The 56486-nt window shown below is 67.1% G+C and carries 50 protein-coding genes, 1 tRNA gene and 4 pseudogenes (1 of these 55 cut by a window edge); 16 read left to right on the top strand and 39 right to left on the bottom strand.

The annotated features are described in order from the left end of the window. Together AC5Y6Y_RS10365 and AC5Y6Y_RS10360 are read right to left on the bottom strand one after the other, a co-directional pair. Positions 1–2778 carry the start of a PE family protein gene (locus AC5Y6Y_RS10365; protein ID WP_499929886.1) on the bottom strand. 2952 nt of this gene lie to the left of the window's left edge, so 2778 of the gene's 5730 nt are visible here — the first part of the coding sequence; it begins with the start codon at positions 2776–2778; its stop codon lies beyond the left edge, outside the window. 534 nt (positions 2779–3312) lie between these two features. Beyond that, positions 3313–4101, bottom strand: coding sequence for a (2Z,6E)-farnesyl diphosphate synthase (locus tag AC5Y6Y_RS10360; protein WP_499929912.1), 789 nt, complete (start codon positions 4099–4101; stop codon positions 3313–3315). A 142-nt stretch (positions 4102–4243) separates the two neighbouring features. Here AC5Y6Y_RS10360 and trhA point away from each other — a divergent pair, with 142 nt between their 5' ends. After that, entirely contained in the window at positions 4244–5026 is a 783-nt protein-coding gene (gene trhA / locus AC5Y6Y_RS10355; RefSeq protein WP_463828814.1) for a PAQR family membrane homeostasis protein TrhA, read from the top strand. On the opposite strand, the gene AC5Y6Y_RS10350 is transcribed toward trhA, so the two are convergent. From AC5Y6Y_RS10350 to mca, 4 genes are read right to left on the bottom strand one after another with little or no spacing between them, the layout of a single operon-like run. Further along, entirely contained in the window at positions 5023–5403 is a 381-nt protein-coding gene (locus AC5Y6Y_RS10350) for a nuclear transport factor 2 family protein (protein ID WP_463828813.1), read from the bottom strand. The genes trhA and AC5Y6Y_RS10350 overlap by 4 nt on opposite strands. 13 nt (positions 5404–5416) lie before the next feature. Beyond that, on the bottom strand, positions 5417–7417 hold the full coding sequence (locus tag AC5Y6Y_RS10345) for a thioredoxin domain-containing protein (RefSeq protein ID WP_499929884.1): 2001 nt from the start codon (positions 7415–7417) through the stop codon (positions 5417–5419). Next, positions 7404–7700: a hypothetical protein gene (locus AC5Y6Y_RS10340; protein WP_499929882.1), complete on the bottom strand. Its 297-nt coding sequence runs from the start codon at positions 7698–7700 to the stop codon at positions 7404–7406. Before AC5Y6Y_RS10340 ends, AC5Y6Y_RS10345 begins: the two co-directional genes overlap by 14 nt. Beyond that, positions 7697–8569 carry a mycothiol conjugate amidase Mca gene (gene mca, locus AC5Y6Y_RS10335; RefSeq protein WP_499929880.1) on the bottom strand — a complete coding sequence of 291 codons (873 nt, stop codon included), beginning with the start codon at positions 8567–8569 and terminating at the stop codon, positions 7697–7699. The genes AC5Y6Y_RS10340 and mca overlap by 4 nt, the downstream gene beginning before the upstream one ends. A gap of 108 nt (positions 8570–8677) precedes the next feature. On the opposite strand from mca, the gene AC5Y6Y_RS10330 reads away from it, so the two are divergent. Both AC5Y6Y_RS10330 and greA read left to right on the top strand, forming a co-directional pair. After that, a complete protein-coding gene (locus AC5Y6Y_RS10330; RefSeq protein WP_463828809.1) occupies positions 8678–9112 on the top strand; it encodes a DUF4307 domain-containing protein in 435 nt (144 codons plus the stop codon). Between the two features lie 223 nt (positions 9113–9335). Continuing rightward, positions 9336–9830 (top strand): transcription elongation factor GreA, encoded by a 495-nt coding sequence (gene greA, locus AC5Y6Y_RS10325; protein WP_463828808.1) that lies wholly within the window; start codon positions 9336–9338, stop codon positions 9828–9830. A 79-nt stretch (positions 9831–9909) separates the two neighbouring features. Here greA and AC5Y6Y_RS10320 read toward each other — a convergent pair whose 3' ends face one another. From AC5Y6Y_RS10320 to AC5Y6Y_RS10305, 4 genes and pseudogenes are all read right to left on the bottom strand, one after another. Then, a complete protein-coding gene (locus tag AC5Y6Y_RS10320) occupies positions 9910–11064 on the bottom strand; it encodes a cystathionine gamma-synthase (RefSeq protein WP_463828807.1) in 1155 nt (384 codons plus the stop codon). 41 nt (positions 11065–11105) lie between these two features. Next, a pseudogene (locus AC5Y6Y_RS10315) lies at positions 11106–11621 on the bottom strand (RDD family protein); the annotation flags it as partial. Positions 11622–11735: 114 nt separating this feature from the next. After that, a complete protein-coding gene (locus AC5Y6Y_RS10310; RefSeq protein ID WP_499927666.1) occupies positions 11736–13130 on the bottom strand; it encodes a cystathionine beta-synthase in 1395 nt (464 codons plus the stop codon). A 43-nt stretch (positions 13131–13173) separates the two neighbouring features. Continuing rightward, positions 13174–14241, bottom strand: a complete 1068-nt coding sequence (locus tag AC5Y6Y_RS10305; RefSeq protein ID WP_463828805.1) for an alpha/beta hydrolase — start codon at positions 14239–14241, stop codon at positions 13174–13176. A gap of 221 nt (positions 14242–14462) precedes the next feature. On the opposite strand from AC5Y6Y_RS10305, the gene AC5Y6Y_RS10300 reads away from it, so the two are divergent. Both AC5Y6Y_RS10300 and AC5Y6Y_RS10295 read left to right on the top strand, forming a co-directional pair. Then, complete coding sequence (locus AC5Y6Y_RS10300; protein WP_463828819.1) at positions 14463–15422, top strand: SGNH/GDSL hydrolase family protein; 960 nt, start codon at positions 14463–14465, stop codon at positions 15420–15422. 75 nt (positions 15423–15497) lie between these two features. Then, positions 15498–16715: an acetyl-CoA C-acetyltransferase gene (locus AC5Y6Y_RS10295; protein ID WP_463828804.1), complete on the top strand. Its 1218-nt coding sequence runs from the start codon at positions 15498–15500 to the stop codon at positions 16713–16715. A 115-nt stretch (positions 16716–16830) separates the two neighbouring features. Here AC5Y6Y_RS10295 and AC5Y6Y_RS10290 read toward each other — a convergent pair. Continuing rightward, positions 16831–17031 (bottom strand): annotated as a pseudogene (locus AC5Y6Y_RS10290) (hypothetical protein); the annotation flags it as partial. A gap of 239 nt (positions 17032–17270) precedes the next feature. Continuing rightward, entirely contained in the window at positions 17271–18113 is an 843-nt protein-coding gene (locus AC5Y6Y_RS10285) for a Bax inhibitor-1/YccA family protein (RefSeq protein WP_463828803.1), read from the bottom strand. A 244-nt stretch (positions 18114–18357) separates the two neighbouring features. On the opposite strand from AC5Y6Y_RS10285, the gene AC5Y6Y_RS10280 reads away from it, so the two are divergent. Genes AC5Y6Y_RS10280 through AC5Y6Y_RS10270 form a run of 3 tightly spaced genes read left to right on the top strand, consistent with a single transcriptional unit; the run spans position 18358 to position 21938 of the window. Further along, positions 18358–19395 (top strand): enoyl-CoA hydratase/isomerase family protein, encoded by a 1038-nt coding sequence (locus AC5Y6Y_RS10280; protein WP_463828818.1) that lies wholly within the window; start codon positions 18358–18360, stop codon positions 19393–19395. A 12-nt stretch (positions 19396–19407) separates the two neighbouring features. Beyond that, the gene (locus AC5Y6Y_RS10275; RefSeq protein WP_499927664.1) at positions 19408–20181 is read left to right on the top strand and encodes an enoyl-CoA hydratase; all 774 of its coding nucleotides are present in this window, start codon (positions 19408–19410) and stop codon (positions 20179–20181) included. Next, on the top strand, positions 20178–21938 hold the full coding sequence (locus tag AC5Y6Y_RS10270; RefSeq protein ID WP_499927662.1) for an alpha/beta hydrolase: 1761 nt from the start codon (positions 20178–20180) through the stop codon (positions 21936–21938). Before AC5Y6Y_RS10275 ends, AC5Y6Y_RS10270 begins: the two co-directional genes overlap by 4 nt. On the opposite strand, the gene AC5Y6Y_RS10265 is transcribed toward AC5Y6Y_RS10270, so the two are convergent. Then, positions 21935–22327 (bottom strand): rhodanese-like domain-containing protein, encoded by a 393-nt coding sequence (locus AC5Y6Y_RS10265; RefSeq protein WP_463828800.1) that lies wholly within the window; start codon positions 22325–22327, stop codon positions 21935–21937. The two genes, AC5Y6Y_RS10270 and AC5Y6Y_RS10265, sit on opposite strands and share 4 nt — an antisense overlap. Next, positions 22327–22911 carry a cysteine dioxygenase gene (locus AC5Y6Y_RS10260; RefSeq protein ID WP_499929878.1) on the bottom strand — a complete coding sequence of 195 codons (585 nt, stop codon included), beginning with the start codon at positions 22909–22911 and terminating at the stop codon, positions 22327–22329. Before AC5Y6Y_RS10260 ends, AC5Y6Y_RS10265 begins: the two co-directional genes overlap by 1 nt. A 165-nt stretch (positions 22912–23076) precedes the next feature. Between AC5Y6Y_RS10260 and AC5Y6Y_RS10255 the strand changes: the two genes are divergently transcribed. Next, positions 23077–23469, top strand: a complete 393-nt coding sequence (locus tag AC5Y6Y_RS10255) for a lipoprotein LpqV (RefSeq protein ID WP_499927658.1) — start codon at positions 23077–23079, stop codon at positions 23467–23469. A gap of 39 nt (positions 23470–23508) precedes the next feature. Further along, positions 23509–24534, top strand: coding sequence for a patatin family protein (locus AC5Y6Y_RS10250; RefSeq protein WP_499927656.1), 1026 nt, complete (start codon positions 23509–23511; stop codon positions 24532–24534). A gap of 9 nt (positions 24535–24543) precedes the next feature. On the opposite strand, the gene AC5Y6Y_RS10245 is transcribed toward AC5Y6Y_RS10250, so the two are convergent. From AC5Y6Y_RS10245 to AC5Y6Y_RS10215, 7 genes are all read right to left on the bottom strand, one after another. Continuing rightward, positions 24544–25392: a patatin-like phospholipase family protein gene (locus tag AC5Y6Y_RS10245; RefSeq protein ID WP_499929876.1), complete on the bottom strand. Its 849-nt coding sequence runs from the start codon at positions 25390–25392 to the stop codon at positions 24544–24546. Between the two features lie 24 nt (positions 25393–25416). After that, complete coding sequence (locus AC5Y6Y_RS10240; RefSeq protein ID WP_499927652.1) at positions 25417–26298, bottom strand: class II glutamine amidotransferase; 882 nt, start codon at positions 26296–26298, stop codon at positions 25417–25419. A gap of 8 nt (positions 26299–26306) precedes the next feature. Then, positions 26307–26780 carry an SRPBCC family protein gene (locus tag AC5Y6Y_RS10235; RefSeq protein WP_463828794.1) on the bottom strand — a complete coding sequence of 158 codons (474 nt, stop codon included), beginning with the start codon at positions 26778–26780 and terminating at the stop codon, positions 26307–26309. A 36-nt stretch (positions 26781–26816) separates the two neighbouring features. Further along, a complete protein-coding gene (locus AC5Y6Y_RS10230; protein WP_463828793.1) occupies positions 26817–28448 on the bottom strand; it encodes a long-chain fatty acid--CoA ligase in 1632 nt (543 codons plus the stop codon). A 96-nt stretch (positions 28449–28544) separates the two neighbouring features. Continuing rightward, complete coding sequence (locus AC5Y6Y_RS10225; protein ID WP_463828817.1) at positions 28545–29654, bottom strand: YncE family protein; 1110 nt, start codon at positions 29652–29654, stop codon at positions 28545–28547. A 488-nt stretch (positions 29655–30142) separates the two neighbouring features. Beyond that, positions 30143–31726 carry an esterase-like activity of phytase family protein gene (locus AC5Y6Y_RS10220; RefSeq protein WP_499929874.1) on the bottom strand — a complete coding sequence of 528 codons (1584 nt, stop codon included), beginning with the start codon at positions 31724–31726 and terminating at the stop codon, positions 30143–30145. Between the two features lie 53 nt (positions 31727–31779). Further along, entirely contained in the window at positions 31780–32562 is a 783-nt protein-coding gene (locus AC5Y6Y_RS10215; protein ID WP_499929872.1) for a hypothetical protein, read from the bottom strand. 106 nt (positions 32563–32668) lie between these two features. Here AC5Y6Y_RS10215 and AC5Y6Y_RS10210 point away from each other — a divergent pair, with 106 nt between their 5' ends. Beyond that, positions 32669–34327, top strand: a complete 1659-nt coding sequence (locus AC5Y6Y_RS10210; protein WP_463828790.1) for an acyl-CoA synthetase — start codon at positions 32669–32671, stop codon at positions 34325–34327. Between the two features lie 127 nt (positions 34328–34454). After that, positions 34455–37004, top strand: coding sequence for an acyltransferase family protein (locus AC5Y6Y_RS10205; RefSeq protein WP_499929870.1), 2550 nt, complete (start codon positions 34455–34457; stop codon positions 37002–37004). A 25-nt stretch (positions 37005–37029) separates the two neighbouring features. Here the strand turns inward: AC5Y6Y_RS10205 and AC5Y6Y_RS10200 are convergent, their stop codons facing one another. From AC5Y6Y_RS10200 to AC5Y6Y_RS10175, 6 genes are read right to left on the bottom strand one after another with little or no spacing between them, the layout of a single operon-like run. Continuing rightward, a complete protein-coding gene (locus tag AC5Y6Y_RS10200; RefSeq protein ID WP_499929868.1) occupies positions 37030–37758 on the bottom strand; it encodes a hypothetical protein in 729 nt (242 codons plus the stop codon). Further along, positions 37752–38639: a vWA domain-containing protein gene (locus AC5Y6Y_RS10195; protein ID WP_499929866.1), complete on the bottom strand. Its 888-nt coding sequence runs from the start codon at positions 38637–38639 to the stop codon at positions 37752–37754. The genes AC5Y6Y_RS10200 and AC5Y6Y_RS10195 overlap by 7 nt, the downstream gene beginning before the upstream one ends. Next, positions 38636–39589: a hypothetical protein gene (locus tag AC5Y6Y_RS10190; protein WP_463828786.1), complete on the bottom strand. Its 954-nt coding sequence runs from the start codon at positions 39587–39589 to the stop codon at positions 38636–38638. Before AC5Y6Y_RS10190 ends, AC5Y6Y_RS10195 begins: the two co-directional genes overlap by 4 nt. 11 nt (positions 39590–39600) lie before the next feature. Further along, on the bottom strand, positions 39601–40074 hold the full coding sequence (locus AC5Y6Y_RS10185; RefSeq protein WP_499929864.1) for a hypothetical protein: 474 nt from the start codon (positions 40072–40074) through the stop codon (positions 39601–39603). After that, on the bottom strand, positions 40064–40930 hold the full coding sequence (locus AC5Y6Y_RS10180) for a DUF58 domain-containing protein (protein ID WP_499929862.1): 867 nt from the start codon (positions 40928–40930) through the stop codon (positions 40064–40066). Before AC5Y6Y_RS10180 ends, AC5Y6Y_RS10185 begins: the two co-directional genes overlap by 11 nt. A gap of 17 nt (positions 40931–40947) precedes the next feature. After that, positions 40948–41949, bottom strand: a complete 1002-nt coding sequence (locus AC5Y6Y_RS10175; RefSeq protein ID WP_499929860.1) for an AAA family ATPase — start codon at positions 41947–41949, stop codon at positions 40948–40950. 102 nt (positions 41950–42051) lie between these two features. Between AC5Y6Y_RS10175 and AC5Y6Y_RS10170 the strand changes: the two genes are divergently transcribed. After that, positions 42052–43359, top strand: coding sequence for a PQQ-dependent sugar dehydrogenase (locus AC5Y6Y_RS10170; RefSeq protein ID WP_499927680.1), 1308 nt, complete (start codon positions 42052–42054; stop codon positions 43357–43359). Positions 43360–43377: 18 nt separating this feature from the next. Here AC5Y6Y_RS10170 and AC5Y6Y_RS10165 read toward each other — a convergent pair whose 3' ends face one another. The 5 genes from AC5Y6Y_RS10165 to AC5Y6Y_RS10145 form a co-directional block, all read right to left on the bottom strand. Further along, complete coding sequence (locus tag AC5Y6Y_RS10165) at positions 43378–44964, bottom strand: phytoene desaturase family protein (RefSeq protein WP_499929858.1); 1587 nt, start codon at positions 44962–44964, stop codon at positions 43378–43380. Beyond that, positions 44961–45443, bottom strand: a complete 483-nt coding sequence (locus tag AC5Y6Y_RS10160; protein ID WP_463828781.1) for an SRPBCC family protein — start codon at positions 45441–45443, stop codon at positions 44961–44963. Before AC5Y6Y_RS10160 ends, AC5Y6Y_RS10165 begins: the two co-directional genes overlap by 4 nt. A gap of 15 nt (positions 45444–45458) precedes the next feature. Then, a complete protein-coding gene (locus tag AC5Y6Y_RS10155; protein WP_499929856.1) occupies positions 45459–46247 on the bottom strand; it encodes an SDR family NAD(P)-dependent oxidoreductase in 789 nt (262 codons plus the stop codon). Between the two features lie 65 nt (positions 46248–46312). After that, positions 46313–46969, bottom strand: a complete 657-nt coding sequence (locus tag AC5Y6Y_RS10150; protein ID WP_499929854.1) for a TetR/AcrR family transcriptional regulator — start codon at positions 46967–46969, stop codon at positions 46313–46315. After that, on the bottom strand, positions 46962–48215 hold the full coding sequence (locus tag AC5Y6Y_RS10145; RefSeq protein WP_463828778.1) for a cytochrome P450: 1254 nt from the start codon (positions 48213–48215) through the stop codon (positions 46962–46964). The genes AC5Y6Y_RS10150 and AC5Y6Y_RS10145 overlap by 8 nt, the downstream gene beginning before the upstream one ends. A 367-nt stretch (positions 48216–48582) precedes the next feature. Here AC5Y6Y_RS10145 and AC5Y6Y_RS10140 point away from each other — a divergent pair, with 367 nt between their 5' ends. Then, complete coding sequence (locus tag AC5Y6Y_RS10140; RefSeq protein ID WP_463828777.1) at positions 48583–48816, top strand: hypothetical protein; 234 nt, start codon at positions 48583–48585, stop codon at positions 48814–48816. A 156-nt stretch (positions 48817–48972) separates the two neighbouring features. Here AC5Y6Y_RS10140 and AC5Y6Y_RS10135 read toward each other — a convergent pair whose 3' ends face one another. After that, the gene (locus AC5Y6Y_RS10135) at positions 48973–49482 is read right to left on the bottom strand and encodes a hypothetical protein (protein WP_499929852.1); all 510 of its coding nucleotides are present in this window, start codon (positions 49480–49482) and stop codon (positions 48973–48975) included. A 387-nt stretch (positions 49483–49869) separates the two neighbouring features. Here AC5Y6Y_RS10135 and AC5Y6Y_RS10130 point away from each other — a divergent pair, with 387 nt between their 5' ends. Then, entirely contained in the window at positions 49870–50397 is a 528-nt protein-coding gene (locus AC5Y6Y_RS10130; RefSeq protein WP_463828775.1) for a hypothetical protein, read from the top strand. A 196-nt stretch (positions 50398–50593) separates the two neighbouring features. Here AC5Y6Y_RS10130 and AC5Y6Y_RS10125 read toward each other — a convergent pair. From AC5Y6Y_RS10125 to AC5Y6Y_RS10105, 5 genes and pseudogenes are all read right to left on the bottom strand, one after another. Next, positions 50594–51732 (bottom strand): annotated as a pseudogene (locus AC5Y6Y_RS10125) (IS3 family transposase). A gap of 61 nt (positions 51733–51793) precedes the next feature. Next, positions 51794–52321, bottom strand: coding sequence for a transposase (locus tag AC5Y6Y_RS10120; RefSeq protein WP_499929909.1), 528 nt, complete (start codon positions 52319–52321; stop codon positions 51794–51796). Positions 52322–52443: 122 nt separating this feature from the next. Next, a pseudogene (locus AC5Y6Y_RS10115) lies at positions 52444–52773 on the bottom strand (IS110 family transposase); the annotation flags it as partial. Between the two features lie 553 nt (positions 52774–53326). After that, the gene (locus AC5Y6Y_RS10110) at positions 53327–53683 is read right to left on the bottom strand and encodes a hypothetical protein (protein WP_463827491.1); all 357 of its coding nucleotides are present in this window, start codon (positions 53681–53683) and stop codon (positions 53327–53329) included. Between the two features lie 238 nt (positions 53684–53921). Then, positions 53922–54284 carry a hypothetical protein gene (locus tag AC5Y6Y_RS10105; RefSeq protein WP_499929849.1) on the bottom strand — a complete coding sequence of 121 codons (363 nt, stop codon included), beginning with the start codon at positions 54282–54284 and terminating at the stop codon, positions 53922–53924. Between the two features lie 664 nt (positions 54285–54948). Here AC5Y6Y_RS10105 and AC5Y6Y_RS10100 point away from each other — a divergent pair. After that, the gene (locus tag AC5Y6Y_RS10100; protein WP_499929847.1) at positions 54949–56055 is read left to right on the top strand and encodes a tyrosine-type recombinase/integrase; all 1107 of its coding nucleotides are present in this window, start codon (positions 54949–54951) and stop codon (positions 56053–56055) included. A gap of 15 nt (positions 56056–56070) precedes the next feature. Here the strand turns inward: AC5Y6Y_RS10100 and AC5Y6Y_RS10095 are convergent. Next, positions 56071–56144, bottom strand: a tRNA-Leu gene (locus AC5Y6Y_RS10095). Positions 56145–56486: the final 342 nt, after the last annotated feature.

Here is a 56486-nt window from a genome sequence, read left to right as displayed (position 1 = left end):
GCCCGCCAGCGACCCGGCCGCACCACCGGCGCCGCCGTTACCGCCGATACCGCCGGCCTGGCCCGTGTCGCCAACCAGACCCGTACCACCGGTCGCGCCCTGGGCGCCCGCGGCACCGGCCCCGCCGGCACCGCCGGCACCACCGTTGCCTACCGAGCCACCCGCGCCACCCACGCCACCATTACCGCCGGCTGCACCGGTCACCGTGCCCGCGGCGGCGTTGTACCCGTCGCCGCCGGCACCGCCGTTGCCCCCGTTGGTGGCCGCGGCGCCCGCGGCGCCATTCGCGGCAGCGACGGTCCCGTTGCCGTTCAATCCGCCGGCCCCGCCGGCCCCGACGGTGCCGGCGTTACCGCCGAGCCCGCCTGCGCTGCCATGGATGTTGGTGATGGTGCCATTACCGCCGTGACCGCCGTCACCGCCGAGGCCGGCGTCACCGCCGGCACCACCGGCACCGCCGGCACCCAGGTTGCCGAGCGGGTTCTGTGCCAGGCCGCCACGACCGCCGCCGCCGCCTTGGCCGCCGGCTCCGCCGACCCCGCCGGTACCGCCGATCTGGGACGGGTCAGCTGCGTAGGCGCCGACTGCGCCGGTGCCGCCCTGCCCGCCAATGCCGCCCTGGCCGCCGGTCCCGCCAGAGCCCGCCTTCGTACCGGCGTCACCGCCGGCACCACCGGTACCACCGTTGCCGCCGGTACCACCGGCACCACCGGTTTGGGTTGGGTCGGTGCCGGTTGCACCGATGGCACCGTTGCCGCCGGCGCCGCCCGCGCCGCCGTTGCCTACCAGACCACCGGCACCACCACGGCCACCGTTACCGCCATGAGCCCCTGGCGTGACGGCGTTCCAGCCCGCGCCACCGGTGCCGCCGTTGCCGCCAGTCAGGGCTGCGGCGCCTGCGGCACCTGTTGCTGCGGCGGTGGTCCCGGTGCCGTTCAGTCCGCCGGCCCCGCCGGCCCCTTGCGCACCGGCGTTGGCGCCCTGGCCGCCTACGCCGCCGTTGCGGACGGCAGCGTTACCGGCGCCACCTGTCCCGCCGTCACCACCGAGTCCCGCAGCACCGCCGTTACCACCGATTCCACCCACACCGGTGACGCCACCGGTGCCGGAACCCAGCGCGGTACCCGCGGCGCCTCCTGCCCCACCCTGACCGCCGGCGCCACCCGAACCGCCGAGACCGCCAGCCCCACCGGTAGCACCGGCGACTGTCGCGTCGGCGCCCTTGGCGCCGGTCCCACCGGCTCCGCCGAGCCCTCCGGCACCGCCGGCTCCGCCGTCACCGCCGTTGCCGGATGTCGTGCCACCGTGGCCACCGGCCCCGCCGACACCGCCGGTGCCACCGACCACTCCAGCACCGCCTGCACTACCGGGGGCGAGCCCGTTCGCACCCGCGGCGCCGGCCACGCCGGCGCCGCCGTCACCGCCGGCACCACCGTTCGCGGTCGCACCGCCGTCACCACCGGCACCACCGGTCCCGCCGACCACACCCACGCCGCCGTTCCCGCCCTTGCCGCCCGCGCCGCTGCCGTCGCCGGCACCGCCCTCACCACCGGCGCCACCGTGACCGACCGCCCCGCCATTACCGCCGACACCGCCGTTGCCGCCCGCCGCGTTGGAGCCACCGGCGGCGGTGAGACCCGCTCCACCCGTACCGCCGTTACCGCCGCCGGTTGCCGCAGCACCGGCGGCGCCGTTTGCCGCACCGAGTGAACCCGCCCCGCCTGCACCGGCGATGCCGGGGTTGCCACCCACACCACCGGCACCGCCGTTGGGGGTGCCGATGTCGCCAGCGCCGCCGTCACCACCTTCGCCACCGAGCCCGGCCACGCCACCGGCGCCACCCACACCGCCGGCACCGAAGATGCCCGTGCCACCGGCGGCACCACCCGCACCGCCATTACCGCCCTGGCCTCCGCCGCCACCCGTCGCGCCGGCGACGACGGCGTCCGCACCGTCACCACCGAATCCACCAGCACCACCGACGCCACCGGCACCGGCCGTGCTGAATACCAGCCCTCCGTTGCCGCCCCGTCCCCCGGTTCCACCGGTGCCGCCGGCGATGGCCAACGACGGGTCACCTTCACCACCGGCACCGCCCACGCCGCCGGCACCACCGGCGCCGAAGAAGCCGGCGTTTCCGCCCATGCCTCCGATACCACCGGTCAGACCGGCGGCGGCACCGATGCCGCCGGCACCGCCCATACCGCCGTTGCCGTACAAGATCCCGCCGGAGCCGCCATTACCGCCCTGGGCGCCGGCGCCGCCCGTACCGCCGATGCCACCACTGCCGAATAACCCGGCGGCCCCGCCGTTACCGCCGACCTGTCCCACAGCACCGGACCCACCGGCACCACCATTGCCCCACAGCAATCCGCCGGCACCACCGTTGGCGCCGGTGCCCGCCGCACCGTCGGTGCCGTTGCCGATCAGTGGGCGACCCAGCAAAGCCTGCGACGGTGCGTTGATCAGGTCTCCGACGAGCCCGAGCGGGCTGGCGGCGGCCGCCTCGGCGCTTGCGTAGGAGCTACCTGCGGCGTTCAACGCCTGCACGAACTGCTCGTGAAACGCCTGGGCTTGGTTGCTCAGCGTTTGATACCCCTGCGCGTGCGTCCCGAACAACGCGGCGATGGCCGCCGACACTTCGTCCTGGGCCGCCGGCAGCAGCGAAGTGAAGGGGCTGGCCCACGCACCGTGGGCCTCGGACATCGACGTGCCCAGACTCTCCAGGTTCGTCGCGGCGAGGGCGAACAGATCCGGGGCAGCCACCAAATACGACATCGCTGAAACTCCTGTGGTTCATAGCCGACGAGGTCACTCGGTTTGGGAATGTACATCTTCGGTAAGCGAAAACACCAGATGCTGAAACGGGAATTTCCAGATTTTTCTATCTCGCCGATTCGACGACTGCCTCCGCGCCCCTGCGCGCCAACCGCGCAGATGTTTGCGGGAGCCTGAAGGATTCAACCTTCAGCTATCCATCTTGGTGGGTCGACTCACACGGTCACTGACGTGAGCGATAAAGTGTTGTACGCCAACACTTTTCAGTTCATCAGTTATCTCGCAGTACCGAGCGGCCTACTGACGCCAGTTGAATAATTATTGTCAATAGCGTCAGAAACCAGCAGGGAAAGCGACTCGTCTGACACCGCCGTGACCGGGCGTAAAGTTTGCTGTGTGCCGCACTACCGCCTTGGGATTGCGAAGTGGCGATTGACAAATTTTCTCGGGAGTGTCACGGCAACGGCACGACGCAGAGCCAGCCAAACGGTTGCTGGAAGTAGACCGACCGGTCTTCTGATTTGCCGGCGTCGGCTACTTGCCGTACCGGCGATGCCGCATGCTGTAGTCGCGCAGAGCACGCAGAAAATCGACTCGCCGGAACGCCGGCCAGTGCGCCTCGGTGAACCACATCTCCGAGTAGGCGCTCTGCCACAGCAGGAAGCCGGACAGCCGCTGCTCCCCGGAGGTGCGGATGACCAGGTCGGGGTCCGGCTGCCCGGAGGTGTAGAGGTTCTCCGAGATCCCGTCAACCGTCACCACCTCGACGAGTTCCTCGGCGGAGGCGCCGTTGGCGAGTTCCTTGCTCAGCAACGCACGTACCGCGCCGACGATCTCCTGCCGGCCGCCGTACCCCACCGCCACGTTGACGTGGAACGCGGCGTTCTGCGGGGTGGAATCCACCGCGTCGCGCAGCCGCCGGGCCGGTTCTTCACCCAGCAACTCCAGGTCTCCGACGGTCCGCACGCTCCAGCGGTTGGCCGGCGCGCAGATCTCCTCGACCACATCGGTGATGATCTCGATCAGCGCACCGAGCTCTTCGGGGTCGCGTTGCAGGTTCTCGGTGGAAAGTAGATAGACGGTGGTCATCTCGATGCCGGCGTCCTGGCACCACCGCAGCATCTCGGCGATCTTCACCGCCCCCATCCGGTAACCGACGCTGACGTCGTCGTACCCCAGGCTGCGCGCCCACCGCCGGTTCCCGTCGCACAGCACCGCGATATGCCGTGGCAACTCCGATCTGGACGCGGCCAGGCCCTGCCGGAGCCGTAGCTCGTAAAGCCGGTACAACGGCTCCTTGATCCGCGGCGGGACGATCTCCACGAAGATCCACACTACTGTGAACCGCACCAGTTTCCGGTGGCGAATTCGGGCTATATCACGTCATGTCATCAGGTTTCACTCAGCTGATTTCGCTACCCTGATCCGTGACCCCAACGGCCGAACACAAGACGAGGCAGAACAGATGAGCAGCCAATCCAGCACGCTCACCAACGCTGAGCCGAACAAGAACACTGAGCCGGACAAGGACGACTCCTCGCCGGTCCAGGCCGCCCAGGACGCCGTGGAGGGCGCCGCCCACCAGATCGCCGAGGGCGTCGCCAAAGTCCTGACCAAGCCCCGGTTCCGCGGCTGGATCCACGTCTACTCAGCCGGCACCGCCGTCGCCGCGGGCGCCTCGCTGGTGGCGGTGTCGTGGGCGGTGGATTCCACCAGGGCCGGTCTGGCGACAATGCTCTACACCTTCGCCACGATCATCATGTTCACGGTCAGCGCCACCTACCACCGGGTCAACTGGAAGTCCCCGACCGCCCGGATGTGGATGAAGCGCGCGGACCACTCGATGATCTTCGTGTTCATCGCGGGCAGCTACACGCCGTTCGCGCTCCTGGCCCTGCCTCCCGACCAGGCGAAACTGATGTTGTGGATCGTCTGGGGCGGTGCGGCCGGCGGCATTCTGCTCAAGATGCTGTGGCCTTCGGCGCCGCGCTGGGTCGGCGTGCCGCTGTACATCCTGCTCGGATGGGTCGCGGTCTGGTACACCGGCACCATCCTGCACAACGCCGGCGTGACGGCCATGGTGCTGCTGTTCGTCGGCGGCGCCCTCTACAGCATCGGCGGCGTGCTGTACGCCATCAAGTGGCCCGACCCGTGGCCGCGGACCTTCGGCTACCACGAGTTCTTCCACGCCTGCACCGCGGTGGCGGCGATCTGCCACTACATCGCGATGTGGTTCGTCGTCTTCTAGAGCTGGGTCACGTCGGCCGCTGACCAGTAGGCCTTCATCGCGGTGACCTTGCCGTCGCCGTCGAACACCATCGTCTCGATGGGCTCGATCCGCATCTTGCTGTCGCCCATCGCGACCGTCAGCCGGAAGTGGAAGGCCGCTTCGTTGCCAGATACCCGCAGCGTGACCAATTCGCATTCGCGTTGCGCGCCGGTCACTGCCGAATAGAAGCCGTGGATAGCACGGGTGCCGATGTGCACCTCACCACCCACCGGATCCTCCAGCGTGGCGTCGTCGGCGTAGAAGGCCGCCAGGTCCTCGGCGGTGCCGTCGCTCACCGTGGCGATGTAGCGATGCACGGTGTCGGTGATTGCTTGCACCCGCTCGGCATTTGGCATGTGACGCACGCTACTACCCGGGTACGTTCAGTGCGGTAGCCAGTGCCGCCGCGTCGGTCACCGGCAGGTCACACGACCGGCCCCGGCACACGTAGGCGGCGTCGGCGCCGGCCACCTGGTTCCGCCCGGTCAGCAGCGGCGACGAGTCCGTCTGGCCGCCGACAACGATCGCCCCGCCGGGGGCCAGCCGACGGGCTTCGGCCAGCAATGATGCGGGCTGCTGGCAGGCGACGGCGATCTGCAGTGGCCCGCGTACCGCCGCCTCGGCCACCGCCAGCCAATGGCCGGCCGACCGAGGGGCCCGGGCCAGCAGCACCGCATGCGCGTCCAGTGTCTGGCCGGCAAGCCGTAGATATCGCTCGGCGCGGGTGCCAGCCACCAGGTGAGCCGCGGTCAGTAACGCCTCGGCGATCGACGAGGCTCCTGACGGCGTGGCCCCGTCCAGCGGGTCGGCGGGCCTCAGCAACAACTGCTCGGCGTCGTCGGCGGTGTCGAACCACCGGCCGGGATGCTGCGCATCCGCGAAATGCCCGATCGCGGTGTCCAGCAGACCGGTGGCCGCGGTGAGCGACGCCGGCTCCGCGGTCAGCTGGTGGAGCGCAAGCAGGCCGGTGGCCAGCATCGCATAGTCCTCCAGAATCCCCGCGCTGTCGCCGACCACCCCGCCCAGGCTCGCGCGGCGCAGCCGCCCGTCCACCAGGTGACAGTCCAGCAGCGCGGCCGCACAACGCTGCGCGGCCCGGGTCAACTGCGGGTCACTCAACGCGACGCCGGCTTCGGCGAGCGCGGTGACGGCCAGCCCGTTCCAGGCGGTGACCACCTTGTCGTCGCGTCCAGGTTGGACCCGGGTACGCCGCGCCGCCAGCAGCCGCTCGCAGACCTCGTCCAGGCGATCGTCGGGGTCCACCGACAGCCGCAGCACCGACGTGCCGTGCTCAAAGGTGCCGGCCTCGGTGACACCGAAAACCCTTGCCGCCCAACGGCCGTCGTCCGGACCTAAAATTTCGGCCAGCTGGGCCGGCGTCCACACGTAGGTCGAGCCTTCCCGGCCGTCGGCGTCGGCGTCCAGCGAGGAGACGAACAGGTCGCCGTCGGCGAGGTCGTCGAGCAAAAACCGCGCCGTCTGCGCGGTGATCCGCCGGGCCAGCGGGTCGCCGGTGCGTCGGAACCAGTGTGCATACCAGCGCAACAGCAGCGCGTTGTCGTACAGCATCTTCTCGAAATGCGGCACCACCCAGGCGGTGTCGACACTGTAGCGGGCGAAGCCCCCGGCCAGCTGGTCATACATGCCACCGCGGGCCATCGCGCGGCCGGTGCGCGTCACCGCGGCCAGCACCGCCCGCGACCCGGTGCGCTCGTAGTGGCGCAGCAGCGCCTCCAGCAACGCCGACGGCGGAAACTTCGGAGCGCCACCGAAACCGCCGTGCTCGACGTCCTGGTCACCCAGCACGGCGGCCACCGCCTGATCACACAATTCCGGGGCCACCGCCGGGCCGCCGCCCGGCAACCCGGCGCTCATCGAGCGCAGCTCACCGGCGATGTGGTCCGAGGCCTCCTCCACCTCACCACGGCGTTCGCGCCAGGTCTCGCTGATCGCCGAAAGCAGTTGCAGAAAGCTGTCTTTCGGGTAGTAGGTGCCGCAGAAGAAAGGCCGGCCGTTCGGGGTCAGGAAGCATGTCATCGGCCAGCCGCCCTGTCCGGTGAGCGCGACGGTGGCGTTCATGTAGACCGCGTCGATGTCGGGGCGTTCCTCGCGGTCCACTTTGATACAGACGAAGTCGGCGTTCAGCACCTCGGCCACCCCGGGATCTTCGAACGATTCATGCGCCATGACGTGACACCAATGACAGGCGGCGTAGCCGATGGACAGCAAGATGGGCACGTCGCGGGTGGCTGCGTCAGCCAGCGCATGCGGTGTCCACTGCTGCCAGTGCACCGGGTTGTCGGCATGCTGACGCAGGTAGGGGCTGGTGGCGAGCGCGAGCGTATTGCGGCCGGCCTCAGCCGGGGTCATGAGCCGATCCCGGCGGCCGCGCGGACCCGTCGCCCCCTGGCGGAACGGGCGGGTCGTCCAATGCGTCGGTGCCCTCGTCCGCTGCCTGGTCGGCCTCGGGGTGCTGCCGGTCGAACGATTCGGGGACCTTCTTGAGCTGTCGGTTCATCGACCGCACCAGGAAGATGGTGGCGACAACCAGCAGCACCACGATCAACAACCCCAGTGGACTGGCCTTGCCGAAATCGGGCCCGTGGTTGCGGGTTCCGCCTTCTGCAATCACGGTGAGCACAAGAGCGTTCATCGGTCGGCTTCGATTCCGGCGAACAGATCGGTCTCCGGCAGGGTGGCCGGCACCCGCGACCGGGCCAGCTCGAATTCCTCGGTCGGCCATAGCCGCTGCTGCCAGGCGATCGGCGCAGCGAAGAACTCGGCATTCGGGTCGATCTGGGTGGCGTGCGCGAGCAGCGCGTCATCGCGCTGACCGAAATACGACGAGCATTCGACGCGGGTGGTGACCCGCTTCTCGAACTGGTCGTGCTCAGGCAGCCAGTGCTTGAGCCACTTGTCGAACGGCCCTTGCTGCCCGTGCTTTTCGAACTCGTCCTGCAGTAGCTGCATCCTGGCCCGCAGGAAGCCGTGCACGTAGTAGAGCTTGGACACCGTCCAGGGTTCCCCGGCGTCGCCGAAGCGGCGGTAGTCGCCGGCCGCCTCGTAGGCACCGACAGACACCTCATGGCAGCGGATGTGGTCGGGGTGCGGGTAGCCGCCGTTCTCGTCGTAGGTGATCATCACGTGCGGGCGGAATTCGCGGACCACCCGCACCAGCGCTGCAACCGATTCCTCCAGCGGCACCAGCGCAAAGCAACCCTCCGGCAGTGGCGGCGGCGGGTCGCCCTTGGGCAGTCCGGAGTCGACGAAGCCCAGCCAGGTGTGCTCGACACCGAGGATCTCGGCCGCTTTGGCCATCTCGTCGCGGCGAATCTCATGGATGTGTCCGCGCACGTCGGGCAGGTCCATCGCGGGGTTGAGAATGTCGCCGCGCTCACCGCCGGTCAACGTCACCACCAGCACCTGATGACCCTCGTCGGCGTACCGGGCGAGAGTCGCGGCGCCCTTGCTGGATTCGTCGTCGGGGTGGGCGTGCACCGCCATCAACCGCAGTTTGCTCACGTGCTCCCTTGTGTCTGTGGGTACGAGTCCGTCCACCGGCCCTGCTCAGTGCTCCCTATACTTCCAGTTCTGCTGTACCCCACAACTCCCCAGGGCAAGACTGACGGCTTGACTGACGAATCGATTCCGCGTCCCGAGGCACGCTACGGACGGTCCCGGCTTTCGCGCAAAGCACGGCGCCGAGTCGTCATCGGGCTCGCCGCGGCGGTGCTGGCGGCGGGCATCGGCATCGCCGTCGCCGGCTACCAGCGGATCGGCACCGCCCCGGTCACCGGCACGCTGGCGGGCTACCAGGTGATCGATGACGAAACGGCCTCGGTGATCATCAGCGTGACCCGCAAAGACCCGTCCCGGGCCGTGGCGTGCATCGTGCGGGTGCGCGCCAGGGACGGCAGCGAGACCGGCCGGCGCGAGGTGCTGGTGCCTCCCGCCGACCAGGCGACGGTGCAGGTGACCACCACCCTGAAATCCGGCAAGCCGCCGATGATGGCCGACGTATATGGCTGCGGCACAGACGTACCCGCGTATCTGCGCCCGTCCTGACCGCGCGACAAACGCCGAACTGCGGCGATGCAGGTCATCAGTTGTTAGCGCGGTGGTAACATAGGTGAATGCACGGTCCTGCCTGGGACCGTGTATTGCTGCATTAGAGGCCTTCGGCACGCGGGACTTGGCAGCAACCGGGGTGGGGGAAGCCGCTTACGTCAGCAAGCGGATCAGAGGACTTACGCGACACGCGGAACGACAACACAAGGAGCGGTACGAGATGACGGACACTCAGGTGACCTGGTTGACCCAGGAATCACATGACCGGCTCAAGTCCGAGCTCGACCAGCTGATCGCGAATCGTCCGGTCATCGCCGCGGAAATCAACGATCGCCGCGAAGAGGGCGATCTGCGCGAGAACGGCGGGTACCACGCTGCGCGGGAGGAGCAGGGTCAGCAGGAGGCCCGCATCCGGCAGCTGCAGGATCTGCTCAACAACGCCAAGGTAGGCGAGGCCCCCAAGCAGTCCGGGGTCGCGCTGCCCGGCTCGGTGGTGAAGGTCTACTACAACGGCGACAAGTCGGACAGCGAGACCTTCCTGATCGCCACCCGCCAAGAAGGCGTTAACGACGGCAAACTCGAGGTCTACTCACCGAACTCCCCGCTCGGCGGTGCGCTGATTGACGCGAAGGTCGGCGAGACCCGCAGCTACAAGGTGCCCAGCGGTAACACCGTCGAGGTGACGCTGGTCAGCGCGGAGCCGTACCACTCGTAGTTCCTGCCCAGTGTGCACGGCACGACGTATCTGCGGCGTGTCGCGTCGTGAGACGCACAGTCGGCGTCAGGCCGGTCGGTCAGCCCAGCGCCTGCTCGAGGTCGGCGATCAGGTCGGCGACGTCCTCGATGCCCACCGACAGCCGCACCAGGTCGTCGGGAACTTCCAGCTGTGAGCCGGCCGTCGATGCGTGCGTCATCGCGCTGGGGTGTTCGATCAGTGACTCCACCCCGCCCAGTGACTCGGCCAGAATGAAGACTTCGGTCCTGGCGCACAACTTCTCGGCCGCCTGCCGTCCCCCGCGCATCCGCAGCGACACCATGCCGCCGAAGCCGCGCATCTGGCGCGCGGCAACCGCATGGCCGGGATGGGTGGGCAGACCCGGGTAGAGCACGGCACTCACCGCCGGCAGCTCGGCCAGGAAATGCGCTACGGCAGCGGCGTTTTCGCTGTGCCGCTGCATCCGCAGTACCAGCGTCTTAATGCCGCGGATGGTCAGGTACGCATCGAACGGCCCCGGTACCGCACCCGCGCCGTTCTGCAGGAAGGCGAACGCCTGATCCAGTTCTTCGTCGTTGGTGACCACCGCGCCGCCGACGACGTCGGAGTGGCCGCCGATGTATTTGGTGGTCGAGTGCAGCACGATATCGGCACCCAGCGTCAGCGGTTGCTGCAACGCCGGCGAGGCAAACGTGTTGTCCACCAATACTTTTGCCTTGACATCGGCACCCAGCTGGCCGATGCCGGCAATGTCGGCGACCGACAGCAGCGGGTTGGTGGGCGTCTCCACCCAGATCAACCGGGTCTGCGGGGTGATCGCCGCGCGCACCGCGTCCAGATCGGACAACGGCACCGGCGTGTACCGGACGCCCCATTGGGTGAAGACCTTATCGATCAGCCGGAAGGTGCCGCCGTAGGCGTCGTCGGGAATGACGACATGGTCGCCGGGGCGCAGGACGGCGCGTAGCACACAATCGCTGGCGGCCATCCCGGAACTGAACGCGCGGCCGAACGCACCCTCCTCGATCGCCGCCAGGGAGGCTTCCAGCGCGGCCCGGGTCGGGTTGCCGGTGCGGGCGTACTCGAAGCCGCCGCGCAACCCACCGACCCCGTCCTGGGCGAAGGTGCTGCTGGCGTAGATCGGGGCGTTGACGGCGCCGGTCGCCGGATCGGGGCGGTAGCCCGCGTGGATCGCTTTGGTGGCCTGGCCGGTGAATCTGTGGTCGTGGTTCATCGACGGCCAGCCTAATCGCTCCTACCCGGTGGGCTCCCTCCTCAGCTTTGCAGCGGCAGACAGACCGTCGTCATGATCTTGTCCGCCAGGGTCTGGCGCTTCTTGTCCCACAACGGGAATAAGAATCCGATGTAGCAGATGATCGCGTCGACGAAGTGCGCGAGTTGACGCACCAGTGACATGGCGAATCCCAACGGAGCGCCGGAGACCTCGCTCACCACTTTGAACTTCAGGATCGACTTACCGATGCTCGATCCGGTGGTGCCCTGCTTGTAGCCGTAGTTCCACACGACGTAGGCCGCGACCAACCCATTTCCCAGCATGTTCAGGAAAGTGCCGGCCATCGAGTCGTCCGGGACGGCGATCAACAGGGCCGTGGTGATACCGACGATGATCAGCACCGGGACGTAGTCGATGAGGAATGCGAGCGCGCGGGAGACCCACGGTGTGTAGGACTCCGTCGACAACTGGCGCACGGCCGGTCCCGGCGGTGGCGGCGCGACCGCGCCGGCCGGCGGGGGTGGCGGCGGGTAGCCACCGGGCGGCGGGGGCGGGGGCGCGGACGGATAGGGCCCACCGGGCGGCTGATCGGTCATGGACAACCTTCCGATACGGAGTTTGCTGAACTAAGCCGGTTAGAGTACCGGAGCGCCGGAACCAGCGGGACCCCGCTAGCGTCGTCGCGTTCCTTCGGACAGGAAGCCCAGCAGGTCGTAGCGGGTGATCACCCCGACCGGCTTGCCCTCCTCCACCACCATCAACGCGTCCCAGTCGCGCAGCTCCTTGCCGGCCACGCTGACCAGCTCGCCGGCCCCGATCAGTCGCAACGGGGGGCTCATGTGCTCCGACACCGCGTCGGCCAGCTTGGCGCGGCCCTCGAACACCGCCGAAAGGAGTTCGCGCTCGGAGACACTGCCGGCGACTTCGCCGGCCATCACCGGCGGCTCGGCGCCCACGACCGGCATCTGCGACACCCCGTATTCGCGCAGAATCCCGATCGCGTCGCGCACCGTTTCCGACGGGTGGGTGTGCACCAGGTCGGGCAACGCACCGGACTTGCGCCGCAGCACATCTCCGACGGTGGACTCCGCCGATGACCCGTCGAGCCTGCTGCGCAGGAACCCGTAGGACGACATCCACGCGTCGTTGAAGATTTTCGCCATGTAGCCGCGCCCACCGTCGGGCAGCAGCACGACGACCAGCGCGTCGGGCCCGGCCTGCTCGGCCACCTTGAGCGCCGCGACAACGGCCATCCCGCAGGAGCCGCCGACCAGCATGGCTTCCTCGCGGGCTAGGCGCCGGGTCATGTCGAAGGAATCGGAGTCGGAGACCGCGACGATCTCGTCGGGCACCGAAGGGTCGTAGGCCGCCGGCCAGAAGTCCTCGCCCACTCCCTCGACCAGATACGGCCGGCCGGTGCCGCCGGAGTACACCGAACCCTCTGGGTCGGCGCCGATGATCCGCACCCGCCCGTTGGACACCTCCTTGAGGTAGCGACCGGCGCCGGTGATCGTGCCGCCGGTGCCGATGCCGGCGACGAAGTGCGTGATCTTGCCGTCGGTGTCGGCCCAGATCTCCGGACCCGTGCTGGCGTAGTGGCTGGCCGGGCCCTCGGGGTTGGAGTATTGGTCGGGCTTCCAGGCACCTTCGGTTTCCCGCACCAACCGGTCGGACACGCTGTAGTAGCTGTCCGGGTCCTCCGGGGGCACCGCCGTCGGGCAGACGACCACCTCGGCACCGTACGCGCGCAACACATTTCGCTTGTCCTCCCCGACTTTGTCGGGGCACACGAATACGCATTTGTAACCGCGGCGCTGGGCCACCAACGCCAGGCCGACACCGGTGTTGCCCGACGTGGGTTCGACGATGGTGCCGCCCGGCCGCAGCGCGCCGCTGGCCTCGGCCGCGTCGATCATCCGCTCGGCGATCCGGTCCTTGGAGCTGCCGCCCGGGTTGAGGTATTCGACCTTCGCGGCCACGATGCCCGAACCCTCGGGGACGACGGAGTTCAGCCGAACCAGCGGAGTGCCGCCGATGAGATCACTGATGTGCTGCGCGATTCGCATACGCCTATGGTCTCAGGCGGTCCCGCGCGGTGCACTCGGGTGTCTAGCCGGTGGCCTCGCGGATGTACTCGCCGATCTGCCGCAACGAACGCTCGGCCTCCGGCAAGATCGGTCCGGCCACCTGGAAGTCGTGCACCTGGCCCGGCCAGACCCGCACCTCGGCGGGCACCCCCACCGCCGCCAGCCGCTGCGCGGCCAGCTGGGCGTCGTGCAACAGCACCTCGGAGCCGGAAACGTGGATCAGCGTCCGCGGCAAGCCGGGCTCGATGTGCTCCAACGGCTCGTAGATCTCCTCGGGCGCACCGTTCTTCTTGTTCTTGGCGGCGCAGCTAGCAACCAATTCGCCGAGCGCGTCAAATGCTCGCGGCGGGAACATCGCGTCGCACTTGATGTTCGGGTGGGCCTGCTTCTCTTCCTTTGCCAGCTGCAGCAGCGGCGAGATCGCCACCAGGGCCGCGGGCTCCTCGTCCTCCCGCAGCAGACGTTGCGCCAGGGACAGCGCGAGGTAGCCGCCGGCCGAGTCGCCGGCAAGCACAATCTGCTCGGGTTCGTACCCGAGCAGCCGCAACCACCGGTAGCCGTCGTAGCAGTCATCGAGCGCCATCCCGATCGAATGCTTGGGCATCAGCCGGTAGTTGACGACCAGAACTGGGGCGTCAGCAAACTTCGACAGCGTCTCGACCAGGCGACCGTGCGAGTTTGCTCCGCAGGTGAGAAAGGCTCCGCCGTGCAGATACAGAATCACGCGCCGGGTACCGTCGGCCGGCAAGACGCCGGTGGCCCGCACCAATTGCGCTGAGGCATTGGGCAAGTCGACTTCGGCCCGGACGGTGTTGGTGGCCGGCAGCAGCACGCGGGCGGCGTGGTCGATCAGAGCCCACGGCCAGGGAAACTGTGGAACGTAGCTGCCGACCGCCAGAAACGGACGGATCGTGACACGCGAAGCAAGCGTAGCTATTCGCGCAGAGACACTTGGACCAGACTCGACCACCTGAACGGGGGCACCGTCACTGATCGCAAACCTGCGGGCTTCAAGTCTACGAGACTTCAGCACATCGCGCGGCCGAATGTGAACCCGGGGGGAACCAGATACTTTACTGGGAGCGGTCATTGCTCACTACTTCCTACGCCGTTGTAGTCCGATAGCATGCGACGAAGACGCTGAGCAGTGACTCCAGCCAACCTCGCCAACTTAGCTTGGCAGCCGTTTACCCACTCGGCACTCGATTATTCAGTTCGATATCACTTCTGGTTCACACCGTAATCGCTTTGTTCTTCAGCTACCCACGAAATCAGCACAACCGTCCTAAACTGATTGCCGTGAGCATGCGCGTGCCACGTCGTTCGACGATCGCTCTGGCCACCGCGGGTGCACTCGCCTCGACAGGCTCGGCCTATCTGGGCGCACGCAACCTGCTGGTCGGCCAGGCCATGCATGCGCGCACGGTGATCCCCAAGTCGTGGGACATCCCGCCCCGCGCCGACGGCGTCTACACCCGCGGCGGCGGTCCCGTGCAACGCTGGCAGCGCGGCATGCCCGTGGACCTGCACCTGATGATTTTCGGCGACTCGACGGCGGCCGGGTACGGGTGCGTGACCGCAGAGGATGTTCCCGGGGTGGTGATCGCCCGCGGGCTGGCCGAGCAGACCGGGCTGCGAATCCGCCTGAGCACCAAGGCCATTGTCGGAGCCACGTCGAAAGGCCTCTGGGGTCAGGTCGATGCGATGTTCGTCGCCGGACCGCCACCCGACGCCGCGGTCATCATGCTCGGCGCGAACGACATCACCGCGCTCAACGGGGTCAGCCCGTCGGCCCAGCGACTCGGCTCCTCGGTGCGCCGGCTGCATGACCGCGGCGCCGTCGTGGTGGTGGGGACCTGTCCAGACCTGGGGGTCATCACGGCAATCCCCCAGCCGTTGCGTTCGCTGGCGCGCACCCGGGGTCTGCAACTGGCCCGCGCACAAGCCGCCGCGGTGCGCGCGGCCGGGGGTGTGCCAGTGTCGATCGCGCATCTGGTGGCGCCCAAATTCCGGGAGATGCCGGAGCTGATGTTCTCCGCCGACCAGTTCCACCCCTCGGCGGCCGGGTATGCCGTCGCGGCCGAGCAGTTGCTGGCGGCGTTGCGCAGCGCGCTCAGTGACAAGCTGGACCTGCCGCCGGTTCCGCCGCCGGTTTCAGCCGAGATCGTCACCCCGGAGGTCAGTGCCACCCGACGCGCACTGGTGTCCCGGTTCTGGCCGCGCCCGTCGGCTGCGCGTGCGGCCGAAGGTGAAGCCGTCGCCCTACCTTGACTCCGGCGCGTTGGGCCGCGGGACTAGGCTCGGCCTGCCAGATTCGAATGGCCACCGCCCACCGGAGGAGCCGACATGCCCGAAGCCGTCATCGTCTCAACTGCCCGCTCACCGATCGGCCGTGCCATGAAAGGGTCGCTGGTCGGCATGCGGCCCGACGACCTGGCCAGCCAGATGGTGCGCGCCGCACTCGACAAGGTGCCGGAGCTGAACCCACATCAGATCGACGACCTGATGCTGGGATGCGGACAGCCCGCCGGTGAGTCCGGCTTCAACATGGCGCGGGTCGTCGCCGTCCAACTCGGCTACGACTTCCTGCCCGGCACCACCGTCAACCGGTACTGCTCGTCGTCGCTGCAGACCACCCGCATGGCGTTTCATGCGATCAAGGCCGGTGAGGGTGACGCTTTCATCTCCGCCGGTGTGGAGACGGTGTCCCGCTTCGCCAAGGGCAGCGCCGACTCGTGGCCGGACACCAAGAACCCGCTGTTCGACGAGGGGCAACAGCGCACCGCCGCGGCGGCGGCCGGCGCCGACGAATGGCACGACCCGCGCGCCGACGGGAATGTGCCTGACATCTACATCGCGATGGGGCAGACCGCCGAGAACGTCGCTGCGATGACGGGCATCAGCCGCGAAGACCAGGACCACTGGGGTGTGCGCAGCCAGAACCGCGCTGAAGAAGCGATCAAGAACGGGTTCTTCGCCCGCGAGATCTCTGCGGTCACCCTGCCCGACGGCAGCACCGTCGACACCGACGACGGCCCGCGCGCCGGCACCACCTACGAGAAGATCAGCGAGCTCAAGCCGGTGTTCCGGCCCAACGGCACCGTCACCGCGGGCAATGCCTGCCCGTTGAACGACGGCGCGGCTGCGGTGATCATCACCAGCGACACCAAGGCCAAGGAGCTGGGCCTGACGCCGTTGGCGCGCATCGTGTCCACCGGCGTCAGTGGGCTCTCCCCGGAGATCATGGGGCTGGGCCCGATCGAGGCGGTCAAGAAGGCGCTGGCCCGCGCCGGCATGTCGGTCACCGACATCGACCTCTTCGAAATCAATGAGGCGTTTGCGGTGCAGGTGCTGGGGTCGGCGCGCGAGCTGGGTATCGACGAGGACAAGCTGAACGTGTCGGGCGGTGCTATCGCGTTGGGTCACCCGTTCGGCATGACCGGCGCCCGCATCACCGCGACGCTGCTCAACAATCTGCAGACGCACGACAAGACGTTCGGCGTGGAGACCATGTGCGTCGGCGGTGGGCAGGGTATGGCGATGGTGGTCGAGCGGCTGTCCTAGCTGCGCTTCGTCGGCGCTGCGCCGCCCCTCCGCCGTTCACTCTGCGTCGGCCCACCCGGTCACTCTGCGTCCAGGGCGACAGAGTGCGAGAGCGCAGCGCCCTCAGCGCAAAGTCAGCGGCGGCACCGGACAGAACACCTTCGCGGTGCGACCACAACCACGCGGCGACGGTGCGGTCGCGCAATGACGGGTCCACACGCTTGTCCAGGTAGACATTCGGCATGATCGGGCGGTAGTAAGTGCGCAGCTCGTGCCGGCTGAGTCGGCCGTCGGTGAGTGCCTCGCTGCCGATAAAGGGCTGCTGTGCATACCACATACCCCGCATGGTGGCAGCCGGCACCGACACCGCAATTCACTCTGCGTCCAGGGCGCAAAACTGCGAGGACCCCCCGCCACCAGCGCAGAGTCACGCCCGGGGAAGCCACCCACCGCGCCGCCAGCGCAGCGTCAACGCCGCACACCCGCGGCGCCACCCGCGCGGCGCCACACGAAAGAGGGCGCACACAAAAGAGAAAGCCGGCACGCCATGGCGTGCCGGCTTTGCCCGTCCAGGGATCAATCGTTCTGCAGATAGCTCAGCAGACGCAGGATCTCGATGTACAGCCAGACCAGGGTCACGGTCAGGCCGAGCGCGATGCCCCACGCGGCCTTCTCCGGCGCCCCTGCGCGAATCATCTGGTCGGCGGCGTCGAAGTCGATCAAGAAGCTGAAGGCCGCGATGCCGATGCAGACCAGCGAGAAGATGATCGCGATGGTGCCGCCACCCCGCAGCGGGCCCGCCGAGTGGGTGAAGAAACTCAGCACGAGGTTGCCCAGCATCAGGAAGAACACACCGAAGATCGCAGCGGTCATCATCCGAACGAACTTCGGCGTGACCCGAATAGCACCGGTCTTGTAGACGACCAACATTCCGAAGAACACGCCGAGAGTCCCCAGGATGGCCTGGCCGATGAGCGAACCCGCGTTGGCCGAGCCCACAGTGAAGTGCGCCAGCAGGAACGAGATGGCGCCCAGGAACAAACCCTCGAGGACGGCGTAGCTCAGCACGATCGCCGGGTTGTCCTGCTTGCGACCGAACGTCGCAATCAGCACCATTACCAGACCACCGATCCCGCCGACCATGGCCAGCGGCATCGCCAGGCTGTTGTTCGCCGCGACCAGGAAGTAGGAGACGACCGCGGTCGCCGACAGCGTGGCCAGCGTCAGGCCGGTCTTGGTGACGACATCGTCGATGGTCACCGGACGAGAAGTCCCCGCCTGCGGCTGGTAAGGCTGGGACGGCTGGTAGGGGGCGTATGGGTCGCCCTGGTAGCCCGGCGCGACGCCGGGGCCGAACTGCGCGTATCCGCCCTGCTGCTTCGGCAGCGAGCGGAATACCGGGTTGCTTGTCTCCCGCACCGTCGGATCCTCTCTGAAATGCTGTGGTTTCGAGCTGTGCAAACAGTTACTCAACGTTTGGCGGTCCGCGCGGGTTCCCGCGGAGCTGCTTATCGACCTGGTCCGGATGAAGGTCCGGATAACCATAAACCTTAGACCCGCGGGCACCGCCGAGCGAGTAACGATCTAGATTGCTGGTCAAACTCATGGTCACAGCGGCCAGGGGTGCTTCACGACGAGGGGAGACGTGCGCGTGACTGGCGCCGTGACTGGGGAATCCGACGAGGTCCTGACCCGCGTGGACCACAACGTCGGCTACGTCACACTGAACCGCCCGAAGGCGATCAACTCGCTCAGCCAGACGATGATCGACCTGCTGAGCACGGTCCTGACCCGGTGGGAGCGCGACGACGCGGTGCGTGCGGTGGTGCTCACCGGCGCCGGCGAGCGCGGGTTGTGCGCCGGCGGTGACGTGGTGGCGCTGTATCACTCCGCCCGCAGCGACGGCGCCGAGGCGCGGCGGTTCTGGCGCGACGAGTATCTGCTCAACGGAAAGATCGGCCGCTACGACAAGCCCTACGTCGCGGTGATGGACGGCATCGTGATGGGCGGCGGGGTCGGCGTCAGCGCCCACGCGAACACCCGGGTGGCCACCGACACCTCCAAGGTCGCGATGCCCGAGGTCGGGATCGGCTTCATCCCCGACGTCGGCGGGACCTATCTGTTGTCGCGGGCGCCCGGCAAGCTCGGCCTGCACGCCGCGCTGACCGGTGCACCGTTCGACGGTGCGGACGCCATCGCGCTGGGGTTCGCCGACCACTACGTGCCACACAGCGAACTCGATGCTTTCACCGCCGCGGTCGCCACCGAAGGCGTCGAAGGCGCGCTCGCGCACTACGCCGTCGAACCGCCACCGAGTAAGCTTGCGGCGCAACGTGAATGGATCGACGACTGCTACTCGGGCGACACTGTCGCGGACATCATCGCCGCGTTGCGCGCACACGACGCGGAGCCGGCCCACGACGCCGCGGACCTGATCGCCACCCGCTCCCCCATCGCACTGTCGGTGACCTTCGAGGCGGTACGCCGTGCCGCCGAGCTGGAAACGCTGGAAGATGTTCTGGTGCAGGATTATCGGGTGTCGTCGGCGTCGCTGCGCTCGCACGACTTCGTCGAAGGCATCCGCGCCCAACTGGTCGATAAGGACCGCAACCCGAAGTGGTCCCCGGCGCAACTGGACGAAGTCACCGCAGCCGACGTCGACGCATATTTCGCACCAGTGGACGACGATCTGACGTTCTAGGGAGGCAATCGCATGTCCTACGAAACCATCCTGGTCGAGCGTGATGAACGAGTTGGCATCATCACCCTGAACCGGCCCAAGGCCCTCAATGCGCTGAACAGCCAGGTAATGCACGAAGTCACTGATGCCGCAACAGAACTGGATTCCGACGACGGCATCGGGGCGATCATCATCACCGGTTCGGCCAAGGCGTTCGCCGCGGGCGCCGACATCAAGGAGATGGCCGGACTGTCCTTCGCCGACGCGTTCGGCGCCGACTTCTTCGTCACCTGGGGCAAGTTGGCCGCGGTGCGCACCCCGACGATCGCGGCGGTGGCCGGCTACGCGCTCGGCGGCGGCTGTGAGCTGGCGATGATGTGCGATCTGCTGATCGCCGCCGACACCGCGAAATTCGGTCAGCCGGAGATCAAGCTGGGCGTGATCCCCGGTATGGGCGGCTCGCAACGGCTGACCCGGGCGATCGGCAAAGCCAAGGCGATGGACCTCATCTTGACCGGACGCACCATCGATGCGGCCGAGGCCGAACGCAGCGGACTGGTGTCGCGGGTGGTTCCCGCCGACGACCTGCTGACTGAAGCCAAAGCCGTCGCGAGCACCATCTCGCAGCTGTCGCTGTCGGCCACCCGGATGGCCAAGGAAGCCGTCAACCGCGCCTTCGAGTCCACCCTGGCCGAGGGACTTCTCTACGAGCGCAGGCTGTTTCACTCGACCTTTGCCACCGACGACCAATCCGAAGGCATGGCTGCCTTCGTGGAGAAGCGCCCGCCTGACTTCACCCACCGATGAGCGGCTCGGCGGCCCTGACCACCGACGAGGAATCGGCCGACGAGCCGCGCCCTGACGACAAGGATCTGGCCCCACCCCTGGTCCACGGCCGTTGGTGGGTGCGAAATTACACCTACACCGGGACCATGCTGGGCCTGATTTTCGTGTGGTTGTCGCTGACCCCGTCGCTGCTGCCCCGCGGGCCGCTGTTCCAGGGAGTGGTCAGCGGGTCTTCGGGCGCAACCGGATACGGGTTGGGTGTGTTCACCGTGTGGCTGGTCCGCTACATGCGTTCGCAGAACACCACTCCCCCCGCGCCGCCGTGGGCGTGGCCGCCGCTGATCGTGGTCGGCGCGATCGGCGTGGTGGTGATGGCGATCCGATTCCATGTCTGGCAGGACGACGTGCGCGACATGATGGGCGTCGAGCACCTGCAGTGGTACGACTACCCGCTGACCGGCGCGCTGTCGATGGTCGTGTTGTTCACCTTTGTCGAAATCGGCAAGTTCATCCGCTGGATCGTCACTCGCCTGGTGGCACAGGTGGATCGGGTCGCCCCGTTCCGCGTTTCGGCGGCCATCGTGGTGATCGCGCTCACCGCGCTGACGATCACTGTGCTCAACGGCGTGGTGCTCAAGTTCGCGATGCGGTCCATGAACGGCTCGTTCGCCTCGCTCAACAACGAGATGGACCCCGACAGTGCACCGCCGAAGACCAGGCTGCGCTCCGGCGGTCCGGAGTCGCTGGTGTCGTGGGAGTCACTGGGCCATCAGGGCCGGATCTTCGTCCGGGGTGGACCGTCGGTGAAGAAGCTGACCGCATTCAACGGCGTTGCGGCGCTTCAGCCGATCCGGGCGTACGCCGGCCTGAAATCCGCGGCAGACATCGACGCGACCGCCCAACTGGCGGCCCAGGAGCTGCTGCGGACCGGAGGCCTGCAGCGCGCCGTCGTCGCAGTGGGCACCACCACCGGCACCGGGTGGATCAACGAGGCGGAGGCCTCGGCACTGGAATACATGTACAACGGCAACACCGCGATCGTCAGCATGCAGTACTCGTTCCTGCCGAGCTGGCTGTCGTTCCTGGTGGACAAGGAGAACGCCCGGCACGCCGGGCAGGCGTTGTTCGAGGCCGTCGACAAGCTGATCCGGCAGATGCCGGAATTCAAGCGTCCCAAGCTCGTCGTCTTCGGCGAGAGCCTGGGCTCGTTCGGCGGCGAGGCGCCGTTCATGAGCCTCAACAACGTGCTGGCCCGTACCGACGGCGCCCTGTTCAGCGGGCCGACGTTCAACAACACCATCTGGACGCAGCTGACCGCGACGCGGGACCGCGGTTCGCCGGAGTGGTTGCCGATCTTCGACGGCGGTCACAACGTCCGCTTCGTCGCGCGCCCGGAGGACTTGAACCGTCCCAGCCGGGAGTGGAGCAGACCCCGGGTGGTGTATCTGCAGCACGCCTCCGACCCGATCGCCTGGTGGACACCGGACCTGCTGTTCAACAAACCGGACTGGCTGCGCGAGAAGCGTGGCTACGACGTGTTACCCGAGACGCGGTGGATCCCGCTGGTGACGTTCCTGCAGGTGTCGGCGGACATGGCGGTTGCGGTCGACGTTCCCGACGGCCACGGCCACCGTTACGTGGCCAACTGCGCCGACGGCTGGGCCGCGGTGCTGTCGCCGCCGGGGTGGACGCCGGAAAAGACCGAACGGCTACGGCCGATGCTGAACGCCAACGCGATGCCGCTGGGCTCGGGCGACGATCAGGACGCCACCGGTTAGCGGCTGACCGGTTCCAGGTCGCCCAGCACGCCGGCGGCGCTCAGCGCGTGATAGCCGCCGATCACGTCGGTCGCGCGGTGCAGGCCCAGGTCCAGCAGCGCGGCCGCGGCCAGGCTCGAGGTGTAGCCCTCCGAACACAGGATCACCCACTGCACGTCGTCGTCGACGGCTGCGGGGAGCCGGGCGTCGCTGGTCGGGTCCAGGCGCCACTCCAGCACATTGCGTTCGATCACCAGCGCACCGGGCACCTCGCCTTCCCGGGCACGCTGAGCCTGCGGCCGGATGTCGACGAGCAACGCGCCGCCGCGAACCGCCGCGGGCACGTGTTCGGCAGGCAGCCGGCGGTATCGGTCCCGGGCCGCGTCCAGCACGGCGTCGATCCGGCTCATCACGGGCCTTCCGGCTGGTCGGTCAACTCGGTTCGATTGCGGCGCAGCGTGTTTCGCTCGGTCACCTCGTAGTAGGACATCGCCGTAAGCGGCGGCGAGTAGGCGTGCACGCTCAGGGTCGGAGCCGACGCACCGGTGCCGATGTCGACCGGTCCCTCCACCGACCTGGGCGCCCACACCACGTCGTGCACCCAGCCCAGCGGAAATCCCGCCTGGTCGCCGGCCTCGAGCCGACGGCGACGCAATTTCCTTCCGTCCCAACGGAACTCGCTGAGCGCACCGGAGAGCACCGTCAGCGCACCGAGTGAACCGCCGTGGTCGTGCAGTTCGGTGGCGTGCCCGGGAACCCAGCTGATCAACCAGATGTCGAGTTCCTCGTCGCCGTGGATGCGGGCGAACCAGCGCTGCTGCTCGGGCACCCCGCCGTCGGGAAGCAGGTGGTCGCAGCGTCCGCTCAGCACGTCGTCGGCGGCCTGATCGGTGGCGTGCAACAGATCGGGCACGCGCAACCGGGTGGGCCCCGGGTAGGGGGCAGTCAGCGTCGGATAGGGCCGGGACAGGGGCTGCAGAACAGGGTGAGCCATGAGGAACTCCGGAGTCGAAACGGTCAGGGCAAGCGGCGGCGTCAGGGCCGACAACACTCGCAAAATCCGAACCGCTCCAGCACGGGGAAAGTGTTGCATAGATTGGGTGGCGTGCGCCGATCCCGATCTCAGCTGCCCCGGCCGGACGCGACCTGCCGAACGGTCATGATTGCGGCAATTCTGCCGGTGCTGGCCGGCTGCTCGTCCGGTGACCACGGCGGCCACCCCGCGTCCACGTCGGCGCAGTCGTCGGCGGCGACGGGTTCGCTGGCACCCGGCGCGATCGGCGTCTCCCCGGCCGGTGTGACGACCCGCGTGGACGCTCCCGCCGAATCGACTGAGGAAGAGTATTTCCAGGCCTGCCATGCCGCCAAGGTGTGGATGGATGAGCGGTCGACCACCGGTGAGGCGGCCGTCGAGCCGTATCTGCAGATGGTTCAGACGGCTGCGGCCGGGGTTGCCGGCAGCTTCAACAAGCGGTGGAGCGAGTTGGGCCCTGCTCGCCAGGCCGCGGTGATCGTCGCGGCGCAGGCGGCCGCCCGCGGCGAGTGCGGCTGACGGCAGCCTTAACAATTGCGATCAGGGGTGCAAAAAACTATGGCCGGTCCCTCAGCTGTTCGCCCGCGTGCCCGCGTCGCGTTGGCACTGGGCAGCGGCGGCGCCCGCGGCTACGCCCACATCGGAGTGATCCAGGCGCTGCAGGAACGTGGCTATGAGATCGCCGGGATCGCCGGTTCCTCGATGGGCGCCCTGGTCGGCGGCGTGCAGGCCGCCGGGCGGCTCGACGAACTCGCCGACTGGGCCAAGTCGCTGACCCAGCGCACCATTCTGCGGCTGCTCGACCCGTCGTTGACGGCGGCGGGGGTGTTGCGGGCCGAGAAGATTCTGGATGCGGTACGCGACATCCTCGGCCCGGTCACCATCGAGGAACTGGACGTCCCCTTCACCGCGGTGGCCACCGATCTGCTGACCGGTAAGTCGGTGTGGTTTCAGCGCGGTCCCGTCGACGAAGCCATCCGCGCATCGATCGCCATTCCGGGGGTGATCGCACCGCACGAGCTCGACGGCCGCCTGCTCGCCGACGGCGGCATCCTCGACCCGCTGCCGATGGCACCGATCGCAGCGATCAACGCCGACCTGACGATCGCGGTCAGCCTCAACGGAAGTGAGCCGGGCGCCACCCGCGACGCGGAACCGGGGATGACGACCGAATGGATGAACCGCATGGTGCGCAGTACCACCGCGTTGTTCGACATCAGTGCCGCCAAGGCCCTGCTGGACCGGCCCACGGCCCGCGCGGTCCTCGGACGCTTCGGCGCGACCGTCCCGGAGCAGGAGCAGGAGCAGGAGTCGGGGTCGGACTCCGGCGCCGAAGAAGACGGGGAGCTGCCCGAGCTGCCCAAGCTCGGCGGCTTCGACGTGATGAATCGGACGATAGACATCGCGCAGTCCGCACTGGCCCGGCACATTCTGGCGGCCTATCCGCCGGACGTGCTGATCGAGGTGCCGCGCAGCACCTGCCGCAGTCTGGAATTCCACCGGGCCGTGGAGGTGATCGACGCGGGACGCGCGCTGGCCGACCGGGCACTGGACGACTTCGAGGACAGCGGCGACGACGAGTAGGGCCCCTGCTCAACGACTCAGGAAGCGCGCGACCGCCCGCGCCTCGCGGCGCCCCTGCGCCCGGCCCGCCGTCGCCGACCCGACCCGGCAGCGCGGATCCAGCGGGTTGGCCCCGAACGCCGCCAGGGATTCCTCGTCGGCGAACACACTGAACGTCGTGCCCGCGAACGCCGCGATCTCGGCGGCCGGCCCGGCACCGAACGGCGACGGGGCATCCGCGGCGGCGGGCACCAGCACCACCACCTCGTCGCAGTCGGCGGCGACATCGACGTTGACCGCGCTGTTCACCCCGCCGTCCATGTAGCGTCGCCCACCGATGGTCACCGGCGGCCACGCCCCCGGCACCGCGCAGCTGGATGCCACCGCATCGACCAGGCCGACACCGGACGCGCGATCGAAGACCACCAATTCCCCGGTGGCGGTGTCGATTGCGGTGATCCGCAGCGCGCGGTCCGGCCACTCGTGCGACGGCAGGCGCTGGGCGATGACGCCGCGTCGCACGTCCTCGGGCACGGTGTGGGTGCCCAGCGCCACCGAACCGATCCGCTGCAGGCGTTCCCGCTTCGGAATGCCCGGCTCGCGCAGGGCGTCCAGGAACAGTTCGGTGATGGATTCGATGTCGACGCCGGGGTCGATCTCGGCCGACGCCTCACCCGTCTGCCGTTCGAACAACGTATCCAGGGTGCAACCACTGCTGAGCTGCGCGGCCACCGTCGAGCCGGCGGAGGTGCCGACCAGCACGTCGGATTCCAGCAGCAGCCGCGCCGCATCCGGCGACTCGTCGGCAATCCCACGCAGAATGCCTGTCTCCCAAGCGATTCCCGCTACTCCACCACCGGCCAGGACAAGTGCACGCATAGCTGACTACTCTGCCAGTCGCCGCTATGGGAGGTGCCGCGTGCCCGGCAGGGCGTGCTGGGCACGGAAGACCGGCTGACTCAGATCGTCTCGGCGCACCAGGTTCTTGGGCGGGTCGGGCAGCACCACCGAGCGGCTGATCTGCAGGTCGGCGTCGACGTAGACGAGTTCGCCCGGGTCGAGCAGCAGCCAGCGGGGATCGTCGTCCATCGGTTCGGTCGCGAACACCACCGCCGAGCTGTCGGTCAGCGTCTCGGATCGGGCGTGGATCCTGCTGGTGGACATGTCGAAGTCGGGTTCACCGTCGCGACGACGATCCAGCATGAACAACTGATGCGTCTGCGGGTACCGCAGTGCCCACATCTGGGTGCCCATGCAGAGCAGGATGTTGACGGCATAGATCGGCACGTTGGCGGCCAACCAGCTCACCGCATCGACCAAACCCGTTGTCACGTCCCCTTTTCGGGCCCGGATGGCAGCGGTGATCAAGGCGAACACCCGCTCGGAATCGGTCTGGCCCAGCACCAGGTCATAGGTGCCGAGTTCGCGCAGCCGGTCGTCGAGGATGTCCAGACCTTCGATCATGCCGTTGTGCGCGAAAATCCTGCCGTCCTGCAGGAACGGGTGGGTATTGCGCACGTCGAGGGACCCCGTCGTCGCGTACCGGACATGCGCGATGAACGCGGTGCCGGTCAGCTCATGCGCCTCGGTGGCGAACGTCGCGTCCTGCCAGGCCGCGATCGGCTCCTTGTGCAGGTGCGGCCGGCCGCGCTCGTCGAACAGCCCGAGGCCGGTGCCGTCCGGGTTCTTGCGGCTCTGCGCAGCGAGGCTGTCGGGCGCGTCGAGCAACCAGAACGTGGCGGTGACAACTTCCGTCCCGGCGTGCAACCCGAAAAGTCGACACATGGCGGGACTCAGCCCACCAGCTCAGCGGACAGCTTCTCCAGCACCACCCGCGCGTAGCCCTTCCACATCTTGGCGAAGACCGGCAGCAGCGACGCCGCCGTCGCAGACTTGGGGTGCAGCGTCCACTGCCAGCTCACCCGCGTCCCGGTGCCCGCCGGCGTGAACGACCACTTACCGTCGATCGAGCTGACCAGCGCCGAGAGCGGGCCGGTGAGCTGGGAGAGGGTGTAGGCGAACGAGTGCGGCGGGTCCACCGCGGTCAGCTGCTCGCGTACCCGACCGCCGCCCACCATCAGAATGGTGCGGGTCTGGCCGGGCGCGTCCCAGGCGCCCGTTTGATCCCGCACTTCCCTGATCGGCGGGATCACGCCGTACCACTGCGACATCGTCTTCGGCAGCGATATCGGCATCGTCTGCGCGAACGCATCCTCGACGGAGACGGGTATTGCGCGCGACTGTTCGACGGTCACGGACCTGGCCATATCTCTCTCTTCCCGACGGCGAGCGCTCGCGGAGTCCTAGCTGTGCACTTCGGTGACGTCATACTCGCCGTCGGCGTAGCGCGACCGGATGGTCTTTTTGTCGTACTTGCCCACGCTGGTGCGCGGAACCTCCTCGACGAACGTCCACCGTTCCGGCAACCACCAGCGAACGACCTTGTCCGCCAGATACTTTCGCAGCCCGTCGGCACTGACGTCGGCCCCGTCCCGGGCGACGACGACGGCCAGCGGCCGTTCCTGCCAACGCTCGTCGGGCACTCCGACGACGGCGGCCTCCACCACATCGGGATGCGCAATGAGGCAGTTCTCCAAGTCGACCGAGGAGATCCACTCGCCACCGGATTTGATGACGTCCTTGGCTCGGTCAGTCAACGTGATGAAGCCCTGTTCGTCGATGCGCCCGACGTCGCCGGTACGCAGCCAACCAGAATCGAACTTGGACTCGTCCTGCCCCCGGTAGTACGAGCCGGTGATCCACGGACCGCGAACTTCCAACTCTCCCACCGCTTCACCATCGTGCGGCAGCGCGTTGCCTTCATCGTCGACGATGCGGGTCTCCACGCCGCAGACCGGTTGACCCTGGGTCACGCGGAAGGCCCAGTGCTGATCGTCGGGGGTCTTGGGCGGCGGCCAGGCCATGGACGCCAACGGCGAGGTCTCGGTCATGCCCCACAATTGGCGGATCTGCACGTTGTGTTTGTCCTCGAAGGTGCGCATCAACGACTCCGGCACCGCCGATCCACCGCACGCCACCCGCCGCAGCGAGGACACGTCATGGTCGGGTTCGCGTTCCAGGTAATGCATGACGTCATTCCAGATCGTCGGCACCGCCCCGGCCAGGGTGGGTCGCAGGGTCTCCACGAGATGAATCAACGACGGCGCGTCCAGGTGCCGGTCGGGCAGCAGCAGATCGGCGCCGGCAGCCAGCGCCGCGTACGGCAGGCCCCAGGCGTTGGCGTGGAACATCGGCACGATGGGCAGCAGCCGGTCGCTGGCACCCACCCCGATCCCGTTGCTGGTACATGCGGCCATCGTGTGCAGGAAGCTCGAACGATGGCTGTACACAACACCTTTGGGATGGCCAGTGGTGCCGCTGGTGTAGCACATGGCGGCCGCGGAGTTTTCGTCGAGTCGCGGCCAGTCGAATTCGGCTGATTCGCCGTCGATCACGTCGCGATAGCGCAGCACCGTCTTGCCGGATTCTTCCAGCGGCGCGATGTCGCCCTCACCGACCGCGATCACGGTGTGCACGGTCTCGAGATCGCCCAGTACCGGGGCGAGCTGCTTGATCAGAGACACATCGACCAGCACCACGCGGTCCTCGGCCTCGTTGGCGACGTAGCTGAGTTGTTCGGCGAACAGTCGAATGTTCAGCGTGTGCAGCACCGCGCCCATCGAGGGCACCGCGAGATAGGCGGTCAGATGTTCGGCGTTGTTCCACATGAAGGTGGCCACCCGCTCGTCACCGGTGATACCGATGCGGCGCAACGCATTTGCCAACTGGGCAGCCTGCTGGCCTACCTCGCGATAAGTGGTGCTGCGATAGCCGTCACCGGTTGCGGTGACGACCTCCCGCAGTCCGTGCACACCGCAGCCGTGCCGCATGATCGCGGTGATCGTCAGCGGAAAGTCCTGCATCGTGCTGTACATCGATGTACCGCCTCACGCGTCGCGGCTGAGCATCATGGCCTCCTGCGCGATGCTAGCGCCGAACCGTGCGACGAGGAACGCCCGCCCCGGGCGGGGCTACACCAGCGCCGGGTCGTACTGCAGCACGTCGGGGACGAACAGATCCACCGACCGCTTGCTTTCCAGGGCCGCCGGCTCGACGTCGGAGTGCAGGCTCGCCGCCAGCGGCGTCACCAGGACCACACCGGAGTAGTCGGCGATGTAGAGGTAGCGCCCGTCCCGGCTTTCGGCCACGCAGGACGGCTCGGCCGCGACGTTTACCGAGTCGATGACGTCTTGGGTGAGGGTGCAGAGGATCGTGACGCTGTCATCGCTGACCAGGTAGGCCCGGTCGCCGTCGCCACTGAGGGTGAGCCGGGTCAGGATGCCGGTGACCTCGGTGATCTTGCGGGTGCCGGTGATCTTGGTGGTGCGGGTGTCGACGACGTCGATCACCGCGAAGTCCGGGCCGGTGCTGGCGACGTATGCCAGTGACCCATTGGGACTGATCGCGACGTCGCGCACGGGCAGGCCGGTGCCGATCGTCGCGATCACGGCCGGCGCGTGCGGGTGGGCGTTCCTGCGACGCCAGCGCGAACGGCGTCCGGTTTCTTCCGGCACGCCGGTGTCCACGACCACCAACTGCCCCCCGGCCGGTCCGTTGACCCCGACATACAAGCGGGTGCCGTCGGGACTGAGCCGGACGCAGTCGGTGGTGGTGCCGGGGTCGGTGGCGATGTCGACCACCTGGATGCCGCCGGTCGCGGTGTCCAGCACGGCGATATCGGCGTTGCGGACGCCGTTGCGGCCGATGTACACGTGCTTGCCGTCTGCGCTGACCGCGAGGTCGCTGACGCTGAGCGCAACGGGGTGTGTCTCGATGACGGCGCCGGTGGTCGTGTCGAGGACCTGGATCGCGTCGTAAGCATTCGACACCGTGCTCAGGTAGGCCCGGTCGGTCGCATCGGTGGCGATGACGAAAGGTTCCTCAAGACCGGCGATGGTCTGCACCACCCGGTAGGCGGCGGTGTCGATGACCGAGACACTGTCGCCGCCGTGGTTGGTGACCAGCAGCCGGCTGCCGTCGGGGCTGACGGCGATGTCGCTGATGGGTCCGTCGCTGACCGGAATCTGGACAGCCACTGGCTCGGGAGCGGTCTCCACATCCCGTAGATCGGGGCCGTTCATCTTGCTGTCGAAAATCACGAGGCTCACCTGGCACCGCCTTCAATGTCGATCGTCGGATCTCCCGGATGTACCCCGCGCGACGTTGCACGACATTGGTAACCGGCTCACACGCACCACAGCCATTCCGTGCGTTTAACCGACAATTTTAGTCGCATAATTCCGGGTAAATAGAATGTAAAACTATTGGTGTTACCCACGTCACGTCGCGCACTCAGCTTGCCCTCAGGTTCGCAAATTCGCCGACTCGGAAATTCGCTGCTCAGCAAATCGTTTTGCCGTGTTCACGCACGGTTTTACGCGCAGCGGCTAAGTTTTTACCATTATGTGTGGTAACCGTTAAATAAGAATATTCTTATTTAAGCGTCAGCAAAAAGAGGCGCATATCACAGCGCCGGTGGCCGTGTTGTCGCCCGCCCGGGCGCACCCGACTGCGTCGGGTGGTTCCGCTTCGGTGCCGGCTTGCCACGGCGCCAGAGGCCTGCGGCGGTTCAACCGACCCGGAACGAGACCTGCACCGTCTCCGTCGTGGCCGTCGGCTTGGTGGTGTCGACGATCAGGAATTCGCCGCTGTCCTGGGTGCCGTTGGGCAACACCTTGGGTTTGAGCCGAAACGGCGGAGCGTCCGAGGCGATGCCGGCCAACCCGAAGTCGCTGTCGTTGGCGATGACCAACGTGTTCCCCCCGTCGCGGGTGAACAGGCCTTCGACCTTGCTGTGACCGAAGAAGTCACCGTCACCGGACAGCGAGCGCACCAGCGCACCGAGATCGAGCTTGAGAGTCTTTGTGGCAACGGCGATTCCGACGGACTTGAGTTTGGCGACGGCGTCGGTGTCGGTGCCGGCACCGATCAGGGTCTCGATCGGCACCCGGTCGATCAACAAGCCGCCCGCGTCGGCCTCGTACGCGGCGCCGGGCACCGTGGCGCGGGGCCCGACGTCGGTGGCGGTGGCCACGTCGACGAAATAGATCTTTTTGCTGGCTTTCGGGGCGGGTTTGGAGTCACCTTCGTCGATCAGGAAGGTGGTGGCGCTCAGCGCGGTGATCTCCGACACCCCGACCTTCGACTCCCGCGGATTGGCCAGCGGATACAGATACTCGTGCACGATGCTGCGGTCGACGAGGTTGACCGTCACGATGCGGGTCACCGGGACGTCCCTGGCCGAACCCGACAGCCCCGGTGTCTGGATCGCCGACTGCATGACCCCCACCAACGTGTTGCCGTCCGGGGTGAGGGTGAGCCCCTCGAGCCCCTGATTCGGCGTGCGCAGGGACAGCTCCCGCGGCAGGGTGTCGTCGGACGGCGAAAGACGTTCCAGCTCTTTGCCGTTGGCGTCGAAATGAATGATGTAGGGGCCGTATTCCTCGGACACCCAGAAGGTGCCGTCGCGGGTGACGGCCAACCCTTCGGGATCCACGCCGTAGTCCGACGGCGGCAGTGGCACTCCGTCGAGGTCCACCAGCGACTCGCCGGTGCTCGCGTGCGGGTCGATCAGCCCCACCAGCGGGACACCGTCCGAGGCCTGCAGCGGGATGGTCCGCTGGACCGTCGCGACGCCGGCGGAAAGCTTGAGCCTGACGATCTGGGGGTGATAGTCGGGCAGCGGCAACACCTTCTCGCCGGGGCCACGCCCGTCGACGTTGGGTCCGCGGTCGGTGAGTCCGTAGATCTCGTCGGCGCTGCCCGGCACCGCGGCGATGCTGGACCCGTGCGCACTGGCCTTGATCGTCACGCCGCCCATCGTGGCCAGCGGCAGTTGATCTTCGGCGTAGACCTGCACCGCGCGGCTGACGGTGACATCGAGGTGGTCGGTCCCGGTGAAGCCGCGATCCGGCGCGTACACCATGCTCCCGTTGTCGCCGTAGCTGATCTTGCCGTGGGCGGGTTTACCGAACGCGACGGGCGTGGCGCCGCCGGTAGCCGCCAGCATGCGGCCCGGTGCGATGGTCAGCGGCTGTCCCGCGGCCGTGCGGAATTCGGATTTTGCGGTCGACGGTGACCCATGCGAGGAACAGGCCACGACGGTGGCCAGCACCGTCGCGAGCACGATCGACGTTCTCACGCTGTCTGCCATTCGCTGTGCATAGCAAGCCAAGTTGACGCCGCGGTGTACGCAGGCCGGCGCCGCTAGCCCCTCTTGTCCCGCACCTTGTAGGTCGAGGGCCACGACTTTCGGGATTCGTCGCCGGTCAGCGGGGTGCCCATGCCGCCGACCTTGACGGCGTAGGCCTCCTTACCCGGACCGACCTCCCGGTTGGCGTGCTCCTGGGCCAGGAAGTAGAGCTCGTCGATGGTGGCTTCGTCATACGCCACGAACGACGTCTCCCGGGCGACGTCGTCGATCCCGGCGAGCATCCGTTCCGGCAGGAAGCGCGAGATCAAGGCGGCCACACCCAGCAGCGAGAACGGGATCACCCAGTAGAAGACGAACGACAGCGGTTTCCTGGTCTCCAGGATCGTCGCGTCACCCTCCACGATCGGCGGGATCGCCGATGACACCGTCATGCCGGCGAAGGCAGCGACCCAGACCCAGGTCAGGATGCCGGTGATGCGCCGGAACAGCTCGGTGTTGACGACGTCGGGGGGCTGCTCGGCGGCGGCGAACTCGCGCACGAACGGTTTCCCGATCAGCACACCGGTCAGCGCCACCAGGAAGATCCCGGCGTTGCTCAGCGGCTGGATCCAGCGCGTCATGAACGCGTCGCTGACCGCCAGGGTCAACACCGTGAGCGCCACAAAGATTGTGACAGCACCGATTTCGAGCGTCTGCCCGGATTTGCCGGAGGCCCGCCCGACCGCGAACACCGCGACCGCCATCAGCAGCGCGACCGACACGGCGGTGATGAATGGGACGTTACCGACCAGGATCCAGTAGACGATCCACGGCGCAAAGCCAAAAAGCATGCCCACGAGGGGTCAGTGTATGGCTGGGCCGGATGCCGTGGCGGCGGGGGCGGCACTGCACGCGACGACGACTGCTACCGTGACCACGCAAACTCGACGTCGAGGAGCCCCGATGGCCAGTGCATTGAACGGCATTCAGCAGAAGCTGCAGCACATCACCGAAGCGGGACGCGCGGTCAAGCGCCTCGCCGACACCGGCATCATCGACCTGCGGGACCTCAATTCGACGGTGCAGGCCGGCAAGCTCACCCGCGTCTACGGACCGCAGGCCACGATGACGATCCTGGGCGGCCGCAGGTATGCGGCGTTGCCCGCGATCGTCGACGAGCGCGGCACTCTGACCTACCGGCAGGTCGACGACCAGTCCTGGGCGCTGGCGCACGGCCTGCAATCCTTCGGCGTCAACGCGGGCTCTGTCGTCGGGCTGCTGTGCCGCGACCATCGGGGACTGGTCATCGCGATGGCCGCCTGCGGCAAGCTCGGCGCCCGCCTCGTGCTGATGAACACCGGGTTCGCCAAACCGCAGTTCGCCGAGGTCTGCAAGCGTGAGAACGTCAAGGTGGTGCTGCACGACAGCGAGTTCCTCGGCCTGCTCGACGCGCTGCCCGCCGACCTGCCGCGGGTGCTGGTCTGGGTCGACGACGACGCGGAAGTGCCCGCGGGGGCGCACACGCTGGACGACATCGTCGCGGCCAACTCCACCGAGCCGCTACCTCCGCCGAGCAAAGCCGGTGGGTCGGTCATCCTGACCAGCGGCACCACCGGGCTCCCCAAGGGCGCGCCGCGCGACACCGTGTCGCCGCTGGCGACCGCGCAGATCGTCGACCGGATCCCGTTCCCCCGCAAGGGAACCATGGTGATCGTCTCGCCGATCTTCCACAGCACCGGGTGGGCCACGTACACCGTGGGCGCCGCCCTGGGCAACAAGGTGGTGACCGCCCGGCGGTTCAAGCCGGAAGCCACCTTGAAACTGATCGCCGAGCACCGCGCCGACATGCTGGTGGCGGTGCCGACCATGCTGCACCGGATCGTCGAACTCGCACCCGACGTCATCGCCAAGTACGACACCTCGTCGTTGAAGGTGATCCTGATTGCCGGATCGGCGCTGAGTCCGGAACTGTCCAACCGGGTGCAGGACACCTTCGGTGACGTCCTCTACAACATGTACGGGTCGACCGAGTGCGCGATTGCGAGCGTCGCCACCCCCGCCGAACTGCGCCAGGCGCCCGGCACCGCCGGCCGGGCCCCGCTGACCTGCGAGGTGGTCCTGTACGACGAGCACGACCGACGTCTCGAGGGCGCGAACCGTCGCGGCCGGATTTTCGTCCGTAACGGGGCGCCGTTCTCCGGCTACACCGACGGCCGCAACAAGCAGATCCTGGACGGCTTCATGTCCAGCGGTGACATGGGTCACTTCGATGAGAACGGCCTGCTGTTCGTCGACGGCCGCGACGACGACATGATCGTCTCCGGCGGGGAGAACGTCTTCCCGCAGGAAGTGGAGAACCTGCTCGAGGAGCGCCCGGATGTCGACGAAGTGGCGGTAGTCGGTGTCGACGACGTGGAGTTCGGAAAGCGGTTGCGCGCCTACATCGTTTCCGAACCCGGTGCCGCCCAGGATGCCGCCGAGATCAAGCAGTACGTGAAGGACAATTTGGCGCGCCACAAGGTGCCGCGCGATGTGGTGTTTGTCACCGAACTACCGCGCAATGCCACCGGCAAGCTGCTACGTCGGGTCCTGGCCGAGATGGACATCGAACCGTCGAGCTGACACACGACAAATCGTCTGTCCCCGGCGCGTTGGATCGGTTAGCGTAGCTGACTCGACGACAACTTCGGATTGGTAAGCGGCAGCGGGGAGCCGACCAACTTTGGCAACGATCACGAGCTCGACGGGGGTGCGAGCCAGTTCTTGCACGCCCGCGTCGACACGCGCTCGGCTGGGCAGACTCCCGGGAATCGACGGGATACGCGCGCTCGCGGTGAGCGCGGTGGTGCTGTATCACGTGAACCCGGCGTGGCTGCCCGGCGGCTACCTCGGCGTCGACGTGTTCTTCGTGATCAGCGGATTCCTCATCACCCGGCTACTGATCGCCGAACGCGCGGGCTCGGGTCGGATCAGCTTGCGGCAGTTCTGGATTCGTCGGGCCCGGCGCATCTTGTCGCCGCTGCTGCCGATGCTGTTCGCGACCGTGGCGGTCACCGCTCTCGTGGACCGGACGATGTTGCATGCGCTGCGCAACGAAGTGCTGGGCGCGGTGACGTTCACCAGCAACTGGGTGCAGATCAGCGAACACCAGTCCTACTTCACCAGATTCGGGCCACCCTCGTTGCTGCAGCACCTGTGGTCGCTGGCGGTGGAGGAGCAGTTCTACCTGGTGTGGCCCGTGCTCGTCATCGCGGTGCTGTGCTGGTGGGGCCGCAACACCGCGGTCGCGATCGTCGCGGGTGCCGGTGCGCTCGCCGCTGCCGCGGCCATGGCCGTGCTCTATCAACCCGGCACCGATCCCTCGCCGATCTACTACAGCACCGCGACCCACAGCGCCGGCCTTTTCGGCGGTGCGGTGCTGGCCGTGGTGTGGCCGGCCGTCGCGGCGCGCGTGGGTTCGTCTTTCGGCAGCAGCGTGCTGGCCGGCGCGGGCCTGGCCGGGATCGCCATCGGCTACTGGCTGCTGGACGAGGACGGGTCCGCCACCTATCGGGGTGGCATCCTCGCCGTCTCGGCGGCCTGCGCGTTGCTCATCAGCGGCCTGGGCCTCGGCCGCAATTCCGTCGAGCGGCTGCTGTCGCGGCCCTCGCTGTGCTGGCTCGGCGCCCGGTCCTACGGCCTGTACCTGTGGCACTGGCCGGTTTTGGTGCTGGGTGATCGCCTGCTGGGGCGCCGGACGCTGCTGGTCGCCGGCGTCGAGATCGCCGCTGCCGTGTTGCTCGCCGCGGCCTCGTACCGATGGATCGAGAAGCCTGTCCTGCGGCTCGGCTACCGCCGCGCGTGGCAGGCTGGCTGGTGCGCGGTGCGCGGCGGCCGCACGGGAAGAATCTGGGTGGCAGGTGCGACGGCTGCGGGCGGTGTGTTGGTCCTGGGTGCGCTGGTGTTCGCACCTGCACCGCCGTTGACGGGGCTCGACAAGCAGTTGGCCGAGGCGCTCGCCGCGCAACAAGCAGCGGCTGTTGCGGCGCCGGGTGCGCAGCCGCCGGCGCCCGTCGTCGACGCCCCACCTGCGTCCCCGGCGGCAACTGAGTCGGTCGGGCCGCCGCCCGGCGACCAGATCAGCGCGGTGGGCGACTCGGTGATGCTGGCGTCGTCGTTTGCGCTGCGCGACCGGCTACCCAGCATCCGGATCGACGCGGTGACCAACCGCAGCATGCAGGCGGCGCCCGGCATCCTCAGCGCGCTCGATGCCGGCGGTGCGCTGCGCCCGGTGGTGTTGCTGGGTCTGGGCAGCAACGGGTCGTTCCCGCGCGACCTGCTCGAGGGTATCGTCGACGAGCTCGGCCCGGAGCGGAAACTGTTCCTGGTCAACCTGTATCTGCAGGACAGACCGTGGACCGACGAGGTCAATCGGACCTTGACCGAGGTGGCGCTCGCGCACCGCGCCAATGTCCGCCTGATCGACTGGCAGAGCGCCGTCAGCGGACACGAAGACCTGCTCTACGCCGACCACGTCCATCCGCAGCCGGGTGCCGGCGCCGACCTCTACGCGCAGACGGTGATCGCGGCCATGAGCGAGAAGCCGGCTCCGCCCGCAGCGCCCGCGGCCGCCCTGGATCCGGTGGTCCCGCCGGTTGGCCGGGCACCGGCCCCGCCGACGCCCACCCCGGCATCGCGCACTCCCGATCACAGCGAGCAACTGCTCCTCACGCTGGTGGCGCTGGCCATGGTGCTCGCCATCCCGATCCTGGTCGCCGTCCGTGCCGCTGTCGGCACCCGGCGTGTCCAGCTGGCCGTGGCGGGCGACGACCGTGCCGCTGCGTCGGACGCACTGTTCGCGCCGCCGACGCGAGCGCGCTCACCACCCCGTGCGACGGCGGATACCACGCCGGTTCGTACGTCAGAGTTCGTAACCACCGCACACCACCCGGACAGGAGTGAGGATGTCTACCCGGACCATCATCGCCGTGATCGGAGTATGCCGGGCTGCCGGCGGCGCGGCCGCTTACTTCTGGCCGACGGCCTTCGCCAGACACGGCAAGATCACCGGGGCAGGCGCCAGCACCGACAGTCGGTATGTCACCCGACTTTTCGGCGCCCGCGACATGGTGATCGGCGCCGCGACCGTGACCGGACCGGCGCAACATACCGCGCTGTGCATGGGAGTCGTGTGCGACGGCCTGGACACCGCGTCGGGGTTGCTGGCCGGCCGGGACGGCAAAGACGCCGGCTGGGTACGCGCCGCGTCGGTGCTCACCACAGTCTTCACGCTCGCGGGTTTGGCTGTGGGCGTGCGTAATTCGCGGCCCTAGCCCGAGCAGCGGCTACGGGGACGCGACACCCGCAGCGTCCTGCAACACCTGCTGCAACTTGTTGAGTGGATCTCCCTCGGTCGGATTGAGCCGACGTGCCGGGGTGTCGCGACTGTCGGGTACCGCGAGGGGCGCGAGCGGTGGCGGCAGGGGCAGTAGCGGCGGCGGCGGTGGCGGTGGCGGCGGTGCCGCCGGCGGCGGGGCGTTCAATGCAGCCTGCTTCGCGGCCAGCCGGCTCGCAGCGTCGTGGCGGATGGCCTGCCGCTGCAGGTTCACGTCGCTGTTCCCGGCAAAGCAACCCTGGGGCGCACCTTCGACGATGGTCAACGCGCTCGCATAGCGTTCTTCGGCGCGGGCCCGGTCCCCCGCCGCCGCGGCCCGATCACCCTGCGTCTCGCGGACCAGTTCGAGGTTCACCCGCACCGGGCAGGAATCGTCGGCATCGGCGCGGGACAGGGCGGCGCTGAAGTGGCGGTCGGCGTCCTCGAGACGGCCGGCGAGCACGGCGGCGGCGCCCGCGGCAAACGGCGCCTTGGCCGGTTCCACGATGTTGGCCACGCCGAGCACCTCCGCATCGGTGCGCACCGCATTCCCGTTCCGGCTCGCGTAATCCGACACAGCCGAATTACCCAGCACGACAACCGATATCAGCTTGACGGCGATCAGCAGCGCCAGCAAGGTCAGCGGTGCCGAACAGATCAGCAACCGTCGCCGCAGCCGCAGCCGGGCCGGCCTCACCATGACACATCCCGTCGGGCGATGCGGCTGCGCCGAAAGTCGCGGACCGATAGATAGATCTCGCCCAGCAGCAGCACCGCTGCCAGCATCGTCAGCAGCCAGTACAGTTCGATCCGGTCGACGGCCGCCGGCCGGATGCCGGTCTGCGGCAGGGTGGGCCGGAAGGGCTGACCGGGTTCCCGGTGTTCATACAGCACGCCGAGCTGCGCAGCGAGTTGCCGCAGCTTTGTTTCGTCGATCGCGGCGCTGCGGCCGTAGCCCAACACCAGCCCGCCGTCCACCAACCCGCGGGCGAGGTCGAAGTCGGCCTGTGCCGCGGGTGTTCCGCCAGAACCGAAATACAACACCACGTTCCGGGAACCGGGATACTGCTGCGCCGCCTGCAACAGCTGATACCGCAGCACATTTCGGGCCGCACCGGCGGCTACGCCCTGCCCGTCCGGTGTCGGCACGGAATCCAGCGCCGCGATCGTCGGACGCAGGCTCCACACATCCTGCGACAGTGGCCAATCGAGCGAGGCCCGGGAACTGAAGGTGATCAGCGCGTACCGTGCCGCAGGATATTGATCGATCAGCGCCGCCATGTCGTTGTGCATCCCTGTGACGCTGGAGTCCACGGACCGGTCGACGACCAGGAACACGTTGAGATTCGCGCCGGCCGCGCCCGGACCGCGGTGCGTCTCCTCGCCGCGGATTCCCGGGCGGGTTGTCGCCGCAAGGATCAGCAGTACGGCCAACGTCACAGCGCTCCAGCGCAACATTGCGGATCGACGGGTTCCATAGCTCACGCTCAGCACCAACCGGAGTGCCACCGCGCGGGCCAGAACGAGCGCCGCGATCACGACGGCGAGGATCGCCCACGGCAGCACCGGCTGAAACGTCATCGGCGCAACACCAACAACGCCACCGAGAGTGCGGCCGCCGACACCATGGCGATCACCAGCGGCACGACCGGTGCGTCCGGAAAGTCTCCGGTCACCACCGTGCCGTCGGCCAGCCGCGCCGGCGGGGTGTTGGACCGAATCTGGTTGAGCACCTTGGGAATCTCGCTCACCGAGCCCGGTCCCGGCACGAGGTAACGGCCCCCGGTCTGCTGGGTGAGCGCGAGCAGCGAACCGCTCGAGCGCGACGGCGCCGTGTCGATCACGTTGAGCTGGATGCCCGCCCGCTCCACCAGACCGCGCACCCCGTCGGCGGTGAACAGGGCGGCGCGCGGTTCGCCCGCGGCCCGCAGATCGGAGGGGCCGAGGTAGATCACCGACCGTCGCCGCAGGCCGCGTTCCTCGAGCGTCGGGAAGCCCGAGATACACAGCGCCAGAACATCTTCCATACTGGGGGCGTAATCGATGTAGGGCACTGGTGCCGTGAACGACGCCTGACGCGCGCGGGCGAACTCCGCGAACCGCTCGGCGGCGTAGGCGTAGTCGCGTGTCAGCGGCACCAGGCGACGGTTGATCGAGGTCAGTCCGATGCGTTGAGTCTGATACGTCGAGATCTGCCGGGCGAAGTTATCGAGCAGTTCGGCCGTCGCCGCGTCGGGGACGGGTTGGCCGACACACACCATGATGTCCTCGGGATGAGCGGCGTCGAAACCCTGTCCCGCTCCGGTCGGACGGGCCGATGTCCAGGTGGCGGCGCCGAACATGACGGTCAGCAGCAGCAACGTCAGAACGGTCGACAGCGAACGCAGCCGGGCCACCTTCGCGTACTCGGGCAGCCGGGTCAGTCGTGCGACGTTGGCCAGTGGACGCAGCCGGCCGCGGGCAGCGGTCATCGGCAGCAGCGCCGCCAGCACCACTGCGGCGATCAAACCGGCCAGGCCGACAGCGGCCACCGGCCACCACCTCACGTCCACGAGCGAATCAACTGTTGCGCCTGGGCGCTCACCTCGGCGACGTCGATCTGGGACTCGGCGTTGAACTGCGCATCACCGAGCCGGATCAGCAACGGCGCCGCCGGTGCCAGCTCGCCGGCGGCGATGGCGTCGACGTGCAGGTACTGGGCCCGGTCGCCGGTCGCTTGGTGCAGGAAGCTGCGGACGGTCCGGCTGATCGCCGCACATGCCGCCGCGGCGGGCAGCCGCCCGGCAACGTGCCTGTCACCGATGCCCCGCACCCGTCGGGCGAACCGGTGACGGATCAGCCGCGCATGCACCTCGCGCACGAACGGGATCCGCCGCAGCCGCTCCGCAGGCAGCGTCCACACGAAGATGCCCAGATACCAACCTATTACGGCCAGGATCAGCAACACGGCCCAGCACAGCCACCACGATGAGTAGGGCTGCGGGCCAAAGACGTGGCGTAACAGGTCATCCGGCACGGGCGGCCGTCTCGGACAGGGCGACGAGTTCGCGCCGGATGTTGTCGCTGCCGGCGATCGTCGCGTGCGCGATCGCGTGACCGGTGAGGAACGCATCGAGGCGGTCCCGGCGAGTTTGCTCGGCACGGCGGTAGGCGGCGACCACCCGCGGGCCGAGGTCGGCGCCGTTCAGCACGAATCGTCCGGTGGCGACATCGAATCCGTCGGTGTTGTCCGGACCGACGGCGGGCATGTCCGCCACCATCGCCCACATGATGTCGTGCCGCGCGCTCAGCTCGGCCAGCAGGCTATCGAGCTGATCGTCGACCTCGGGTTCGTCAGACACCACGATGACCAGCATGCTGTGTCGGTAATGCGTTGCGACATAGTCGAGTTGGGCGGTGATGCGGCTGGCGCCGGGGTCGGTCATGGTGTGCTGATACCACCGGTGCAGCAGTCCTTCGATGTGCGGCTCGCCGCGCCGCTGGGGGATGTTCACCGAGCCGCGCCGGTCGCCGTAGACCATGCCGATCTGATCGGAGCGACGCAGGCCGATCAGTCCCACCGCACCCATGGTGTGCGCGGCCACGTCGCGCTTGTACTCCCCACTCGGAGCGAGTGCGGTCATGTTGCGGCCGGCGTCGGCGACGAGCAGGATCTTATGGTGTTTCTCCGAGACGAACCGTTTGATCAGCACGCTGCCCGAACGTGCCGAGGCTTTCCAGTCGATGTCCCGGACGTCGTCGCCGGGGACATACGGGCGCAGGTCGTCGAATTCCATGCTGCGCGTGTGCAACAGGGTGTAGCGGCCGCCTTCGAGTAGGCCGCGGGTGTCTGTGCCGAAGTGCGCCTTGGCCTGGTTGAGATGCTTGCCCACGATGAACCGCCGGCAGCTCAGGGGACCCGGACGGTCCGCATCGCGGCGTCGATCACGGACTCGGCAGTGACGTTGTTGCTGGCCGCTTCGAAGCCGAGGATGAGCCGGTGCCGCAACACCCGGTGGGCGAGCTTGGCGATGTCCTCGGGCAGCACGTGCGCCCGCCCGGCCAGTACCGCCCGCGCCCGCGCCGCCTTGCAGAACGCGATGGTGGCGCGCGGGCTGGCACCGTACTCGACGAGGCGCGCGATCTGCTTGGGCAGCGTCTGCGCCGGGTGACGGGTGACATCCACCAGCTGGCTGGCGTAGAGCATCAGCGCACGGTCCATGTGCACGCGGCGCACCACGTCCTGCAGGCGCAGCACATCCTCCAGATTGACCACCGGCTGGGCGGGCCGCCGCTTATCGTAGAGACCGCCGTCGATCCGCGCCATCATCTCCACCTCTTCCTCCGGAGACGGGTAGCGCACGATCTCTTTGAGCAGAAACCGGTCGGTCTGCGCCTCGGACAGCGGATAGGTGCCCTCCTGGTCGACGGGATTCTGGGTGGCGATCACCAGGAACGGCTCGCTGATGGGGTGCACCTGCCCGCCGATCGTGGTCTGCCGCTCCTCCATCGCCTCCAGCATCGCGCTCTGGGTCTTCGCGCTCGACCGGTTGATCTCGTCGAGCAGCAGGAAGTTGGCGTGCACCGGACCCAGTTGGGTGACGAACGAACTGGTCGACGAATCGTAGATCTGGGTGCCGATGATGTCGCTCGGCAACAGGTCAGGGGTGCACTGGATGCGCCGGAACCGCCCTTGGACCGAATCGGCGAGCACCTTGGCGGCGGTGGTCTTGGCCAGGCCGGGCACGCTCTCCAGCAGGATGTGGCCACCGGCGAGCAGGCCGATCAGCAGCGATTCCCGCAGGTTGCGCTGCCCGACGATTTTGGCGTCGAACGCCTGTGAGACGGCATCGACGATCGGCCGGATGCTGTCGATTTCGCGTTGATCCGGTTGCGTCCGTGCTGTAGTCATACGCTCGCATTTATACCCGGGCGCCTGGTGTTCACACGTGAGTCGCCTCGCTCTCCGCAGTTCGGGTTGAGCACCACACCCTCGGGTATGCGTGCCGACGTGATGATCGGCACGCACCAGCAACCGGCCGGCAGCCGACTCGGGCCGTTCGGGCGGGTCCTGTTCGCGGTGCTGCTGTCGGCAGGGTGTTCGGCTGATCCTCCGCATCCTGCTGTCGGGTCTGCGCCCCCTGCTGCGGCTGCCGGCACGCTGGTGTCCACACCGGTGGGCGTGCCCGCCGCGCTGGCGCAGGCACCGCTGGACCAACCGCGCCAGGCGCTGGTTCCCGACGGCTGGACGATGTCGGTGTGGGCGCGGGTACCGAAGGCGCGGCTGGAGACCTGGACTCCGGACGGCGCGCTGCTGGTGTCGGTTCCGGCGAGCGGGCAGATCGTCAAGCTGACCCCGAAACCCGGGGCGGCGCCGCACCAATCGACGTTCTTGGATGGGCTGCACCAGCCGCACGGCATGGCGTTCGCCGGCTCGGCGTTGTATGTCGCCGAGAGCGACCGGATCGCTGTCTACGACTATGTCGACGGGCGGGCAGTCCACGCCCGGGTCGTCGCGGGCGGCCTTCCCGACGCGCGCAGCCCCGATTTGCAGGGGGCCTACGCGCATGCGTTGAAGAGCGTGGCCGTGGGACCCGACGGTGCGGTCTACTTCTCGATCGGCTCGACCGCCAACATCTCACCGCAGGATCGCGCGGCCACCCCGCCCAGGGCGACGATCATGCGCGTTGCGCCCGGCGGCGGCCCGGCACAGCCGTTCGCGACCGGCGTGCGCAACGGAACCGGCCTGGCCGTCGCCCCGGACGGTGCCGTCTGGACGGCGGTCAACAACCGCGACAATGCACCCGACCCGGCGGGCCATGTCGACGCCGGGTACGTCAACGACCATCCGCCTGAGTCGCTGGCCCGCCTGACGTCGGGCCGCGAGTTGGGCTGGCCGTTCTGCAATCCCGACGGCGGCCCGGCCAACGTGCCGTTCATCCGTGACTTGACGACTAATACAGACGGATCCCGATTGGACTGCGCCGCACTGCCTCCGGTCGAGCAGAGCATGGGCGCGCACTCGGCTCCGCTGGGTCTGGCCTTCACCGCCGGCGTGCTGCCGCAACCATATGCCGACGGCGCGCTGGTCGGTATCCACGGTTCGTGGAACCGGCAGCCGCCGCGAGCGCCGGAGGTGTCATTCTTCCCTTGGCACAACGGCACTCTCGGCAATCAACAGACGCTGGTCGGGGGCTTCCAGAGCGGCGACGGATCGCGGTGGGGCCGCCCGGTGGCCGCGGTAGTCGGACCGGACGGCGCAGTGTACGTCACCGACGACGCCGCCGGCGCCGTCTACCGCGTGGCTCCGCCGGGCCGATAAGTGTTGGGGGCCAGGCAATCAGCGGGTCAGCAACGCCAGGGCCGCCTGTTTGAGCCGGCGCCGCGGCCAGTTCAGCGCGCCGTCGCCGGCCAGGGCGGCCTTGGCCGCGTTGTAGCCGCACATCCCGTGCACGCCGCCACCCGGGTGCGTGCCGGCACTGCCCAGGAATACGTTCTGCACCGGCGTGTGCGGCCCGCCGAATCCGGGTGCGGGACGAAACACCAACTGCTGGAACAATTGTGAGGTACCACCGTTGACAGCGCCGGTGTGCAGGTTCGCATCGCCGGCTTCCAGGTCGGACGGACGTTGAACGGTCTTACCGACCACGCGGGCGGCGAAACCCGGCGCATACTCTTCGAGAACGCGGTCCACGGATTCGGCCAGCTGGTCGGCGGATGCGTCATCGGCGCGGGCACGCGGTAGATGCGTGTAGGCCCAAGCGCTTTCGGTCCCGGCCGGTGACCGACTCGGATCGGACGTGGTCATCTGACCGAACAGCATGAACGGATTCCGCGGCACCGTCCTGGTGTTCAGATCGGCCATCCATCGAACGAGACCGTCGCGATCCGCCCCGACGTGCACGGTGCCCGCCTCGTTGAGGCTCTTCGATCGCCACGGGATCGGCGCGTCGAGGGCATAGTTGACTTTCAGCACCGGTGTGTCCCAGACGAACCGCGACATCGCCGCTGCCACCGCGCTCGGTACCGAGTCTTCGGGCAGCAGCTCGTCGAACAGCATCGGGGCGGACGTATCGGCGATCACCGCGCGCCGCGAGCGCACCGTACTGCCGTCGGTACAGCGCACCGCTGTCGCGCGACCGCCCCGCACCTCGATGGCGTCAACCGTTCGTCCACAACGGATCTGGGCCCCGGCAGCACACGCGCGTGCGACGAGCGCGGCGGTCAGCTGACCCGCTCCCCCGACGGGCACCGGATACCCGCCGTCCTGGGCCAGCATCACCAGCATGTAGCCCATCAGGCCGCTGGCCGAGGCGTCGATGGGCACATCGGCGTGCATGGCGTTGCCCAGAAACAACAGTCGTGCGGCCTCTCCCTCGAACAACTGCTCCACCAGGACGCCGGCAGGCAGCAGCAGCTGATGAACGAATTGCAGCGCCTCCGCCGTCCCCAGGGTGCGCAGCAACCCCACCGCCGGACGAACCGGGGGAAACGGCGCCAGCAGCGCGCCCAGGAACGGTTCCTTGATGCGCTGCCACTGGGCGAAGAGTTCACACCATCGGGCGCCATCCCCGGGGGTACGGCGGTCGAGTTCGGCAGCGGTGCGGTCGATATCGCGATAGATCAGGGGCGCGTCGTCGTCGGCTGCCGAGCTCGGATGGCCAACCACGGCTGGGGCGTGTGACCACCGCAACCCGTGGTCCTCCAGATTGAGGTCACGCAGCCCCGGCGAGGCAACCGACAGCGGATAAAAGGCGCTGTACAGATCGCTGACATAACCCGGGAACAATTCGGCGCTCTTGACCGCGCCGCCCGGCTCCTGCTGAGCCTCCAGCACCACCACGTCCCAGCCCGCGTCGGCCAGGACCGCGGCAGCCACCAATCCGTTGTGCCCGGCGCCGATCACCACGGCGTCCGCGACGGTCATTGACCTTGCTCAGGCTCAGAACGTCGTTCGGCAAGCGCGGACAATCGCGCCAGGCACTCGCGGTTGCGCGGCCACGCGGCGGCCAGGGCCAGCCGCCGCGGGATCAGCCGCAGCGGACCGCCCAGCGGCACCTCGGCCATCTCGATCAGACAACCGCCGCTGTCGGTGTCGGACAGGCGCAACGTGATTCGCGCGCCACCGAAGGGGCGCCCCTTGGCCAACAGCACGAGTTCGGTGACCGGTACGCAGACTTCGACTTCGGTCTCGTCGTTCAACGCCACCGGCCACACCCCGATGGTGTGGTGAATGAGGCTGCCCGGCGAAGGCCAGTTCGGGTCGACGGCACGCATCCGGCTGTTGCCCACGACCCACTGCGAATACGTCCATCCGTCGGCCATCACGTCCCACACCTGGCGGCGCGACGCAGTGGTCTCGCGCCGTACGGTGAGCGCGCTGTCAATTTCGGCAGGTTCTTTCATCGACCGATCACTCCTTCAATGTCCTCCGAGAGGGCTGACGATCAGCCGGTTGGCTGCCGCCTTCCACGAATCGGGCAGCACCATACCGGCTGCGCCCATAGCCTTCGACGACAGAGATGCCGCCACGACCTTCTGCTTGCCCGCCATCAGCGCCCGGTAACCCTGCTCGGCGACGCGGGCCGGATCGTCTTTCGGGATGAACCGCCCGAGCACGGTGTCGAGCATTCCCACCCTGCGGAAAAAATTCGTGTCGGTGGGCCCCGGCATCAGCGCGGTCACCGTCACGCCGGTGTTGCGGAACTCGTCGTGCAGCGCTTCGGCGAAGGACTGGATGAACGACTTCGACGCGTTGTACATCGTCTGATGCGATCCGGGCATCATCGCCACCACCGACGAGGTGAGCAGCATCTTGCCTGCGCCGCGCGCGGCCATCCCGCGCAGCGCCAGCTTGGCCAGCTGGACCGTCGAGCGGACGTTGAGGTCGATCACGTTCATGTCCCGGCTCAGGTCGGTGTCGACGAAAGGTCCGGAGTCGCCGGTGCCGGCGTTGAGCGCAACAACATCAAGGTGACGGCCGTCTTCGGTCGCGTCGCGGTACAGCTGTTCGACTTCGTCCGGTTGGCGGAGATCGACGCGGACCGCCCGCACGTCGACGCCCTTGTCGCTCAACTCTGCGGCGGTGTCGTGAATCCCGTCGTCGTCAGCAGCCAGAACGAGGTCGTACCCGTCGCGGGCGAGGAGCTTCGCCAGCTCGCGGCCGATGCCGCTGGAGGCGCCGGTCACCAGGGCCAGCTGTGCTGTCATGCAGCCGGGCTACCCGGCGGCGGGCCGACCAAACGCTCCGACGTCGGTCGGAGGTTGCGTCAGCCCTATACCGGGAGGGGCGGGCGCGGCGATGCGTGTTGTTCGTAGCGCGTCAGCGACGCCATGCGCGGATACAGGATCGCCGGACCAAGCCACCGCGCGACGAAGCTGCGGAGGGAGGCGGCTTCCGACCGCCCCTGCCTGGGGTCGATCAGCAGGGATTGCACTGTGCGCAACGTCATTTCGGCCAGTTCACCGCGTGCGGCGGCGTCGAAGCCGTGCAGCTTCCAGTCGACGTCGAGGCGGTCGAACACCGACAAGCAGAAGGCGATCGCCGTGTCGGAGGTCAGCGAAGTGACGGCCTCCCCCTCGTGTTTCCGGGTCAGCAGGGTCTCCAGCTGCGGATCACCGGAGAGATTCTCCACTCCGAACGAGACGCACTCCACAACAGCGGTGGCCGGGTCCTCGATTCCGCGGGCGTGTGCTACCACCTGGTCGATGAAGCCGTTGACCGCACGCATCGAGCTGGCGATGAGCAGCGCGTCGGCGTTGGGAAAGTAGCGGTACACGGTCTGGCGGGTGACTCCGAGCCTGCGGGCGACGTCGGCAAGGCGTATCCCCGGTCCGTGCTCGGTAACCTCGGCGTCGACCGCCGTCAGAATTCGCGAGATCGCCTCGTCGTCCGACGACGGGGTCGAACCCGCCCAGCCCCGACTACGCATCGGCGGCTACCAGCCTGTCGCTGGTGAACTCGATCGGAAGGGTCGTCGGACCGGTCATCCCGAGCACGGATTTCCACGGCGCCGGACCGGCGCGATGGGGGGCGGGCAGCCGACGGGTGAGGACGATGAGCGCTTCGGCCAGTTCCCGGCGTGCGAGGTTGGCCCCGAGGCAGTAGTGCGCGCCGCCGCCGAAGGTCAGGATGGCGGGAACGTCCTTGCGTGTGATGTCGAAGCGGTCGGCATCGGCGTAGATCGCTGGATCCCGGTTGGCTGCAAAGGTATTGGCGAGTACGAAGGTTCCGGCCGGGAACAGGTAGCCGGCGAACTCGACATCGTCAACGGCGGCTCGGGGCACGATGCAGGCCGCCGGAGAGTGGCGCATGCTCTCTTCGACCGCCTGCATGGCAAGTTCCGGGTGATCGCGCAGCTTCGCCCACTGGTCGGGATGTTCGCAGAGCACCTGGACCGACGCCGCCAGCTGGTTTCGTGTCGTGTCCGTTCCCGCCATCAGGAAGCCGGACACCAGCATGCGGAGCTCGTCGAGGTTGAGCCGGTCGCCGTCGCTTTCGGCTCGGATGAGTTCGGAGAGCAGGTCCTCGGTGAGGTTGTTTCGGCGGGTGGCCACCATGTCGTCGACGTAGGCGTCCAGTTCGCTCCAGGCGCGCATGATCGCGGACTCGTCGAAGTTGGCATCGGGCTGGAAGTTGAGGGCTTTGAAGACCTCCTCGGTCCAGTCCGCGAACAACTGCCAGTCCTCGCGTGGGGCGCCGAGCAGCGCACACATGATCGGAGTGGGGTACCGATACGCAATGTCGGTCACGACGTCGCAGCGTCCGGCGTCCATCACCTGGTCGATGAGCCCGTTCACGACTTCGTGGATCGTGTCCTGCAGACGCGATGTCGCGCGCGGCGTGAACGCCTTGGCGACCAGCTTGCGCAACCGCACATGCGGTGGGCCGTTGAGGCCGAGCAGGCTGTTCGCCATCTTGTCGTACAACGGGCCCGACGTGATGCCCTGGGCCGCCAACGTGATACCCGGTGGCAGGCGGAATCTGTTGTCGCGCAATATTTCCCGGGCGAGATCGTAGGACAGAATTTCTGGGCCGAGGGGGCCGATCGCGATCGGAGCACGCGACTGCGCCGCTCGGACATCCTCGAGAATGTCGTGCGGAGTCGCGGTGAGGCTGTAGTCGAACCGCGGGAGACCGGCGTCGAAGACGTTGGGCGTGGGGCGGTGCGCGTTCATGAGTCTCAACTTCCGTGGGCTGCCCAGACGGGATCAGGTACAGACGTTTATGCCTGCAATGTATGACCATCGCCGGGGAACAGTCAACCTTTCGCTCGTCGTTGGCCCTGTAACGAGCACATGGTCATACACCCATTGGATGAACGTCCCGGCGTCGGTGCAGCGCTTACGAAGCCCGCTGAGGACCACTGTCCGGGTGCAGCCTCTGCAGCGGACCACCGGCGACTGTTGATGGCGCAACTGTGCTGTGACCGTTAATGATCGTTACCGCAATTGTGATTGCGCGTTCCTATCGTGGTTTAACGAGAGATCCGGTTTTTCACCTCAACCAACGCCGATCGCCACGTGTAGGGCCTAGGGGGCTGACATGAGTACCGCATTCGCTGATCCAGTCGCAGGTCATGCAGCACACGTACCCGACGATGTCGCCTTGGCGGTCGCCAGACTCAACGCTTTCGCCGGCGGAAGGGAAACCGCCGAGACACGGGCGCGTTGGCAAGTCGACGAAGAAGAGATCTTGCGCGCGTCGATCACGGTGATCTTGATAGCGCTCACGACGGTGATCGCGGTCGCCGTGATCGCGATCCTGACGATGGGTTAGCAGCAGGTACGAACCGCACGCTGGTGCATCAGCGGCTTGAGTCGCTTTCTCTGACAACGCATATCGGGTTGCCGCGTCGTTCGCGACACGTGGCGATGCCGTCGTGGTAGTGACCGATTGCTCGGCTCCCGGGGGCGGACCAACGAATTTGACCTGTCAGGGAACGATGCCGTTGCACAACGGATGTGGGCCGTCGGCATTGCCTCCGGTGCTGATGTGGCCGCCACTGCTGACGCTGTACATCGCCTCCTTGCCGAGGAAAAAGGCGTCCATTTCGCTCATCCCGTAGCGGCTCATCAGCATATTCTTCAGCCCTGCGGTGTAGTCGGCCCCGCTCGCAACTGCTTTGCAGGCGAACGTGACTGCTTCAGGACTCCAGTTGCCGCAGACCTCTCCCGTCGCTGTGTCACACACCCAGGTGTGGTGTTCGCGCCAATCACCCTGCTGCCCCTCTGTTCTAGGGGGCGCTGCGCGCAGGGAACTCAGCGTCGGCGCCGTCGACGCGGCCGCAGGAACAGTCGACGCGACGCTTGGACGGGCCTTCACGTCATGGTGGTCAGTCCATGGTCGCCAGAAGGCCACACTTCCGACCAGTAACCCGAACACCATCGCGGCGGCCAGCGCCAGCAGTACCTGCGATCGCCTCTGGGGCGCCGATTCAGTCATTGAGGGGCCTCTTGCGTTAGTGCTGTCGGGGACGTCCCACGGTTGGCAACGTCCGGCGTCGTGAACTCTATGGCAAGTCCCAGAATCGGCGAAACAATCTTCGGGTTTCTTGGCGAACTGCGCAGCGGCCCTTCGGCAATTGTTCGATCTTCGAGAACTGTATGACGTGGTCGTCATTTACACTCCGAAGCTATGCCCCCCGCATCTCAGGTGCGGCCCGCCTGGGCCCCCGGTGCCACACTGAGGGCAGTCTGGGTTACCGCCCGGGAGTCATCAGAATGGATCGCCAGCCATACCAACAAGTTACTGATCGCACTCGGATCGACGCTTGACATACCTGGGTGGGAAACACCCCAGGGCGAGCTATGGGCGGGAACGCTAGAAGCGTTGGCAGAGATAGTGATTAAGCACGTAACGGTAGGCACATTCGGCGGCCCGGAACCGGAAAGTGGCTATCGCTTCACCGTATCGGGCACTAACCAGCGACTGCTGCTGCACGTGCACATCTCTGCCGGTGCTAAATCGAGAGGCCGACGGGTCCCTCTACACACCGTCTCCATTGACATCCGTGAGCTGATGTTCGGCGGCGTCACCTCGATCGTTGGTGACACGGTCTGCGCAGCGGTTGCCGAGACGTGGAACCCGTTGGCCCTCAGTCTGTCCGACCTGCTCGTGAACCGCACGGCCAGACGTGGCGGCTGGAAGATCCCCGTCGGCTACCGAACCTGGTTCGACGCACAAGTCGGAACAATCAGTCAGCTGGAGCAAGGACTGACCGCCACCGAATTAGCAGGTGGCACGCTCATCTCAGCGCCCGATGACTGGCCAGCAGAGAAGGTCGTGGCAGCGATGACGTCAACGCTAGCCGCTAGCGGCCTCGACGAGGTGCCCCGCCAGCGAATACCCTCGCGGTAGGCCACCCGGGCCCTCGCCAGGCGTTCAGCCTCCGTCAACCCTTGAACACCATGGCAATAACTTCATTGGAATGCCGCAGCTCCGCTTTTTGCACGAACTCGGCGATGTCTGGTACTGCGTGCGGGATATTCAGCTCAACTACCTGCTCACCGGACGGTCCGCGCTTGTGAGGGGGACCCGTTTGGTGGTCCAGTCGCTATGCGACTTGGGGTTGGTGGGTCGTGGCCCACTGTAGGGCAAGCTCGGCTGGGGTGAGTTCGCCATGGGCGGAATGGGGCCGATTGGCGTTGTAATCGCAGCGCTAGTCCTCGATGATTACCCGGGCTTCCAGCGGCGAATCGAACCGCCACGCGTTGAGCAGCTCGTCGCGTAGTTGTCCGTTGAACGATTCGATTCAGGCGTTCTGCCACGGCGAGCCCGGATCGATGAAAAGTGAACCGGCACTGTTGAATCGGCACCAATCAGCCACGGCGTACGCCACGAACTCGGGGCCGTTGTCGAAACGCACGTAATGCGGCGCCCCGTGGACGAGCGCCAAGCGGTCCAGCACAGCGACCACTCCGTCGGCGTCGATGGATCGATCGACTTCGATCGTGAGTGCTGCGCGGGTGAACTCGTCGATGACGTTGAGAATCTTCAGTGTGCGCCCATCAGCGGTGGTGTCGAACGGAAAGTCCATCGCCCAGATCACGTTCGGGCGGATCGGGGACATCGCACCCACGACGACACCGACCCCGGTCAGGCGCTTCTTGCGGCGCCGCTGCGGCACCCGAAGGCCCTCCTCACGCCACAGCCGGCGGATGCGTTTGTTGTTGGCCTTCCAGCCGGCTCGGCGGGCCATCTTCGCCGCCCGTCGCCATCCCCAGCGAGGGCGGTCGGTAGAGAATTTGCGCAGCCAGGCCCGCAGCTCGGCCTCCTCGGTGGTGACCGGTGCCGGTGTCAGGCGCATCGTGGAGCGGTGCAACCCGACGACCGCACAGGCGCGGCGCTCGGACACCCCGAACCGCTCACGCAGCGCCGCAACGGCATTGCGTTTGCGGTTCGGGGTCAGAAGTTTCCCGACGAGATCTCCTTGAGCATGTCGATGTCGAGGGCCTGGTTTGCGACCAGCTTCTTCAGGCGGGCGTTCTCGGCTTCAAGTTCCTTGAGCCGTTTCGCGTCGTTGGCCTTCATACCGCCGTACTGCGCCACCCAGCGATGCCACGTCGATTCCGCGACCTCCAGGTGCCGGCACACCTCACCGAGTTCCTGGCCGGTCCCGAGCAGCTTGTTGCCCTCGGCGAGCTTGCGGATGATCTGATCCGGCGTATGCCGCCGGCGCCTGTTCGATGCCATGTCGTTGGTGATTCTTCCTGCCCGAGCACTCGGGCAACAGAGTCCCACAACGACTGGACCACTACAGGGGGCTCACCTCATATGGTCTGGTGTCAAGTGGCGGCTTGAAGTTGTCGAAAGACTGATCGGCAGACGTAGCGTTTGAGGCAGCGTCGGGTTTCGCGGGTGGACATGCCTTCTGCGGTCGGGCGACGTAGCGGCGGGTGGTGGGGTCGCTGGTCATTCGGCTGCGGACGATGATGTCGAACGCGCGGTTGAGTTGGCGGTCCCCGGCGCGGGACAGGCGGTGTCGGGTGGTGTTGCCTGATGAGGCGGGAAGTGGTGCCACGCCGCCCAGGGCGGCGAAGGCAGCCTCAGAGCGGATGCGTCCGCGGTGGGAGTAGGCGCAGATGATGATGGCTGCGGTGACTGGTCCAACACCGGAGAGCTCTTGGAGCCCGGGGCCGCGTGCGCGGCTAGGGCGCGCAGCTGCTGATGATTGTCCTGCAGCTGGGTCGTGTGTTCCAGGACCGCTCTGGCTAGTCGGCGGGCTTCTTGGCGTGCGACCGCGTGGGTGTTCGTGGCGGCCAGTTTTTGGTTGATCCGCCATGCGGCGATCGCTCGGATCTGGTTGTCGTGCAGTGGTTTGCGTGCATCGATTCCGAGGTCGACTGTCCGGAGCAGGGCGGTCAATGCGTTGCGGTTGGCGGTGCGCTGCTGATCGAGGATCCTGCGTGCGGCCAAGAGAATCCGCAGATCCTCGCGTTCACTGCTCTGGCGGGGTACCGGTATGCGTTGGCGTTCGACCCCGAGCACTGATCGTGCGGCGAGCTCAGCGTCGATCACATCGGACTTGCCCGCACGATCGCGGTGCCGGCCCACGGGACGAGCTTCGGTGACTTCGATGCCGGCAGCCCTTAGGGCCGCCGTGATCCCGGCGCCGTAGGAGCTGGTGCCCTCGACCGCAGCCAAGACGTTCATTGCCGGGCTGTGTCGGCGGATCCAGGACAGCGCCCGGCGGTGTCCCGGACCGGTGTTCGGGAAGGTAGCGCCCGCGAGCACCGCGCCGGTGTGTGTCGATGACGCAGAAACCCGCTGCGGTAGCGCTTGTCGTCAGGTTCCGCTTCGGCCTGGGACACGAGCCAGATAGCTGTTAGCGCTTCGGCTTTCAGAGAGTTGGGGGCTAGCGTATGTAACGGCCCGTCGACATATTCTGCGATTTTAGTGGGCGTGCATAAATTACTTTAAGGGCACTTCTCAGTGTCAATGCGAACCACGCCAAACGTGATACTGGTGCCCGTAGTAATAGCAGCCCCAGGCGGGGGTGTCGAAGTGCACACCACCCAGTTCCGATCGACGACCTGGGAACGGCCCTTACCGGTCAAGTCCTTCGAGCCCGAGTACCACACTTGACCATTTGTCAATGACTGGATGGCATCCTGAGCGCCCTGCAGATCCTTGCCAATCAGGTTCGGCATCGTCCAGGACGGATCAGCAGACGCTGGCGCTAGGCCCAAAGTCGTCGCCAGGCAAAGCGCACCGAGGCCGACAACAGCGGCGACGATCAGTGATAAACGCTTCATGGTGTTCTCTTTCCTCCCTCTCCCTCCCGGCCTTATCCGCCGAGGAGTCCTTGGAGAAACCCCTCCCCAAATTTTGTACCGAAGTAAAGCCCTTGGTGCTGCGGGCAATAGGTATTAATGGACGCTGCTGTGATCTGCTCAGCCTCGTCTTGGAAGAAGTACCAACCGTCCGAAAGGCGCACGCCGACCAGCCTGTTGGTGAAGTTGTGAACGTTAAGCGCCGTAGGCGCTGCGTCAAGCTGGGCGCATAACGAGGGACCGAAGTTGTTTACCGCCCATATCCGATGTTGTTGGGCTTGATAACTGTCCGCGTGAGCCGGTGCCGCTAGCCCAATTGTGACCGCGACAGCCCCCACCGCCGATCCGGCGACGATTGCCTTCTTTGACATGGCGATTTCTCCTTCAGTGGTTCCTTGAATCAGTTCAGCTCTATGGGGCGTAGCGGCCCGGTGAGTATTGCCTTGTGGGTCAAGCCAGATAGATGCGCAGCAGTGGTGGACTTCGGGTCGACGATGACGACCACAGTTCCGTCCTGGGATGTTTCGCTCATCGCCCGCTGTCGCTTCTCGCGTCGCCGCCGCCACGTATCTGGCGGCAGGAGGAGCTTGCCCGCCCGCTCGAACCTGATCAGGCCGTTAGGATCCGGTGACAGGTGACGTCGGAGCCATCACCTGCGTAGGCGGCGTCTGACCAAGACAGAACGCCGTTAATCCACATTTTGCAGTCGATGTAGCTTGCCGAGCCCATGATCGGATCCAGCCCGATCTGATCCCCCGGCCAGGCGTTGCCCTCGGTGTAGGTGTAGGTGCCGCTGGGATTACAGACCGGCTTGGCCACCCCATTCCAGCCGTGGTAGATGAGGATGCAGTCAGCTCCCACCCAGGTCACGGTGGTACGCACAAATGAGTCGGCGTGAGCGGGGGCGGCAGCGGCCAGTGAGATGCCGGTCGCCGCCAGGGCGGCTGCGGCGGCGGTGACGATCTTGTTCATGCGGGTTCCTTGGGTTTGCTAGCTTGATTAAGATATGAGGTTGGAGCCGATTGCAGAACACACGTCCCCGGATATGGCCAAGCGTGATGGTTAACTGGTGGACCCGCGATGGCCGCGTCGGCGTCAATCTCGTTGTGTGTGGTGCGCACGCCCCCAAAGGAGCACGCCAAAAGGCGCATGTGCCCTATTGACCAGCGGTAACGCGCGATGCCCCCCGGCAATCTCCGCCCCCAAACCCCAAGAACAGAATAATCTCTGGCGGCCATTCGCGTGGCCGTTTTCGTGATATTGATTCGTCGGTTTGGCGGCCTCTTATTTGGACTGGTAGATAATCGTGTGACAGCTGTGGTTGGTGAATGGTTTTGTTGCTCGTGTTTCGTCTGATCCGCTTATACCGTGAGATTTCAGGCAAAGGTGGCCACTCGACACCAACAGAGGATCCATCCGCCTTCACCCTCAATGAACACAACTGCGCGAGAAACAGGTCCCCTTTACAGCAACGTCGATACGCCGCCCTCAACGACGATCACCACTCACCGCCCGACGGTGATGCTGCTCAAGAATGGGAACGCTGCACGCGAGCGGCGACTTTCCGGTAGGAGTGCACGTTCAGCACACGGGTTAACGCGGCGAGGTCGCGTCGGTCGCGTCGGCAGGACGGCGAATGGAGCGCCAATGCTCGCAAGTCAGCGACCAGGTCACCGGCACCTGGACCGACCCCAAACTCTCAGCCGTCACCTTCGGCGTGATGGCGGAGCGGTGGATCTCCACCAAGGCCACGCGGGCACCTAAGACCGTCGCCGGTTACCGCTCGTTGCTGAACACAATCGTCCTACCCAAATGGGAGAACGTACCGCTGCGAGAGATCAGCTTTGATGACTTACAGATCTGGATTACTGGCCTGTCAGTAGACGGCTCGGTGCGCTTCGAGGGCAAGGGGCTCAGCGCCTCTCGGGTGCGCCAGGCCCACCAGCTGATCGGTGCGGTCCTGAAGTTCGCCGTCAAGGCCAAACACCTGCCCGCCAACCCTGCTGACGGGATCGAACTGCCCAGGCTGCCCGAGTTAGAGCAGCGCTATCTCACTCATGAGCAGCTGCACCGGCTGGCGATCGCCTCGGGCCGGTTCCACACGTTTGTCCTGGTGCTGGGTTACTGCGGGCTGAGGTTCGGTGAAGCTGCCGCCCTCCGCGTGGGGGACCTGCACCTTGAGGCGCGGCGCATTCGGGTCACCCGGTCAGTGACCTACGTTCCCGGTGCGGGGCTGGTTGAGGGGCCGACCAAGAATCACAGTGCCCGCACCGTGCCGGTGCCCAAGTTCTTAGCACCGCTCCTGAGAACCGAAATACAGGGCAACAAGGGCGCAGCGATTGATTTTTTCTCACGGCGCGGCGGCTATCTCACGCTGGGAGAAGTTCGGTGGGTATTTGACCCGGCAGTGCAGGCCGTCCTCGCCTCCGAGAGGGCGCAACGCGCGCAAGAGCTCAAGGAAACAGGCGAAGCGACCACTTTGGAGTTTCCCGAGATCACCCCACAGGAGTTGCGTCATACGTGCGCATCACTGGCGATCAGCGCGGGGGCGAATGTGAAGGTGCTGCAGACACTGCTGGGCCACAAGACGGCCACCCTGACATTGGACCGCTACGGCCACCTGTTCCCTGATGACCTGGGCAGCATCGCGGACACTTTCGACGCTGCCGTACAAACTGCTGCGGACGATCTGCGGACGATTTCTCCACTGCAGGCAAAGGCATTCGAGCAAAAACGCTACTGAGCAGCGCTTTCTCTGTGCCCCCAGTCGGACTCGAACCGACACTGTGCGGATTTTAAGTCCGCTGCCTCTGCCAATTGGGCTATGGGGGCTCAGCGAGTGAATCTAGTGTGCGATGCGCCCCGATCGGGCATGCCGTCGGCCGCGCAACGCCAATGTGCGGCGGGGCGGGGACTCCGCTAGGATCGCGCGCCGCGCATCTAAATAGGCGCGCCCACCCCGTCGGGGCATATGACACGGCCGTATCAGCCGCCAAGAGCTTGTTAAAAGCATCCACGCGATCGTTAAGAGGCCGTAAACGTCCGTCACCCTGTGCGCTTCGGCGGGAACTGTGGGGCAGTAGCTCGTTAGCGTTACGCCAACGCACAGCAGCCGTTACGCAAACACTCAGGGCCGACGGGCAGTACAGGTCGGCCATGTTTCTGGATACAAGG

It is taken from the genome of Mycobacterium sp. NGS24 (assembly GCF_059813065.1).
This window is presented reverse-complemented; position numbering and strand designations above follow the sequence as displayed.

What these genes read in the sequence shown, in the direction of transcription:
- trhA (WP_463828814.1), top strand. Translation starts at nt 4,244, where the DNA reads ATGAGCAGCCAATCCAGCACGCTCACCAACGCTGAGCCGAACAAGAAC.
- AC5Y6Y_RS10350 (WP_463828813.1), bottom strand. Translation starts at nt 5,403, where the DNA reads ATGCCAAATGCCGAGCGGGTGCAAGCAATCACCGACACCGTGCATCGC.
- AC5Y6Y_RS10345 (WP_499929884.1), bottom strand. Translation starts at nt 7,417, where the DNA reads ATGACCCCGGCTGAGGCCGGCCGCAATACGCTCGCGCTCGCCACCAGC.
- AC5Y6Y_RS10340 (WP_499929882.1), bottom strand. Translation starts at nt 7,700, where the DNA reads ATGAACGCTCTTGTGCTCACCGTGATTGCAGAAGGCGGAACCCGCAAC.
- greA (WP_463828808.1), top strand. Translation starts at nt 9,336, where the DNA reads ATGACGGACACTCAGGTGACCTGGTTGACCCAGGAATCACATGACCGG.
- AC5Y6Y_RS10320 (WP_463828807.1), bottom strand. Translation starts at nt 11,064, where the DNA reads ATGAACCACGACCACAGATTCACCGGCCAGGCCACCAAAGCGATCCAC.
- AC5Y6Y_RS10310 (WP_499927666.1), bottom strand. Translation starts at nt 13,130, where the DNA reads ATGCGAATCGCGCAGCACATCAGTGATCTCATCGGCGGCACTCCGCTG.
- AC5Y6Y_RS10305 (WP_463828805.1), bottom strand. Translation starts at nt 14,241, where the DNA reads ATGACCGCTCCCAGTAAAGTATCTGGTTCCCCCCGGGTTCACATTCGG.
- AC5Y6Y_RS10295 (WP_463828804.1), top strand. Translation starts at nt 15,498, where the DNA reads ATGCCCGAAGCCGTCATCGTCTCAACTGCCCGCTCACCGATCGGCCGT.
- AC5Y6Y_RS10275 (WP_499927664.1), top strand. Translation starts at nt 19,408, where the DNA reads ATGTCCTACGAAACCATCCTGGTCGAGCGTGATGAACGAGTTGGCATC.
- AC5Y6Y_RS10270 (WP_499927662.1), top strand. Translation starts at nt 20,178, where the DNA reads ATGAGCGGCTCGGCGGCCCTGACCACCGACGAGGAATCGGCCGACGAG.
- AC5Y6Y_RS10265 (WP_463828800.1), bottom strand. Translation starts at nt 22,327, where the DNA reads ATGAGCCGGATCGACGCCGTGCTGGACGCGGCCCGGGACCGATACCGC.
- AC5Y6Y_RS10260 (WP_499929878.1), bottom strand. Translation starts at nt 22,911, where the DNA reads ATGGCTCACCCTGTTCTGCAGCCCCTGTCCCGGCCCTATCCGACGCTG.
- AC5Y6Y_RS10255 (WP_499927658.1), top strand. Translation starts at nt 23,077, where the DNA reads ATGATTGCGGCAATTCTGCCGGTGCTGGCCGGCTGCTCGTCCGGTGAC.
- AC5Y6Y_RS10250 (WP_499927656.1), top strand. Translation starts at nt 23,509, where the DNA reads ATGGCCGGTCCCTCAGCTGTTCGCCCGCGTGCCCGCGTCGCGTTGGCA.
- AC5Y6Y_RS10245 (WP_499929876.1), bottom strand. Translation starts at nt 25,392, where the DNA reads ATGCGTGCACTTGTCCTGGCCGGTGGTGGAGTAGCGGGAATCGCTTGG.
- AC5Y6Y_RS10240 (WP_499927652.1), bottom strand. Translation starts at nt 26,298, where the DNA reads ATGTGTCGACTTTTCGGGTTGCACGCCGGGACGGAAGTTGTCACCGCC.
- AC5Y6Y_RS10235 (WP_463828794.1), bottom strand. Translation starts at nt 26,780, where the DNA reads ATGGCCAGGTCCGTGACCGTCGAACAGTCGCGCGCAATACCCGTCTCC.
- AC5Y6Y_RS10230 (WP_463828793.1), bottom strand. Translation starts at nt 28,448, where the DNA reads ATGTACAGCACGATGCAGGACTTTCCGCTGACGATCACCGCGATCATG.
- AC5Y6Y_RS10225 (WP_463828817.1), bottom strand. Translation starts at nt 29,654, where the DNA reads ATGAACGGCCCCGATCTACGGGATGTGGAGACCGCTCCCGAGCCAGTG.
- AC5Y6Y_RS10220 (WP_499929874.1), bottom strand. Translation starts at nt 31,726, where the DNA reads ATGGCAGACAGCGTGAGAACGTCGATCGTGCTCGCGACGGTGCTGGCC.
- AC5Y6Y_RS10210 (WP_463828790.1), top strand. Translation starts at nt 32,669, where the DNA reads ATGGCCAGTGCATTGAACGGCATTCAGCAGAAGCTGCAGCACATCACC.
- AC5Y6Y_RS10200 (WP_499929868.1), bottom strand. Translation starts at nt 37,758, where the DNA reads ATGGTGAGGCCGGCCCGGCTGCGGCTGCGGCGACGGTTGCTGATCTGT.
- AC5Y6Y_RS10195 (WP_499929866.1), bottom strand. Translation starts at nt 38,639, where the DNA reads ATGACGTTTCAGCCGGTGCTGCCGTGGGCGATCCTCGCCGTCGTGATC.
- AC5Y6Y_RS10175 (WP_499929860.1), bottom strand. Translation starts at nt 41,949, where the DNA reads ATGACTACAGCACGGACGCAACCGGATCAACGCGAAATCGACAGCATC.
- AC5Y6Y_RS10170 (WP_499927680.1), top strand. Translation starts at nt 42,052, where the DNA reads ATGATCGGCACGCACCAGCAACCGGCCGGCAGCCGACTCGGGCCGTTC.
- AC5Y6Y_RS10165 (WP_499929858.1), bottom strand. Translation starts at nt 44,964, where the DNA reads ATGACCGTCGCGGACGCCGTGGTGATCGGCGCCGGGCACAACGGATTG.
- AC5Y6Y_RS10160 (WP_463828781.1), bottom strand. Translation starts at nt 45,443, where the DNA reads ATGAAAGAACCTGCCGAAATTGACAGCGCGCTCACCGTACGGCGCGAG.
- AC5Y6Y_RS10155 (WP_499929856.1), bottom strand. Translation starts at nt 46,247, where the DNA reads ATGACAGCACAGCTGGCCCTGGTGACCGGCGCCTCCAGCGGCATCGGC.
- AC5Y6Y_RS10150 (WP_499929854.1), bottom strand. Translation starts at nt 46,969, where the DNA reads ATGCGTAGTCGGGGCTGGGCGGGTTCGACCCCGTCGTCGGACGACGAG.
- AC5Y6Y_RS10145 (WP_463828778.1), bottom strand. Translation starts at nt 48,215, where the DNA reads ATGAACGCGCACCGCCCCACGCCCAACGTCTTCGACGCCGGTCTCCCG.
- AC5Y6Y_RS10140 (WP_463828777.1), top strand. Translation starts at nt 48,583, where the DNA reads ATGAGTACCGCATTCGCTGATCCAGTCGCAGGTCATGCAGCACACGTA.
- AC5Y6Y_RS10135 (WP_499929852.1), bottom strand. Translation starts at nt 49,482, where the DNA reads ATGACTGAATCGGCGCCCCAGAGGCGATCGCAGGTACTGCTGGCGCTG.
- AC5Y6Y_RS10120 (WP_499929909.1), bottom strand. Translation starts at nt 52,321, where the DNA reads ATGGCGGATCAACCAAAAACTGGCCGCCACGAACACCCACGCGGTCGC.
- AC5Y6Y_RS10110 (WP_463827491.1), bottom strand. Translation starts at nt 53,683, where the DNA reads ATGTCAAAGAAGGCAATCGTCGCCGGATCGGCGGTGGGGGCTGTCGCG.
- AC5Y6Y_RS10105 (WP_499929849.1), bottom strand. Translation starts at nt 54,284, where the DNA reads ATGAACAAGATCGTCACCGCCGCCGCAGCCGCCCTGGCGGCGACCGGC.
- AC5Y6Y_RS10100 (WP_499929847.1), top strand. Translation starts at nt 54,949, where the DNA reads ATGGAGCGCCAATGCTCGCAAGTCAGCGACCAGGTCACCGGCACCTGG.